At 67.8% G+C, this 55,837-nt stretch carries 53 protein-coding genes and 1 pseudogene (1 of these 54 cut by a window edge); 26 read left to right on the top strand and 28 right to left on the bottom strand.

What is annotated here, in order from left to right; genetic code table 11:
* Both ACFVVK_RS14645 and ACFVVK_RS14640 read right to left on the bottom strand, forming a co-directional pair.
* Positions 1–1,290 carry the 5' portion of a 3-oxoacyl-ACP reductase gene (locus ACFVVK_RS14645; RefSeq protein WP_390268216.1) on the bottom strand. 51 nt of this gene lie to the left of the window's left edge, so only the first 1,290 of its 1,341 coding nucleotides appear in the window; it begins with the start codon at positions 1,288–1,290; its stop codon lies off the left edge, out of view.
* A gap of 10 nt (positions 1,291–1,300) precedes the next feature.
* A complete protein-coding gene (locus tag ACFVVK_RS14640) occupies positions 1,301–2,719 on the bottom strand; it encodes an acetyl-CoA C-acetyltransferase (RefSeq protein WP_390268213.1) in 1,419 nt (472 codons plus the stop codon).
* A gap of 52 nt (positions 2,720–2,771) precedes the next feature.
* Here ACFVVK_RS14640 and ACFVVK_RS14635 point away from each other — a divergent pair, with 52 nt between their 5' ends.
* Together ACFVVK_RS14635 and ACFVVK_RS14630 are read left to right on the top strand one after the other, a co-directional pair.
* A complete protein-coding gene (locus ACFVVK_RS14635) occupies positions 2,772–3,476 on the top strand; it encodes a TetR family transcriptional regulator (protein WP_390268210.1) in 705 nt (234 codons plus the stop codon).
* A 49-nt stretch (positions 3,477–3,525) separates the two neighbouring features.
* Positions 3,526–5,661 carry an acyl-CoA dehydrogenase gene (locus ACFVVK_RS14630; protein ID WP_390268207.1) on the top strand — a complete coding sequence of 712 codons (2,136 nt, stop codon included), beginning with the start codon at positions 3,526–3,528 and terminating at the stop codon, positions 5,659–5,661.
* Between the two features lie 119 nt (positions 5,662–5,780).
* Here ACFVVK_RS14630 and glgA read toward each other — a convergent pair whose 3' ends face one another.
* Positions 5,781–6,989, bottom strand: coding sequence for a glycogen synthase (gene glgA / locus ACFVVK_RS14625; protein ID WP_390268204.1), 1,209 nt, complete (start codon positions 6,987–6,989; stop codon positions 5,781–5,783).
* Positions 6,990–7,091: 102 nt separating this feature from the next.
* Here glgA and glgC point away from each other — a divergent pair, with 102 nt between their 5' ends.
* From glgC to ACFVVK_RS14610, 3 genes are all read left to right on the top strand, one after another.
* Positions 7,092–8,507 (top strand): glucose-1-phosphate adenylyltransferase, encoded by a 1,416-nt coding sequence (gene glgC / locus ACFVVK_RS14620; RefSeq protein WP_390268202.1) that lies wholly within the window; start codon positions 7,092–7,094, stop codon positions 8,505–8,507.
* 60 nt (positions 8,508–8,567) lie between these two features.
* A complete protein-coding gene (locus ACFVVK_RS14615) occupies positions 8,568–10,061 on the top strand; it encodes an SDR family NAD(P)-dependent oxidoreductase (RefSeq protein ID WP_390268199.1) in 1,494 nt (497 codons plus the stop codon).
* Positions 10,062–10,174: 113 nt separating this feature from the next.
* On the top strand, positions 10,175–10,642 hold the full coding sequence (locus tag ACFVVK_RS14610) for a pyridoxamine 5'-phosphate oxidase family protein (RefSeq protein ID WP_390268196.1): 468 nt from the start codon (positions 10,175–10,177) through the stop codon (positions 10,640–10,642).
* A gap of 64 nt (positions 10,643–10,706) precedes the next feature.
* Here the strand turns inward: ACFVVK_RS14610 and ACFVVK_RS14605 are convergent, their stop codons facing one another.
* Positions 10,707–11,150 (bottom strand): universal stress protein, encoded by a 444-nt coding sequence (locus ACFVVK_RS14605; protein ID WP_390268193.1) that lies wholly within the window; start codon positions 11,148–11,150, stop codon positions 10,707–10,709.
* A gap of 282 nt (positions 11,151–11,432) precedes the next feature.
* Between ACFVVK_RS14605 and ACFVVK_RS14600 the strand changes: the two genes are divergently transcribed.
* Complete coding sequence (locus ACFVVK_RS14600; protein WP_390268190.1) at positions 11,433–12,164, top strand: response regulator; 732 nt, start codon at positions 11,433–11,435, stop codon at positions 12,162–12,164.
* 94 nt (positions 12,165–12,258) lie between these two features.
* On the opposite strand, the gene ACFVVK_RS14595 is transcribed toward ACFVVK_RS14600, so the two are convergent.
* Entirely contained in the window at positions 12,259–13,959 is a 1,701-nt protein-coding gene (locus ACFVVK_RS14595; RefSeq protein ID WP_390268187.1) for a GAF domain-containing protein, read from the bottom strand.
* 158 nt (positions 13,960–14,117) lie between these two features.
* On the opposite strand from ACFVVK_RS14595, the gene ACFVVK_RS14590 reads away from it, so the two are divergent.
* Entirely contained in the window at positions 14,118–14,615 is a 498-nt protein-coding gene (locus ACFVVK_RS14590) for a pyridoxamine 5'-phosphate oxidase family protein (protein ID WP_390268184.1), read from the top strand.
* A 24-nt stretch (positions 14,616–14,639) separates the two neighbouring features.
* On the opposite strand, the gene ACFVVK_RS14585 is transcribed toward ACFVVK_RS14590, so the two are convergent.
* Genes ACFVVK_RS14585 through ACFVVK_RS14575 form a run of 3 tightly spaced genes read right to left on the bottom strand, consistent with a single transcriptional unit; the run spans position 14,640 to position 18,002 of the window.
* On the bottom strand, positions 14,640–15,491 hold the full coding sequence (locus ACFVVK_RS14585; RefSeq protein WP_390268181.1) for a transglutaminase N-terminal domain-containing protein: 852 nt from the start codon (positions 15,489–15,491) through the stop codon (positions 14,640–14,642).
* Positions 15,488–16,414 (bottom strand): alpha-E domain-containing protein, encoded by a 927-nt coding sequence (locus ACFVVK_RS14580; protein ID WP_090956043.1) that lies wholly within the window; start codon positions 16,412–16,414, stop codon positions 15,488–15,490. The genes ACFVVK_RS14585 and ACFVVK_RS14580 overlap by 4 nt, the downstream gene beginning before the upstream one ends.
* Positions 16,407–18,002, bottom strand: a complete 1,596-nt coding sequence (locus ACFVVK_RS14575; RefSeq protein WP_390268178.1) for a circularly permuted type 2 ATP-grasp protein — start codon at positions 18,000–18,002, stop codon at positions 16,407–16,409. Before ACFVVK_RS14575 ends, ACFVVK_RS14580 begins: the two co-directional genes overlap by 8 nt.
* A gap of 135 nt (positions 18,003–18,137) precedes the next feature.
* On the opposite strand from ACFVVK_RS14575, the gene ACFVVK_RS14570 reads away from it, so the two are divergent.
* Complete coding sequence (locus ACFVVK_RS14570) at positions 18,138–19,166, top strand: YeiH family protein (RefSeq protein WP_390268175.1); 1,029 nt, start codon at positions 18,138–18,140, stop codon at positions 19,164–19,166.
* 95 nt (positions 19,167–19,261) lie between these two features.
* Positions 19,262–21,916 (top strand): aminopeptidase N, encoded by a 2,655-nt coding sequence (gene pepN / locus ACFVVK_RS14565; protein ID WP_390268172.1) that lies wholly within the window; start codon positions 19,262–19,264, stop codon positions 21,914–21,916.
* Between the two features lie 59 nt (positions 21,917–21,975).
* On the opposite strand, the gene ACFVVK_RS14560 is transcribed toward pepN, so the two are convergent.
* The 5 genes from ACFVVK_RS14560 to ACFVVK_RS14540 all read right to left on the bottom strand — a co-directional run bounded on the left by ACFVVK_RS14560 (position 21,976) and on the right by ACFVVK_RS14540 (position 26,047).
* Entirely contained in the window at positions 21,976–23,091 is a 1,116-nt protein-coding gene (locus ACFVVK_RS14560; RefSeq protein ID WP_390268169.1) for a biotin/lipoate A/B protein ligase family protein, read from the bottom strand.
* 81 nt (positions 23,092–23,172) lie between these two features.
* Complete coding sequence (locus tag ACFVVK_RS14555) at positions 23,173–23,430, bottom strand: type B 50S ribosomal protein L31 (protein ID WP_090956047.1); 258 nt, start codon at positions 23,428–23,430, stop codon at positions 23,173–23,175.
* A 167-nt stretch (positions 23,431–23,597) separates the two neighbouring features.
* A complete protein-coding gene (locus tag ACFVVK_RS14550) occupies positions 23,598–24,407 on the bottom strand; it encodes a TrmH family RNA methyltransferase (protein ID WP_390268164.1) in 810 nt (269 codons plus the stop codon).
* Positions 24,408–24,457: 50 nt separating this feature from the next.
* Positions 24,458–25,243 (bottom strand): sulfite exporter TauE/SafE family protein, encoded by a 786-nt coding sequence (locus ACFVVK_RS14545; protein WP_390268161.1) that lies wholly within the window; start codon positions 25,241–25,243, stop codon positions 24,458–24,460.
* 18 nt (positions 25,244–25,261) lie between these two features.
* Entirely contained in the window at positions 25,262–26,047 is a 786-nt protein-coding gene (locus ACFVVK_RS14540; RefSeq protein WP_390268158.1) for an ABC transporter ATP-binding protein, read from the bottom strand.
* 133 nt (positions 26,048–26,180) lie between these two features.
* On the opposite strand from ACFVVK_RS14540, the gene serB reads away from it, so the two are divergent.
* Positions 26,181–27,143 (top strand): phosphoserine phosphatase SerB, encoded by a 963-nt coding sequence (gene serB / locus ACFVVK_RS14535; protein ID WP_390268155.1) that lies wholly within the window; start codon positions 26,181–26,183, stop codon positions 27,141–27,143.
* Positions 27,144–27,271: 128 nt separating this feature from the next.
* On the opposite strand, the gene ACFVVK_RS14530 is transcribed toward serB, so the two are convergent.
* The 3 genes from ACFVVK_RS14530 to fabG all read right to left on the bottom strand — a co-directional run bounded on the left by ACFVVK_RS14530 (position 27,272) and on the right by fabG (position 29,675).
* Positions 27,272–28,036 (bottom strand): SDR family oxidoreductase, encoded by a 765-nt coding sequence (locus tag ACFVVK_RS14530; protein WP_390268152.1) that lies wholly within the window; start codon positions 28,034–28,036, stop codon positions 27,272–27,274.
* 329 nt (positions 28,037–28,365) lie between these two features.
* Positions 28,366–28,785, bottom strand: a complete 420-nt coding sequence (locus ACFVVK_RS14525; RefSeq protein ID WP_390268149.1) for an Hsp20/alpha crystallin family protein — start codon at positions 28,783–28,785, stop codon at positions 28,366–28,368.
* 164 nt (positions 28,786–28,949) lie between these two features.
* Positions 28,950–29,675: a 3-oxoacyl-ACP reductase FabG gene (gene fabG, locus ACFVVK_RS14520; protein ID WP_390268146.1), complete on the bottom strand. Its 726-nt coding sequence runs from the start codon at positions 29,673–29,675 to the stop codon at positions 28,950–28,952.
* Positions 29,676–29,855: 180 nt separating this feature from the next.
* On the opposite strand from fabG, the gene ACFVVK_RS14515 reads away from it, so the two are divergent.
* From ACFVVK_RS14515 to ACFVVK_RS14500, 4 genes are read left to right on the top strand one after another with little or no spacing between them, the layout of a single operon-like run.
* Positions 29,856–30,263: a DUF3099 domain-containing protein gene (locus tag ACFVVK_RS14515; protein WP_390268142.1), complete on the top strand. Its 408-nt coding sequence runs from the start codon at positions 29,856–29,858 to the stop codon at positions 30,261–30,263.
* Positions 30,260–30,553: a hypothetical protein gene (locus ACFVVK_RS14510; protein WP_390268140.1), complete on the top strand. Its 294-nt coding sequence runs from the start codon at positions 30,260–30,262 to the stop codon at positions 30,551–30,553. The genes ACFVVK_RS14515 and ACFVVK_RS14510 overlap by 4 nt, the downstream gene beginning before the upstream one ends.
* On the top strand, positions 30,554–31,432 hold the full coding sequence (locus ACFVVK_RS14505) for an SURF1 family protein (protein WP_390268137.1): 879 nt from the start codon (positions 30,554–30,556) through the stop codon (positions 31,430–31,432).
* Positions 31,433–31,435: 3 nt separating this feature from the next.
* Positions 31,436–31,915: a YbaK/EbsC family protein gene (locus ACFVVK_RS14500; protein ID WP_390268134.1), complete on the top strand. Its 480-nt coding sequence runs from the start codon at positions 31,436–31,438 to the stop codon at positions 31,913–31,915.
* A 78-nt stretch (positions 31,916–31,993) separates the two neighbouring features.
* Here the strand turns inward: ACFVVK_RS14500 and ACFVVK_RS14495 are convergent, their stop codons facing one another.
* Entirely contained in the window at positions 31,994–33,592 is a 1,599-nt protein-coding gene (locus ACFVVK_RS14495) for an ABC-F family ATP-binding cassette domain-containing protein (RefSeq protein ID WP_390268132.1), read from the bottom strand.
* Positions 33,593–33,937: 345 nt separating this feature from the next.
* On the opposite strand from ACFVVK_RS14495, the gene ACFVVK_RS14490 reads away from it, so the two are divergent.
* From ACFVVK_RS14490 to ACFVVK_RS14480, 3 genes are read left to right on the top strand one after another with little or no spacing between them, the layout of a single operon-like run.
* Entirely contained in the window at positions 33,938–34,585 is a 648-nt protein-coding gene (locus tag ACFVVK_RS14490) for a biotin transporter BioY (protein WP_390268129.1), read from the top strand.
* Positions 34,582–35,397 (top strand): energy-coupling factor ABC transporter ATP-binding protein, encoded by an 816-nt coding sequence (locus ACFVVK_RS14485; RefSeq protein WP_390268127.1) that lies wholly within the window; start codon positions 34,582–34,584, stop codon positions 35,395–35,397. The genes ACFVVK_RS14490 and ACFVVK_RS14485 overlap by 4 nt, the downstream gene beginning before the upstream one ends.
* Positions 35,394–36,029: an energy-coupling factor transporter transmembrane component T family protein gene (locus tag ACFVVK_RS14480; RefSeq protein WP_390268124.1), complete on the top strand. Its 636-nt coding sequence runs from the start codon at positions 35,394–35,396 to the stop codon at positions 36,027–36,029. Before ACFVVK_RS14485 ends, ACFVVK_RS14480 begins: the two co-directional genes overlap by 4 nt.
* A 470-nt stretch (positions 36,030–36,499) precedes the next feature.
* On the opposite strand, the gene ACFVVK_RS14475 is transcribed toward ACFVVK_RS14480, so the two are convergent.
* The gene (locus ACFVVK_RS14475; protein ID WP_390268121.1) at positions 36,500–36,775 is read right to left on the bottom strand and encodes a hypothetical protein; all 276 of its coding nucleotides are present in this window, start codon (positions 36,773–36,775) and stop codon (positions 36,500–36,502) included.
* 550 nt (positions 36,776–37,325) lie between these two features.
* On the opposite strand from ACFVVK_RS14475, the gene ACFVVK_RS14470 reads away from it, so the two are divergent.
* Together ACFVVK_RS14470 and arfB are read left to right on the top strand one after the other, a co-directional pair.
* Positions 37,326–37,520: a hypothetical protein gene (locus ACFVVK_RS14470; protein WP_390268119.1), complete on the top strand. Its 195-nt coding sequence runs from the start codon at positions 37,326–37,328 to the stop codon at positions 37,518–37,520.
* A 160-nt stretch (positions 37,521–37,680) separates the two neighbouring features.
* Positions 37,681–38,103: an alternative ribosome rescue aminoacyl-tRNA hydrolase ArfB gene (gene arfB, locus ACFVVK_RS14465; protein WP_390268116.1), complete on the top strand. Its 423-nt coding sequence runs from the start codon at positions 37,681–37,683 to the stop codon at positions 38,101–38,103.
* Between the two features lie 410 nt (positions 38,104–38,513).
* Here the strand turns inward: arfB and ACFVVK_RS14460 are convergent, their stop codons facing one another.
* Both ACFVVK_RS14460 and ACFVVK_RS14455 read right to left on the bottom strand, forming a co-directional pair.
* Positions 38,514–39,668, bottom strand: a complete 1,155-nt coding sequence (locus ACFVVK_RS14460) for a thiolase family protein (RefSeq protein ID WP_390268112.1) — start codon at positions 39,666–39,668, stop codon at positions 38,514–38,516.
* A 181-nt stretch (positions 39,669–39,849) separates the two neighbouring features.
* Positions 39,850–41,253, bottom strand: a complete 1,404-nt coding sequence (locus ACFVVK_RS14455) for a class I adenylate-forming enzyme family protein (protein ID WP_390268109.1) — start codon at positions 41,251–41,253, stop codon at positions 39,850–39,852.
* A gap of 57 nt (positions 41,254–41,310) precedes the next feature.
* On the opposite strand from ACFVVK_RS14455, the gene ACFVVK_RS14450 reads away from it, so the two are divergent.
* Complete coding sequence (locus ACFVVK_RS14450; protein ID WP_390268106.1) at positions 41,311–42,195, top strand: neutral zinc metallopeptidase; 885 nt, start codon at positions 41,311–41,313, stop codon at positions 42,193–42,195.
* A gap of 47 nt (positions 42,196–42,242) precedes the next feature.
* On the opposite strand, the gene ACFVVK_RS14445 is transcribed toward ACFVVK_RS14450, so the two are convergent.
* From ACFVVK_RS14445 to ACFVVK_RS14415, 7 genes are all read right to left on the bottom strand, one after another.
* Entirely contained in the window at positions 42,243–42,839 is a 597-nt protein-coding gene (locus tag ACFVVK_RS14445; RefSeq protein WP_390268104.1) for a hypothetical protein, read from the bottom strand.
* 235 nt (positions 42,840–43,074) lie between these two features.
* Positions 43,075–43,407 carry a metal-sulfur cluster assembly factor gene (locus ACFVVK_RS14440; RefSeq protein ID WP_018772973.1) on the bottom strand — a complete coding sequence of 111 codons (333 nt, stop codon included), beginning with the start codon at positions 43,405–43,407 and terminating at the stop codon, positions 43,075–43,077.
* Between the two features lie 13 nt (positions 43,408–43,420).
* The gene (gene sufC, locus ACFVVK_RS14435; RefSeq protein WP_390268101.1) at positions 43,421–44,218 is read right to left on the bottom strand and encodes a Fe-S cluster assembly ATPase SufC; all 798 of its coding nucleotides are present in this window, start codon (positions 44,216–44,218) and stop codon (positions 43,421–43,423) included.
* A gap of 88 nt (positions 44,219–44,306) precedes the next feature.
* Positions 44,307–44,666 carry a non-heme iron oxygenase ferredoxin subunit gene (locus tag ACFVVK_RS14430; protein ID WP_390268098.1) on the bottom strand — a complete coding sequence of 120 codons (360 nt, stop codon included), beginning with the start codon at positions 44,664–44,666 and terminating at the stop codon, positions 44,307–44,309.
* Between the two features lie 32 nt (positions 44,667–44,698).
* Entirely contained in the window at positions 44,699–45,985 is a 1,287-nt protein-coding gene (gene sufD / locus ACFVVK_RS14425) for a Fe-S cluster assembly protein SufD (protein ID WP_390268095.1), read from the bottom strand.
* Positions 45,985–47,448 carry a Fe-S cluster assembly protein SufB gene (sufB, locus tag ACFVVK_RS14420; protein WP_390268092.1) on the bottom strand — a complete coding sequence of 488 codons (1,464 nt, stop codon included), beginning with the start codon at positions 47,446–47,448 and terminating at the stop codon, positions 45,985–45,987. The genes sufD and sufB overlap by 1 nt, the downstream gene beginning before the upstream one ends.
* Positions 47,448–48,329 (bottom strand): helix-turn-helix transcriptional regulator, encoded by an 882-nt coding sequence (locus ACFVVK_RS14415; RefSeq protein ID WP_390268090.1) that lies wholly within the window; start codon positions 48,327–48,329, stop codon positions 47,448–47,450. Before ACFVVK_RS14415 ends, sufB begins: the two co-directional genes overlap by 1 nt.
* Positions 48,330–48,435: 106 nt before the next feature.
* On the opposite strand from ACFVVK_RS14415, the gene ACFVVK_RS14410 reads away from it, so the two are divergent.
* The 5 genes from ACFVVK_RS14410 to ACFVVK_RS14390 all read left to right on the top strand — a co-directional run bounded on the left by ACFVVK_RS14410 (position 48,436) and on the right by ACFVVK_RS14390 (position 53,259).
* Positions 48,436–49,404 (top strand): ABC transporter ATP-binding protein, encoded by a 969-nt coding sequence (locus ACFVVK_RS14410; RefSeq protein WP_390268087.1) that lies wholly within the window; start codon positions 48,436–48,438, stop codon positions 49,402–49,404.
* Positions 49,401–50,243 carry an ABC transporter permease gene (locus tag ACFVVK_RS14405; protein ID WP_390268084.1) on the top strand — a complete coding sequence of 281 codons (843 nt, stop codon included), beginning with the start codon at positions 49,401–49,403 and terminating at the stop codon, positions 50,241–50,243. Before ACFVVK_RS14410 ends, ACFVVK_RS14405 begins: the two co-directional genes overlap by 4 nt.
* 7 nt (positions 50,244–50,250) lie before the next feature.
* Positions 50,251–51,195 carry a heme A synthase gene (locus ACFVVK_RS14400; protein WP_390268081.1) on the top strand — a complete coding sequence of 315 codons (945 nt, stop codon included), beginning with the start codon at positions 50,251–50,253 and terminating at the stop codon, positions 51,193–51,195.
* Between the two features lie 109 nt (positions 51,196–51,304).
* Positions 51,305–51,871: a hypothetical protein gene (locus ACFVVK_RS14395; protein ID WP_390268078.1), complete on the top strand. Its 567-nt coding sequence runs from the start codon at positions 51,305–51,307 to the stop codon at positions 51,869–51,871.
* Positions 51,872–52,161: 290 nt separating this feature from the next.
* Positions 52,162–53,259 carry an acyltransferase family protein gene (locus ACFVVK_RS14390; protein WP_390268076.1) on the top strand — a complete coding sequence of 366 codons (1,098 nt, stop codon included), beginning with the start codon at positions 52,162–52,164 and terminating at the stop codon, positions 53,257–53,259.
* A 110-nt stretch (positions 53,260–53,369) separates the two neighbouring features.
* Here ACFVVK_RS14390 and ACFVVK_RS14385 read toward each other — a convergent pair whose 3' ends face one another.
* Positions 53,370–54,332, bottom strand: a complete 963-nt coding sequence (locus ACFVVK_RS14385; protein ID WP_390268074.1) for a heme o synthase — start codon at positions 54,330–54,332, stop codon at positions 53,370–53,372.
* Positions 54,333–54,815: 483 nt separating this feature from the next.
* Between ACFVVK_RS14385 and ACFVVK_RS14380 the strand changes: the two are divergent.
* Positions 54,816–55,837 (top strand): annotated as a pseudogene (locus tag ACFVVK_RS14380) (transketolase); the annotation flags it as partial.

Below are 55,837 nucleotides of genomic sequence, written 5' to 3'. Positions count from 1 at the left end.
GCCGCCGGCGGCGTCGCTGGCCAGGAACGCGACGGCCTCCGCGACGTCGCCGGGCCGGCCGCCCTGTTGCAGCGAATTGAGCCGGCGGGCCACTTCGCGGGTGGCGAAGGGAATCCGCGCGGTCATCTCCGTCTCGATGAACCCCGGAGCCACCGCGTTGATGGACCCGCCGCGCCCGCCGATCAGCGGAGCCGTGGCGCGGACCATGCCGATCACCCCGGCCTTGGACGCGGCATAGTTGGTCTGGCCGCGGTTGCCCGCGATCCCGCTGGTGGACGCCACGGACACGATCCGCGGCGCGTCGGGGAGGTGCTCCGAGTCCAGGAGGGCCTCGTTAATCCGCAGCTGCGCGGCGATGTTGACCGCGATCACGGCGTTCCAGCGCTCCGCATCCATGTTCGCCAGGAGCCTGTCCCGGGTGATCCCGGCGTTGTGGACCACGATGTCCAGCCGGCCGTGGCGTGTGAGGGCATGCTCGATGATCCTTTGGCCGGCGTCGTTGCGGCTGATGTCCAGCTGCAGGGCTGTCCCGTGGACCTCGTTCGCCACCTTTGCGAGGTGGTCCCCGGCTGCCGGGATATCGACGAGGATCAGCGTGGCGCCGTCGCGGTACAGCGTGCGGGCAATCGCGGCCCCGATGCCCCGGGCCGCGCCGGTGACCACGGCGACCTTGCCGGCCAGGGGCTTGTCGGCGTCGTCGGTCAGCCGGCCGGAAGCGGAGCTGACGGTCAGGAACTGCCCGTCCACGAACGCCGAGCGGCCCGACAGGAAGAACTGCAATGCCCCCAGGGTTCCGGGGCTCGTCGCTTCCGCGCCATCCGCGAGCAGGATGCCGTTTCCTGTCGCACCGGCGCGCAGCTCCTTGGCCAGGGAGCGCAGAAGACCGTCCACGCCCTGCCGGGCCGCGGCCGTTGCCGGATCCGGCGCCGAGCCTGCGGTGCGGGATACGCTGATAATCCGGGCGTTCGGGGCGAGATCGCGCAGCGACGTGGCGGCGGTCAGGACCGGTTTCTCCAGGTCTGCGGGATGCGCCAGCTCATCGAGCACCAGAATGATGGCGCCGAGCTTTTCCTTGGGAATCGCGTGGCGGCGGACATCGAGGTTCCAGCCGAGGAGGGCTGCGGCGAGGCTGTCCGCGCCGCTGGTTGACCCCTGGACCAGGACCGGACCGTCGATGAGGGGGCTGCCGGGCTGGTGCCGCCGGAGGGCCACCGGCTGCGGCAGGCCCAGCCGCTTGGCGATGTCCTTGCCGAGTCCGTGGCTGACGAACTGGGTGTACTTGTCACTCATCCGGTTCTCCCTAGAGCGCTTCGAGGATCGCGACGACGCCCTGGCCGCCGGCCGCGCAAATGGAGACGAGCCCGCGGGCGGGACGGCCGTTGACCTGGCCCCTGGCGTGCAGCATCTTGGCCAGTGACGCCACGATCCGGCCTCCCGTGGCAGCGAAGGGGTGTCCCGCAGCCAACGAGGAGCCGTTGACGTTGAGCTTGGAGCGGTCTATGCAGCCGAAAGCGCCGTCCAGGCCCAGCCGAGTGCGGCCGAATTCCTCGTCCTCCCATGCGGCAAGGGTGCTCAGCACCGTGCCGGCGAAGGCCTCGTGGATCTCGAAGAAGTCGAAGTCCGCAAGGGTCAGGTTGTGGCGGGCGAGCAGCCGGGGCACCGCGAACGCAGGCGCCATGAGCAGCCCGTCCTTGCCGTGCACAAAGTCGACGGCGGCGGCCTCGCCATCGACCACGGCGGCGAGCTTGGGCAGGTCGTGCGCGTCGGCCCATTCCTCTGACGCGAGCAGGACAGTGGAAGCGCCGTCCGTCAGCGGGGTGGAATTTCCGGCCGTCATGGTCGCTTCGGCGCCCAGGGTTTTGCCGAAAACGGGCTTGAGCGTGGCCAGTTTCGCCAGGCTCGTGTCAGCCCGCAGGTTCGAGTCGCGGGTCAGGCCCCGGTACGGGGTCAGGAGGTCATCGAAGAAGCCTGCGTCGTAGGCCGCGGCCAGATTCTGGTGGCTGTTGAAGGCGAGTTCGTCCTGGGCCTCGCGGGTGATCTTCCACTGCGCGGTGGTTAGCGCCTGGTGCTCGCCCATCGACAGGCCGGTGCGGGGCTCCCCTGTGTTCGGGGCATCGGGGGCCAGATCCTTGGGCCGGAGCCGGCTGAGGACCTGCAGCTTCCGGGAGACGGTCTTGGCGCGGTTGAGGTCCAGAAGCACCTCGCGGAGCCCCTCGCTGACAGCAATGGGCGCGTCGGAAGCCGAGTCCACGCCGCCGGCGATCGCGGAATCGATCTGGCCCAGTTTGATCTTGTTCGCCAGGCCGAGAACGGTTTCCAGGCCAGTGGCGCAGGCCTGCTGGAGGTCGTAGGCCGGGGTTTCGGCAGACAGCGCCGAACCCAGGACTGCTTCCCGGGTGAGGTTGAAGTCCCGGGAGTGCTTAAGGACGGCACCGGCCGCGACTTCGCCGATCCGCTCGTCCTGAAGCCCGAACCGGGCAATCAGGCCGTCCAGCGCCGCGGTAAGCATGTCCTGGTTGGAGGACTTGGTGTACGCACCGCCGGTGCGGGCAAACGGGATGCGGTTGCCGCCCACCACCACGGCCCGGCGGACCCCCGGCGCCGCCGCGGCGTCCGTTGTATCGCCGCCTATGGCGCTCTGCGCAGAAGACGTTGCGGCGGCCGGTTCCCGGGGTCCGGGTACTGACTGTCCTGGATCTGACTGTCCGTTGACGGACATGGGCTGTCTCCTTCGATCAAAGCGGTTACCGATACCCAGCGTACCTGATACGATGGGTATCGTGAACAACCCCCGCCCCCGACCGGCATTGGACACCGCCAGCGTGCCCCCCGTCGACGGCCGCGCGTCCCGCTGGCAGTCGCACCGCGAGGAACGGCGCCGGGAACTCATCAAGTCCGCCCGGAAAGCCGTCCACGCCTTGGGCAGCGACGCGTCGATGGAGGAGATTGCCATCGCCGCGGGGACTTCTAAGTCTGTGTTCTACCGCTATTTCGGTGACAAGGCAGGACTTCAGCAGGCCGTGGGCGAGGTGGTTCTGAGCCAGATGCAGCACCGCATTGAGGAGGCGGCCCGGAGCGCCCAGACGCCACGGGAAGGCCTGTTCGCCATGGTGTCTGCGTACCTGCAGATGGCCGAGACCAGCCCGAATGTCTACGCGTTCGTCACGCGCCACGCCCCCGGCGAGGCGGAAACGGCGGTCCCGCCCGTGTCCACCGCCGGTGCGCTGAGCCATTTCTTCGCGGCCATCAGCGACATGATTGCCCGGCCCATGCGCAGCCATCTCGGCGGCGGCCAGGACAAGGAAGCAGTGATTGGCTACTGGCCAAATGCGGCGATCGGCCTGGTGCGAAACGCCGGCGAACAGTGGCTCGCCAGCCCGCCGGGACCTTCCAGGCCTGACCAGGAGGCCATGGCGCGGCAGATCACGGACTGGCTCTGCTTCGGGATCGCCCCCGAACTGCGGACGCGCCAATGAACCGTCCCGCCGAACGAACTGAATTGTCAGAACCAAAGAAGGAAGCGACATGACTGATCTAGCCGACCGAACCGCTGGCGGCCCGTCCGGCCGCACCCCCACCCCGGCGGACGGCGCGGCCGCCGTCCGATCCGGTCTTGCGGAGGTGCCCGCCGTCGACGTCGCTGCCCTTGGCGAACAGCTGCTCGGCAAATGGGCGGACGTACGCCGGCACGCCCGGGCGGTGTCCGGCCAGCCGGAACTGCACAAAATCGAGGGCCTGACGCACACTGAACACCGCAGGCGGGCCTTCGGGCAACTGGAGCACCTGGTGCGCAACGAGGCGGTCCACCGTGCCTTCCCGTCTTCGCTTGGCGGCAATGACGACCACGGCGGCAACGTCGCAGGCTTCGAGGAGCTGGTCACCGCCGATCCTTCCCTGCAGATCAAGGCCGGGGTCCAGTGGGGCCTCTTCGGCTCGGCCGTGATGCACCTGGGCACCGAGGAACACCACACGAAGTGGCTGCCGGGCATCATGAGCCTGGCGATTCCCGGCTGTTTCGCCATGACCGAGACCGGGCACGGCTCCGACGTCGCCAGTATCGCCACCACGGCCACATACGACCCCGCCGCCGGCGAATTCGTGGTTCACACGCCGTTCCGGGCCGCCTGGAAGGACTACATCGGCAATGCCGCCATCGACGGCCTGGGCGCCGTCGTTTTCGCCCAGCTGCTGACCAAGGGCGTGAACCACGGTGTGCACGCCTTCTATGTGGACCTCCGCGACCCCGCCACCAAGGAATTCCTGCCCGGAATCGGCGGCGAGGACGACGGGGTCAAGGGCGGCCTGAACGGCATCGACAATGGCCGGCTCCATTTCTCGAACGTCCGCATCCCGCGGACAAACCTGCTCAACCGCTACGGGGATGTCGACGCCGACGGCAATTACACCTCCCCCATCGCCAGCCCGGGCCGGCGCTTCTTCACCATGCTCGGCACCCTCGTCCAGGGCCGGGTGTCCCTCGATGGCGCTGCCGTGGCCGCCTCGAAGCTTGCCGTTACTACCGCCATCCGCTACGCCACAGAGCGCCGGCAGTTCAATGCCTCCTCCCAGACCGACGAGGAAGTCCTGCTGGACTACCAGCGGCACCAGCGCCGGCTCTTCACCCGGCTGGCCACCACCTACGCGGCCAGCTTCGCGCACGAACAGCTGCTGGAGAAATTCGACGACGTCTTCTCCGGCCGGCACGACTCCGACGAGGACCGGCAGGACCTCGAGACCCTGGCCGCGGCGCTCAAGCCGCTGAGCACCTGGCATGCCCTGGACACGCTGCAGGAATGCCGTGAAGCCTGCGGCGGCGCCGGCTTCCTGATCGAGAACCGATTCGCCTCCCTCCGCGCCGACCTCGACGTGTATGTAACCTTCGAGGGCGACAACACGGTCCTGCTGCAGCTCGTCGCCAAGCGGTTGCTCGCCGACTACGCCAAGGAGTTCCGCAACGTCAACGTCGGCGTCCTGGCCCGCTATGTGGTGACCCAGGCGACGGGAACCGCGCTGCACCGCAGCGGGCTGCGCCAGGTGGCCCAGTTCGTGGCTGATTCCGGCTTGGCACAGAAGGCGGCAATTGCCATCCGGGACGAGTCGAGCCAGCGGGCCCTCCTGACGGACCGGGTCCAGACCATGGTGGCCCAGGCGGGCGCCGCGCTCAAGGGGGCCAGCAGGCTTCCGCAGCAGCAGGGCGCCGCCCTGTTCAACGCCCACCAGCACGAGCTCATCGAAGCCGCCCAGGCGCACGCCGAACTGCTGCAGTGGGAGGCCTTCACCGACGCCCTCGGCAAAGTTGCGGATCCCGGCACGCGCCGGGTCCTGACCTGGCTGCGCGATCTCTTCGGCCTGTCCCTCATCGAAAAGAACCTGTCCTGGTACCTCATGAACGGCCGGTTGTCGATGCAGCGCGGCCGCACGGTGGGCGAGTACATCAACCGGCTGCTCGTGAAAATCCGCCCGCACGCCGTGGACCTGGTGGACGCCTTCGGGTACGGGCCGGAGCACCTCCGCGCGGAGATCGCCACGGGTGCCGAGAAGGCACGCCAGGACGAGGCCAGAGAGTACTTGCGCCGGCAGCGGGCCAGCGGGCAGGCGCCGCTGGATGAGAAGATCCTGCTCGCCCGCACCGCCGGCCACCGGAAGCCCGCGCGGCCCTGACCGCCTCGCTGCCGCCTTTTCAGCCGCGCCTGTCACCAAGAAGGGCCACCAGAAAGGGTTAACGGACGACGGCGCCACTCCCCGCGCGGGGGGTGGCGCCGTCGTTCGTTAGTTGCCGGTCAGGAGACGGACTCCGGCAGGACCGACCGGTAAACCTCCAAGGTGGTCTCCGTGATGGACTCCCAGGAGAAGTGCTCCTCGGCGCGGCGCCGTCCGGCCTCACCCATGGCCCTCGCCCTGGCAGGATCGGACACCACCTCGGTCAGGGCGGCGGCGAACTCCGTGACAAACTTCTCCGGATCCAGGGGGGTGCCCGTGCCGTCGGTGACCTGCTCCAGCTCCACGAGCAGCCCGGTCACGCCGTGTTCGACGACCTCGGGAATGCCGCCGGTGGCGCTGGCCACCACCGCGGCGCCGCATGCCATCGCCTCCAGGTTCACGATGCCCAAAGGCTCGTAGATCGACGGGCAGGCGAACGCCGTCGCGTGGCTGAGGACCTGGATGAGCTCGTTGCGGGGCAGCATCCGCTCCACCACGACCACGCCTGTGCGCTTGCTCTGCAGCTCCTCGATGAGGCGTGCCGTCTCCGCGGCCAGCTCCGGCGTGTCGGCGGCGCCGAGGCACAGCACCAGCTGCACGTTGGCGGGCAGCTTGGCGGCGGCCCGGAGCAGGTAGGGCACGCCCTTCTGCCGCGTGTTGCGGCCAACGAACACAACGCTCGGCAGCGAGGGGTCAATGCGGAGGGCCCGGACGGCGTCCTCGCCCTCGTCCCGGTTCCACAGACTGACGTCAATGCCGTTGTGGACCACCTTGACCTTGGCCGGATCAACGTCCGGGTAGCTGCGCAGGATGTCCTGGCGCATGCCTTCGGAGACGGCGATGATGGCGGCGGCGGATTCGTAGGCGGTCTTTTCCACCCAGGAGGACACCGCGTAGCCGCCGCCCAGCTGCTCGGCCTTCCACGGGCGCAGCGGTTCCAGGCTGTGAGCGCTGAGCACATGCGGGATGCCGTGGAGCAACGCGGCAATGTGCCCGGCCATGTTGGCGTACCAGGTGTGGGAATGCACCAGGTCCGCTCCGGCGACGTCCGGAACGATCCTCAGGTCCACCCCCAGGGTCTGGATGGCGGCGTTGGCTGAGCCCAGGTCCTCAGGCACGGAGTAGGACGTCACCGTCGCTCCGTGATACCCGGGCTCACGGGTCGCGCCGAAGGCACGCACCTGTAGGTCCACGCGCTGGGCCAGCACTCGGCTGAGCTCCGCCACGTGGACTCCGGCGCCGCCGTAGATTTCCGGCGGGAATTCTTTAGTCACAATGTCTATTCGCACAAGCACCAAGGTAGTCGTTACGGTGGAACTGATCTAGTGTGAAGACGTTCGGGCATGCCGGACAGTATTGGGGAGCAACGAAGGCGTTCAGGAGCGATCACCATGCCGCATCAAAAGAAAGTCTTGGCAATTGTCCTCGCAGGTGGCGAGGGAAACCGGCTCATGCCACTGACGGCTGACCGGGCCAAGCCGGGCGTGCCCTTTGCCGGAAGCTACCGGCTCATTGACTTTGCCCTTTCAAATCTTGTGAATTCTCGGTACCTGCAAATTGTGGTGCTGACGCAATACAAATCGCACAGCCTTGATCGGCACATTTCCGAAACGTGGCGCATGTCCACCCAGTTGGGCAACTACATAGCCTCGGTTCCGGCCCAGCAGCGCGTCGGCAAGAGCTGGTTCCTGGGCAGTGCCAATGCGATCTTCCAGTCTCTGAACCTGATCCAGGACGCCAACCCCGACATCGTCGTCGTGGTCGGCGCCGACCACGTCTACCGCATGGACTTCTCCCAGATGGTGGCGCAACACGTGGCCAGCGGAGCCAAGGCGACGGTCGCCGCCGTCCGCCAGCCGCTGCACATGGCGGACCAGTTCGGCGTCATCGAGACGGACCCGGACAACCCGCAGAAGATCTCAGCCTTCGTCGAGAAACCGTCCTCCACCCCCGGCCTCGCGGCCGACCCCAGCCAGTTCCTGGCCTCCATGGGCAACTATGTCTTCAACGCCGACGCCTTGGTCGAAGCCCTGCACGTCGACGCCGAACGCCTCGACACCAAGCACGACATGGGCGGGGACATCATTCCCTACTTCGTCTCGCAGGGCGAGGCCGGCGTCTACGATTTCACCCTGAACGACATTCCCGGTTCCACCGAACGGGACCGCACCTACTGGCGGGACGTCGGCACCATCGACTCGTTCTACGACGCCCACATGGACCTGATCTCCCCGGTGCCGGTGTTCAACCTCTACAACTCCGAGTGGCCGATCTACACCCGCCAGAGCATCTCCCCGCCGGCGAAGTTCGTCCGCGGCAGGACCAACTCGGTCGGTACGGCGCTGGATTCCATCGTGGCCAGCGGCGTCGTCGTCTCGGGTGGCATTGTCGAGGGCTCCGTGATCTCCAACGACGCCTACATTGGCAACTCCAGCCGGGTCCTGGACTCGGTCCTGATGGACAAGGTCAACGTCGGCGAGGGCGCCGTGATCAAGCGCGCCATCATCGACAAGAACGTCACCATTCCGCCCGGTGCCGCGATCGGCCTTGACGCTGACCTTGACCGCGCCCGCGGGTTCAAGGTCACCGAGTCCGGGATCACGGTCCTGTCCAAGGGGCAGCATGTCCCGGAGCCCGGCGACGAAGAACGCGCGCTCTCCGCGGCAAACCTCCATCTCGTCCCGGACTCCGTCCGCGCCGCCACCGAACACTGGCCCGAAGCGCGGGAATCCGTGAAAAGGGCCACCGAAGTGCAGGCCGCCGCGGCCGGCACCGACACCCAGGGCAGGCACCCGTCCAGCGCATAGGTCGGCGGGAGCCCGGCACCGGCGTCGGACCGGGCTTCCGCACCCTGTAAAATTGGGGCAATGAGCTCCCCCGATCCGTCCTCCGAACTTCCTCCCGCCGAGTCTGCACCTGCGGCGCTGACCGCCGAGGAAATCCGGGCCTGCCTGAAGGTCCTGAACACCATCCACGCGTACGACGAGGAACACCCCGACTACGTGTCCGTCCGGCGCGCCACCGGGAAGATGTTCAAGGCGGTCAAGCGCCACCGGCGGGTCGCCAAGCGGGATGAGATCGCAGAAGCGGACCGTGCCGTGATCGCCCAGACTGCGACGGCGGCCCCGGACAGGATCGACGACGAGACGCGCGGCAACAAGCTCGCCCCCTCCGCGACCGGCGAGATTGCCGGCCATCTCATTCGGTCCCGTCCGTGCTACATCTGCAAGCAGCATTACACCCAGGTGGACGCCTTCTACCACCAGCTGTGCCCGGAGTGCGCCCTGTTCAGCCACAGCAAGCGCGATGCCCGCACCGATCTGAGCGGCCGCAGGGCCTTGCTGACCGGGGGGCGGGCCAAAATCGGCATGTACATCGCGCTCCGGCTCCTGCGGGACGGCGCCCACACCACCATCACCACGCGTTTCCCCAAGGACGCCGCCCGCCGCTTCGCCGCCATGGAAGACAGTGCCGATTGGCTGCACAGGCTCCGGATCGTGGGCATCGACCTCCGCGACCCGTCCCAGGTGATGGCCCTGACGGATTCCCTCGACGCAGCGGGGCCATTGGACATCATCATCAACAACGCGGCCCAGACGGTGCGGCGCTCCGGCAACGCCTACAAGCCCCTTGTCGACGCCGAGGACGAGCCACTGCCTGCCGCCCTCCAGGCTGCCAACGGGGGCCCGGAACTCGTGACGTTCGGCCACGCGCACGACAAGCACCCGCTGGCCCTGGCCAGCAGCGTGCTCGACCACCCTGTCTTGGCCGGGGACGCCGTCACCTCCCTCGCCCTGTCCACCGGCTCCGCCTCGCTGGAGCGCATCGCCTCGGGAACCGCGATCGACGCCGGCGGGCTGGTGCCGGACCTCGCCACGATCAACAGCTGGACCCAGGTGGTGGACGAAGTGGATCCGCTGGAGATGCTCGAAGTGCAGCTGTGCAACGTGACCGCCCCGTTCCTGCTGGTGAGCCGCCTGCGCGGCGCCATGAAGCGGTCCGCCGCGCGGCGCAAATACATCGTCAATGTCAGTGCCATGGAGGGCCAGTTCTCCCGCGCCTACAAGGGCCCAGGACACCCGCACACCAACATGGCCAAGGCGGCGCTGAACATGATGACGCGCACCAGCGCCCAGGAAATGCTCGACGCCGACGGCATCCTCATGACGGCGGTGGACACCGGTTGGATCACCGACGAGCGCCCGCATTACACCAAGGTCCGCCTCATGGAGGAGGGCTTCCACGCGCCCCTGGACCTGGTTGACGGCGCCGCCCGCGTCTATGACCCGATCGTGATGGGCGAGGCCGGCGAGGACCAGTACGGCGTCTTCCTCAAGGACTACAAGCCCAGCCCCTGGTGAGCCGCGGGCACGGCCGGACCCGCAGGCCTGGACCTTGCGGGGACACCGCCCGTGCCTGGCGCGGGCCTTATGGCCCTGCTGGGGCTACGGGCCAGTAGGTAGCGTGGCTGTCCATGGACACCACGACGCCCCCGCCGGACTACTCGCTCACCATGGACCAGTGCTGGAAACTGCTCGAAACCGAAACCCTGGGACGCGTGGCGTTGATCGTGGACAATCATCCGGAAATTTTTCCGGTGAACTTCGTGCTGGAGCGCCGCGCGATTGTCTTTCGGACCGCCGGGGGCACGAAACTGTGGGGCGCCATCACGGCCAAGCCGGTGGCTTTCGAGATCGACGGGTACGACGCCCATGAGGAAACCGCGTGGAGCGTCATGGCCCGCGGCGACGCCGAGCTCCTCGGGGACCAGGCCGAGAAGGACGCCGTGGACGCCCTGCTCCTGGAACCCTGGCAGCCCGGCGAGAAGCCCTATTATGTACGGGTGGCTCCCAGGGCGCTCACGGGACGGCGCTTCAAGGTCAACAGGCCCGATGTGTGGACCACACGCCTCACGGACCCGCGCCGCTCCAGGTTTGAATAGCGCTGCTCCGGATGGCAGCGGATTCAGCCGGGCTGCTGGTTTCGGTCGGGCCCGGCCACCGGCGTCAGGACTCCTCTGGCACGTGCACGACCAGCACGGGGCAGTGCGCATGCGCAACACAAGCGGAGCTGACCGATCCCAGGAGCAGGCCGCCGAACCCGCCATGGCCCCTGCGGCCCAGCACCAGCATGTCCGCGGACTTGCTCTCCTCAATCAGTGTCGGGCGGGGATGACCCCGGGTGAGTCTGGTTTCCACGTTGGCGGGGACCTCCGGGCCAAGAGCCTTGGCAACTGCCTCAGTCAGGATCTCACCCGCCCGGACGTCGAAGTCATCGATGCCCACGGCAACGTAGCCGTCATACACCTGCGGGTAGTCCCAGCACGCCAGGGCAATAACGTTGGCAGCCAACGGCACCGCGAGGTCCTGCGCACGCCGCAGCGCCTCGAGCGACGCATCGGACCCGTCGACGCCCACCACGATGCTCCGGATCTGCCTGCGGTCATTCATCGGTGGTCCTTGTCGTCGAATCGGGCGGGCGACCGCTCCCCGGGTGGCCGCTACCATGATTTCGCCAGCCTCCCCCGGGGCCAAGGGCCGAAAGTCATGCAGGACCAGGACCAGGAGCAGGAGCAGGCACGGTAGCGTAAGCGGAATGCTGGCCGGGAGCGGCCGGGGTGAGCCCTAGGACCCTTGTCCCCTGCGACCGGGTGAACAAGAATGGCAGTGTCGAGGGTAGTCAACGAAGTACAGGAGCGAACGGTCCACTAATCGCGGCCGGACAGGAGAACCATGTTTGCCTGGGCAGATGCAGGCCTCAAGTCACCCGATGGCGTTCCGGCGGTTATCCGCGCATTTATCCTTGACGACCACGAACTCGTCAGACGTGGGCTGCAGGAACTCCTCGAAGGCGAAGGCTTCCTCGTGGTCGGCAGCTCCGGATCGGCAGTGGAAGCGACCCGCCGGATTCCGGCCCTGCATCCCGACGTCTGTGTGCTTGACGCCCGCCTGCCCGACGGGACGGGCATTGAGGTGTGCCGCGACGTCCGATCGGTGGACCCGTCCCTGAACTGCATCATCCTGACCAGTTTTGATGATGAACAGGCACTGCGTGGCGCCGTCCTTGCCGGGGCCCGCGGCTACGTCCTGAAGGAGATCGGCGGAACGGACCTGATCGGCGCCCTGCGGCGCGCAGCCACGGGTGAATCCCTGTTCGACGAGGGTGTCGCCGCCGGCATCGTGGAGAGCCTCGTGGAGGCTCAGGAAGTGGACCCCCGCACCTCCTCCCTCACCCCGCAGGAACGCAGGGTCCTGGAACTCGTCGGTGGCGGACTGACCAACCGGCAGATCGCCGCCGAGATGTTCCTGGCCGAAAAGACCGTCAAGAACTATGTGTCCTCGCTGCTGGCCAAGCTCGGATTCGAACGCCGCACCCAGGCCGCGGTCTTCATCGCCAGCCCGGCCTACCCGGTGGCGTCCGGTGCGACGTCCGGCGACGCGAACCGGCCTCACAGCGTTCACTAGCCACGTTGGTTCACCGGCAGGGTTCACCAGCCGCACAGGTTCAGAGGCAACGTTCCCTGCCCGGCTGGCAGCCCGGCGGTGAGGCAGCCTGAGGTCAGACCGGGACCGACCATTCGAGGCTGGTGCCGGAATCGGGCGTACTCGTGATGATGCACACGCCGTCGAGCATCCGCGCCCTGTCCTCGAGGTTGATCAGTCCGTTGCGCTTTTCCGGATCAGTGAATCCGGAGCCGTTGTCGCTGATGACCACCGTCACCTGGCCCTTGATCACGGCGACGGACACGGAAATCGAGTCGGCCCCGGAGTGCCTGATCGCGTTACTGAGTCCTTCGGAGACCACCGCCACCACATTGTCGGCCTTGTCCAGCGGCACGGCGTCAACCGGACCGGTGATGATCAGGCGCGGGGCAAACGGCATGGTTTTCGCCGAACTCTTGGTCACCCGCCGGATCCGCCCGCTGAGCAATTCGGTTTCGCCGCTGCTGCTCTTCAGCGAGTAGATGGTGTCACGCAGGCTCCGGATGGCCTCGTCGAGTTCGCCCGTGATGGCGCGGATCCGTTCCAGCGCGAGCTCATCCTTGGTGAAGCGGGTGAGGCTCTGCACGCTCAGCCCGGCGGCGAACAGCCGCTGAATCACCAGGTCGTGCAGATCCCGGGCGATCCTGTCGCGGTCGGTGAACACCAGCAGCTCCTCGCGCAGCCGGTGCATGCGGGCCAGTTCCAGGGCCAGGGCCACGTGGGAGCCGTAGACGGCGCCCATCTCGATGTCAGTCCTGGCATAGCGGACGGAGTCCTTGTTCCTGGCCAGCAGGAGAAGACCATGGTGGGCGCCCTGGGTGCTCAGCGCCACAGCCAGCAGCGGCCCGGTCACCGCGGCGTCGATCTCGCCCAGAATTTCCGAGGCGTCGTCAAACAGCACCGGTTCGCCGCCCTCCAGGACACCCTCCAGGCGCTCCGACTCCAGGTGGAGGGACCGCCCGGAAAAGACCGGGCCGCGTTCACCGGCCACACCGATCACCACATGCCCCGGCGACTTGGCTTCGGGCGCCACTAGCAAGGCAAGGTCCGAGCCGGACTCGTGGAGCGCGCGGCCGGCAATGGGGTCCAGCCCACCGGAGGTGTAGTCACGGTCCGTGCTGAGCATCAGCCCGGAGACGTCCATGCTTGATTCCAGCCAGCGGGCCCTGCGGCGCGCGTCGTCGTAGAGCCGGGCGTTTTCGATGGCGACGCCGGCTGCGGCGGCCAAGGCAACGGCCAGGGCTTCGTCTTCAGCGGTGAACTCGCCACCGCCCTCCTTCTCCGTGAGGTAGAGATTCCCGAACACCACGTCGCGGACGCGGACCGGAACGCCCAGGAAGGAGTGCATGGGCGGATGGTGCGCAGGGAAACCGTACGCCTCCGGGTGCTGGTGCAGATCGTGCAGCCGCAGCGGCCGGGGGTCCGAGATGAGCAGGCCCAGGACGCCGTGGCCGGTGGGCAGGGGGCCGATCTGGCGGGACAGTTCACCGTCGATGCCGACCGTGATGAAATGGCTCAACTCGTGGTCCTTGCCGATGACCCCGAGCGCCCCATACCGGGCATGCAACAGCCGGCACGCGGACTTAACCACACGTTCCAGGACGGCGTCCAAACTCAGGTCTTCGGCCACCGCCACAACTGATTCCAGCAAACCCGCCATGCGTTCCCTGGATTGAAGCAGTTCCTCCGCTTTGGAACCGAAACCCTTCAGCCATTCCTCAAGTCCGGGGTTTACTTCGGACGCGCTCTGCCCATGGCTTTCACCAGTGGAATGCATGTCGCTTCCCCAATCAAATCCGACGCTCGTCGACGCTGACGACCTCATGCCAGAATACCGCGAATCTCCCCGGAAGGCCCGTGATAGCCGGCCTTGTTAAGCCTGGTGGGACCTTTTGCCCTAGCTCGCGGCGGACGTTGCGCCGTAGGCTCGCCGGCATGAGTACTGATGCGGACCCGGCCGGCCGCCAGTCCCAGGAGCCGCCGCACGCCGTCGAACACCTCGACCATCACGAATGCTGGCGGCTGCTGCGCAGCGTCTCGGTCGGCCGGCTGGCGGTCTGGGTGGACGACCATCCGGACATCTTCCCCGTCAACTACAAGGTTGACCACGGCACGCTGGTGTTCCGTACCGCGGAGGGCACAAAACTCCAGGCAGCCACGGGCGACACGCCGGTAGCCGTGGAGACGGACGGCGTGGACGCCGAGACCGGCATCGCCTGGAGCGTGGTGGTCAAGGGACAGGCCTCCGCTGTGCAGAACCCCGAGGAAGTCATGGACACGGTGGGGCTGCTGCTGTTCCCGTGGCAGGCCGGAAAGAAGGAGCACTTCGTCCGCGTCACGCCGGACACCGTCACCGGCCGCCGCTTTAAGGTCACCGCGCCGGCGACGTGGTGGAACCCGCTGGACGACGCAACCCGGTCCGGCCTCGAATAAACCCGCTGAGCTGGGGGCAGGCGCCTAGGCGAGGCGGGTGATCTCCACCGAAACGTTCAGCGCCGAACCCCCGCCGCCGGACAGGATGCCCTTCAGCGGCGGCACGTCGCGGTAGTCTCGGCCCCGGGCCACCGTCACATGGAAGTCCCCGGCCGGCTTGTGGTTGGTCGGATCCCAGCTGCGCCATTCGCCGTCCCACCACTCCAGCCACGCATGGGACTGGCCCGCCACCGCCTCACCGAGCTCCGCCGTCGAACGCGGGTGAAGGTAACCGGACACGTACCGGGCCGGGATCCCGCAGCTGCGCAGGGACCCGATGGCGAGGTGTGCCAGGTCCTGACAGACGCCCTGGCGCTGGTTCCACGCCTGCTCGGCGTTGGTGGTGACGCCGGTGGAGCCCTTCATATAGCTCATTTCGCCGCGCATCCACTCAAAGACCGCCATGGCGGCCTCGTGCGGCGTCTTTCCCTCGACGACCCCGGGGATGAGGCCGAGCACTTCGGCGCCGGGACCCGTCAGCTGGGACTGCGGAATCCAGTCGCTGAACTGGTTCAGCGTTTCCGGCGCCGCCAGCACGTCCCACCCGACGATGTCGGCCTCGGCGGCGATCCTCTCGACCCGGTGCACCTCCACCGTGGTGGTGGCCAGGACTTCGAGGTGCTCGTGCGCCATCTGCATGTCGAAGGCCGTCACACGCGTGCCCCAGTAGTCGCGGTAGCTGCTCTGGGCCGCCTGCGAGGGCGACACCTTCATGGAGGACTCCAGGACCACCTGCTGCGGGTCCGTCAGCGGTGTCATCCGGGCCTCGTTATAGGACAGGGTGACGCGCTTGTTGTATTTGTACGCCGTCTTGTGGACGATCCTCAGCCGGGTCATGAAACTTCTCCCACCCAGGCCAGCTCGTCTGCCTGATTGAAGTACTTACGGGAAATGGCGTCCGAGGCCTGCGAAACCGCCTTCTGCACGCGCTCCATATGCTCGGGCAGTTCCGCCATGAGGTCATCGGTGCGGTGGAACTCCAGGAACGTGCGGGCCTGGCCGACGATCCGGCGTGCATCGTTGATAAAGCCGACACGCTGGGCCGAGGGGTCGAGCTTCGCCAGGCACTCGTCGGCGTCACGCAGGGCATACACGATGGAGCGCGGGAACAGCCGGTCCAGGAGCAGGAACTCGGCCGCGTGCTGGTCCCCGAACGCCGCCCGCCGGGTGCGCAGGAACGACTCATACGCGCCGGCGCAGCGGAGCATGTTCACCCAGGACATGCCCGCGGACAGGACATCGCGTGTGGACAGCATCCGGGCCGTCATGTCGGCCCGTTCCAGGGACCGGCCCAGGACCAGGAACTGCCAGCTTTCGTCGTGGCTGACGGTGGTGTCCGCGAGGCCGCTGACCATGGCCGTGCGTTCCAGTACCCAGTTGCAGAAGCGGTAGGTGCCCACCACGTCCTTGCGGTGCTGGTTGAGCCCGTAGTAGGTCGTGTTGAGGCTTTCCCAGAGTCCGGAGGAGACGGTCTCGCGGGCGCGGCGGGCGTTTTCCCGGGCCGCACCCAGGGAACCGGCAATGGACGTGGCACTCTGCTTGTCGTAGGCGAGGGCGTTGAGCAGTTCCGGGAGGCCGAAATCCTCATTTTGCGCACGGGCACCCATGACCGCCAGGAGTTCCTGCGCCACGCTGCGCTGTTCCTCCATGGGCAGATGATTGAGGCGCTCGAGGTGGACGTCGAGGATGCGGGCGGTGCCGTCGGCCCGTTCCACGTAGCGGCCGATCCAGAACAGTGATTCGGCAATACGGCTAAGCATTCGCGGTTACCTCCTGCGCGGCAGAAATCTGCTGCTGTTGCTGCTCTTTCTGGCTGTCACGCCAGTTGCTTTCCACCGGCCACACCGAGACCCGCTCCCGGACCGCGATGGTGGGCCGAGGGATGACTTCGACTGGGACCTGCGGCGAATCGGCCAGGACCCAGGTGTCCTTGGAACCGCCGCCCTGGCTGGAGTTGACGATCAGCGAGCCTTCTTTGAGCGCCACTCGCGTCAGGCCGCCGGGGAGAACCCAGACGTCCTCGCCGTCGTTGACCGCGAACGGGCGCAGATCCACGTGCCGGGGGCCGAACTTGTCCCCGCTGAGCGTGGGCACGGTGGACAGCTGCAGCACGGGCTGCGCGATCCAGCCGCGGGGGTCGGCGATGATCCGCTTGCGGAGGGCCTCGAGTTCGTCGTTGGACGCGTCGGGGCCGATCACCAGCCCCTTGCCGCCGGAACCGTCCACGGGCTTGACCACGAGCTCGTCGAGCCGGTCCAGAACGTGTTCCCGGGCTTCCTTCTCCTCGAGCCGGAAGGTGTCCACGTTGGCGATCACGGGTTCCTCGCTCAGGTAGTACCGGATCAGGTCCGGGACGTAGCTGTACACCAGCTTGTCATCGGCCACGCCGTTGCCCACCGCGTTGGCGATGGTGACGCCCCCGGCGCGGGCCGCGTTGACCAGGCCCGGGCAGCCGAGCATGGAGTCTGCCCGGAACTGCAGGGGGTCCAGGAACTCATCGTCGATGCGCTTGTAGATCACATCCACGCGCTGCTCACCGGCCGTGGTGCGCATGTAGACGCGGTTGCCGCGGCAGATGAGGTCGCGGCCCTCGACCAGTTCGACGCCCATCAGGCCGGCGAGGAGCGTGTGTTCGAAGTAGGCGCTGTTGAAGACGCCGGGCGTCAGGACCACCACGGTGGGATCGTCGACCCCGGAAGGCGCCGTCTTGCGCAGCGCGGACAGGAGCCGGCGCGGGTACTCCTCCACCGGGCGGATGAGCTGCTGGCCGAAGGCCTCCGGCAGGCCCTTGGCCATGGCCCGGCGGTTTTCGAGGACGTAGCTGACGCCCGAGGGCACGCGCACGTTGTCCTCCAGGACGCGGAAGGTGCCGGCGGCGTCGCGGACGACGTCGATTCCCGAAATGTGGACGCGGACACCGCCGGCGGGCTCGAAGCCGTGCACCTGGCGGTGGAAGTGGGCGCTCGTGGTGACGAGCTGGCGTGGGATGACGCCGTCGGACACTACTGTCATTTTGTCGTAGACGTCGTTGAGGAAGGCCTCGAGGGCGCGGACGCGCTGCGCCACACCGCGTTCCAGCACGTTCCACTCGTCGGCCGGGATCACCCGGGGGACGATGTCCAGGGGGAAGGGCCGCTCCTCGCCCGCGAAATCAAAGGTGACCCCACGGTCCAGGAAAGTCCGCGCCATGGAGTCGGCGCGGGCGCTCACGTCGGCCAGCGACAGTTCACGCAAGGCCCCGGCGACCTGCCCGTAGGACTTCCGGGCCTGCTGGCCGGGGGCAAACATCTCGTCGTAGGCGCCGGTGCGGCCGGCGGCCTCAGAGTAATCCTGGAATAGGTCAGACATGCTGACTAGCCAACCACTTTTTCGTTACGAAATCATTTCGGCGGGCCGGGGCGGGGTCACGGCTTGATCCCTGCGGTGCCCGCGCCCGGCCTGGCCGCCCGCATCGTCGCCCGCCGTTACTGTTTTTCGGTCAGAATGCGGCAATGTAGGGGCGTGTCCCCCAACAAAAGCGTGTCCTCGGCCGTGCCCGGCCTCCTTGGCGCGGCGGCCGCGGTGGCCGCCGCCGTCGGTGTCCACTTTCTGCTCCCCGCGCTGCCGGCAATGACCCTCGCCGTGGTCTTCGGACTGCTGGCCGCCAACCTGCCGGGCGTGGCGGCCTGGACGTCCGGGCCGGCGCGGCCCGGGCTGGACTTCGCCGGCAAGCACCTGATGCGGGCAGGGATTGTGGTCCTTGGCCTGAAAGTCAGCCTTGGCGACGTGCTCGGCCTCGGCTGGGCCGCGCTGCTGCTGATCGTGGCTGTGGTGCTCGCGGCCTTCGCCGGCACGTACGGGATCGGCAGGCTGTTCCGCCTGCCTCCCCGCACATCGCTGCTGGTGGCCACGGGATTCGCCGTCTGCGGGGCCTCCGCGATCGGGGCGATGGCCGCGGTGCGCAGGATCCGGCAGGAAGAGACCGTGCTGCCGGTGGCGCTCGTGACACTCTGCGGGACCCTGGCGATCGGGGTGTTGCCACTGCTCGCGCGGCCGCTGGGCCTCGGTCCGGAAATCTTCGGGGCATGGACCGGCGCCTCCGTGCACGACGTCGGGCAGGTGGTCGCCACGGCCCAGACCGCCGGCGCCGCCGCCCTGGCGGTCGCCGTCGTCGTGAAGCTTACCCGGGTGATCCTGCTGGCGCCGATGGTCGCCGCCGCCGGCTTCCACCACCGCCTGGGCCCCGGCGCCGAAGACGTTAAACGGCCGCCGGTGATCCCCCTGTTTGTCCTCGGGTTCGTGGCCATGGCCGGCCTGCGCAGCACCGGGTGGCTCTCCCCCGCGGTCCTGGACGCGGCCGCCGTCGTGCAGGACGTGCTATTGGGAATGGCGCTGTTCGGGCTGGGCTCGGCGGTCCGCGCGGGCCAGCTCCTCCACACCGGCGCCCGGGCGCTGCTCGCCGCGCTCGCATCCTGGCTGCTGATCGCCGTGCTGGGCCTGGCCGCCGCCTTCCTGATGTTCCCCTCTGCTTGAGCCCCGCGCCGACGGGCCGCCTGCCCGCGTTCCGGACCCGTTCCGGACCGCCCGGGCGTGATCCCGCGCACACGCTGCCGTGATTAGATAGTTGAGTGTCGAATTCGAATCTGGGCCGCGACGAAGCCGAGGCCCGCTCCGCCCTCATCACCGCGCACAGCTATGACGTCTCCCTGGACGTCCGGCAAGCAGCTGACCCGAACGTCGCCGGCTACACCAGCCGCAGCGTCATCACATTTTCGGCAAGCGAACCTGGCGCGTCGACCTTCGTGGACTTTATCGCGGGCAGCGTGCACAGCGTGTTCCTCAACGGCAAGGGCCTCCCCGTGGCGGACGTCGTGGACGGCTCCCGGATCCGGCTCGACAACCTTCAGGCGCAAAACCAGGTCACCGTTACCGGGACAGCCCTGTACAGCACGTCAGGTGAGGGTCTGCACCGTTTCGTCGACCCGGCCGACGGCCAGTGTTACCTGTACACCCAGTTCGAGCCTGCCGACGCGCGGCGGGTGTTCGCGAACTTTGAACAGCCGGACCTGAAGGCCGAGTTCACTTTCCACGTCATGGCCCCCTCAGACTGGCAGGTGGCCTCCAACGGCGCCGAGGTGGCACGCACCCAGCTCACCTCTGACCCCGCCACGAGCCGCTGGGATTTCGCCCCCACCCGGGCCATGTCCACCTACATCACAACCGTCCTGGCTGGGCCGTATTTCAAGGCCGAGGACGCCTGGACCGGCACGCTGGGCGACGGCACAGCACTGGAGGTGCCGCTGGCGCTCTACTGCCGTGCCTCCATGGCCAAGTCCTTCGACGCCGAGGAGCTTTTCGACCTCACCAAGAACGGATTGTCCTTCTTCAACCAGCTCTTCGATTTCCCTTACCCCTGGGGAAAATACGACCAGGCCTTTGTGCCTGAGTACAACCTCGGCGCCATGGAAAACCCCGGTCTCGTGACGTTTACCGAAAGCTACGTCTTCACATCCCGGGCCGCCGATTCGCAGTACCAGGGCCGCGCCAACACCCTCCTGCACGAGATGGCGCACATGTGGTTCGGCGACCTCGTGACGATGAAGTGGTGGGACGATCTGTGGCTCAAGGAGTCCTTCGCGGACTACATGGGCACCCTGGGTGTGGACCGGGCCACGGGCTGGGAGACGGCGTGGGTGAACTTCGCGAACAACCGGAAGGCGTGGGCCTACGTGCAGGACCAGCTGCCCACCACGCACCCCATCGTCGCTGACATTCCGGACCTCGAAGCCGCGAAGCAGAACTTCGACGGCATCACCTACGCCAAGGGCGCGTCCGTGCTCAAGCAACTCGTGGCCTACGTCGGGTTCGACGCGTTCATCGCCGGATCCCGTCGGTACTTCCGCGACCACGCCTACGCGAACACGACGCTGGCCGACCTTCTGGCCGCCCTGAGCGCCGCGTCCGGCCGCGACCTGGCGGAGTGGGCCCGCCAGTGGCTGCAGACCTCCGGCATCTCCACCCTTTCGCTGGAGATGGCGGAGCCCCTTGAGACGGCGGAGCCCGGCGGGGACGTGCTCGGTCCGGTCGCCGTCCTGCAGGATGCCGTAGACCCGGCCACCGGCCGGCAGGAGCCGCGGCCGCACCGGCTGCGGATCGGCCTCTACGACTTTGACGACGCCGGCGCCCTGGTCCGCACGGACAGCGTCGAAACGGATCTGAGCGGCGCCCGGACGGACGTGGCCGCGCTGGCTGGCAAACCCCTGCCTGCCCTGCTGCTGGTCAACGACGACGACCTCAGCTACGCGAAAGTACGGTTGGACCCGCGCTCCGAGGCCACAGTGCGCGGTTCCCTCGACAGGCTGACTGACCCGATGGCGCGGGCGCTGTGCTGGACGGCGCTCTGGGACTCGGCCCGCGACGCCGTCACGCCGGCCGCCCTCTACGTCGACGCCGTACGGCAGTTTGTGCCCGCGGAACCCGGGATCGGGGTCCTGCTGAACGTGCTGGGCAACGCCTCAACGGCGGTCGAACGCTTCGTGCCGCGCGGTCAGCGCGACGAGGTGCGCCGCAGCTTCCTGGTCACTGCGGCAGAGCAGCTGCAGGCGGCGGCTGCGGGGTCCGACCAGCAGCTGGCGTGGGCCAGAACCATGGCCGCCACCAGCCGGTACGACGCGAGCGGGCTTGGCCTGCTCCAGGGCCTCCTCGACGGCACGATCGTGATTGACGGGCTCGCCGTGGACGCCGAACTGCGCTGGAACTTCTGGCACGCCCTCGCCGCCCACGGCGAGGCTTCGCAAGAGCAACTGGACCGGGAGCTCAACCGGGACAACACCGCGGCAGGCAAGTCCGGACACGCCACGGCCCTCGCAGCCCGGCCGGAGGCGTCCGTCAAGGCCGCCGCCTGGGAGGCTGCGGTCCACGGCACCGGGCTGTCCAACCAGCTGCTCACCGCCACCATTGCCGGGTTCAACACCGCCCCGACCTCGCTTTTGGCAGGGTTTATCGATCCCTATTTCGAGTGCCTGGAGCATGTGTGGGCGGAGCGGAGCATTGAAATCGCCAGCCGGATTGTCCGCGGTTTCTACCCCGCGGGCCAGGACCTCGACGGCCACGGCGGTACGCCGGAGCGCCACGCCGTGATTCTCCGTACCGACCATTGGCTGTCGTCGCGCCCTGATGCGCCGCCTGCTCTGCGCCGGATCATCATCGAACAGCGCAGCCACCTGCACCGCGCGCTCGCGGCGCAGGCCCGCACCGTTGAGGCATCATCGAGTGCTCCGTGATTGCCCATTTCGCGGCTCAAGACGGCAGTAACGGAGCACTCGATGGGGAATGAAGGCTCCTAGGGCACCCGGTGGAGCCATTCCGCGGCGCCGAACTTGGTCTCCACCCGGCGCGCGGCTGCCTCCAGCTCGGCCTCGGTGAGTTCGGACGGCGTCGCGCTGTAGCGTTCGGTAAAGACGTCCATCATGGCCGCGACGATCTCGGCGCGGGACATGCCCGTCTGGCGCCGGAGCGGATCAACTCGCTTCTTCGCGCTCCTGGTGCCCTTGTCGGAGAGTTTCTCTTTGCCGATGCGCAGCACCTCCACCATCTTGTCGGCGTCGATGTCGTAGCTCATGGTGACATGGTGGAGCATGCCGCCGTTGGCGAGGCGCTTCTGGGCCGCCCCGCCGATCTTGCCGTGCTCGGTGGCGATGTCATTGAGCGGCACGTAGAAGGCGCTGATGCCGACCTTCTCCAGGGCCGCCATCACCCAGCTGTCCAGGAAGCTGTACGAGTCCGCGAAGCTGATGCCGTCCACGAGCGTCTGCGGCAGGTACAGCGAGTAGGTGATGCAGTTGCCGGCCTCCATGAACATCGCTCCCCCGCCGCTGATCCGGCGGACCACCGTGATTCCGTGCCGGGCTACGCCGTCAGGGTGCAGTTCGTTTCGGACGGACTGGAAGCTGCCGATCACCACTGACGGTTCCTCCCAGTCCCAGAAGCGCAGCGTGGGATTGCGGCGCCCGGCGCCGACCTCCTCGGTCAGGACTTCATCCAGGGCAACGTTGACGCGGGTAGGCAGGACCGTGGGAGCGATGATGTTCCAGTGGTGGTCCGCCCAGCCGGTAGCCTTCGCCAGGGCGCGGCGGACGGTGACCGCGACTGCGTCGGCGGAAAAGCCGAACAGCACGGCGCCTTCGGGCAGGGCGGCCGTGACGGCCGCCGCGATGTCCGCGGCGTTCGTCTCGACGCCGAGGCCGGTGAGTGCGCCGTTGATCTCCGGCAGCGCCTCGTCCGGCTCCAGGAAGAAATCGCCGCTGAGCGACACGTTGGCCAGCCTGCCGTTCACGACGTCGAAATCGACGACCACGAGCTTGCCGCCGGGAACCTTGTATTCACCGTGGTGATGGCCGTCAGGGGCGGCCGGCTGGCCCGAACTGCCGGGACTGGTGGCCGCAGGATGGGATGTCATGACATCCATCCTGCCCCATTCACGCAAAAAGCCCGCACCGTTGCCGGTGCGGGCTCTCTGTCAGACCTTGGGGAGAAGAAGTTACTTCTTGCCGCCGAAGCCCTTGAAGCGAGCGTTGAAGCGCTCGACGCGGCCTGCGGAGTCCATGATGCGCTGCTTGCCCGTGTAGAACGGGTGGGACTCGGAGGAGATTTCGACGTCGATGACCGGGTAGGTGTTGCCGTCTTCCCACTCGATGGTCTTGGAAGAAGACACGGTGGACTTGGTCAGGAACTTGACGCCGGAAGCCAGGTCGTTGAAAACAACAGCTTCGTACTTCGGGTGGGTATCAGACTTCATAATTGGACCTTTGTTCGCACAGCTGGATTTTGCCAGCTGCCAGGTATGAATGGGATGGTCGTCGGAAAGCACCGGACGGCCAGCTATCAATCATAGCGGATGTCAGGTCTGTTGACGAACGCTGTTTGCGCACGTCAGGCCCTGCCGGTTGCGGCGCCGGCCCGGGTTCAGTCCTTCGGGCGCAGCTCCCAGAAGGCAACCGCCGATGCCGCCGCCACGTTGAGCGAATCGACGCCCGGGCGCATCGGGATTTTCACAGCGAGGTCGACGGCGGCGAGGGTGCCTTCGCTCATGCCGGCCCCTTCGGTGCCGAGCACCAGGGCCAGGCGTTCGGGCCGGCGGGCGGCGAGTTCGTCAAGGTCCACCGCGTCGGCCGTGAGCTCCATGGCCGCCACAGTGAAGCCTTGCTCCTGCAGCGCGGCCAGTGCCCCCGGCCAGTCCTCCAGCCGCGCCCACGGCACCTGGAACACGGTTCCCATGCTGACCCGGACGCTGCGGCGGTAGAGCGGATCCCCGCAGCGCGGGGAGACCAGGACGGCGTCGACGCCCAGCGCGGCGGCGGAGCGGAAGATCGCCCCGACGTTCGTGTGGTCCACGATGTCTTCGAGCACGGCCACCCGGCGGGCTCCGGCAAGCAGTTCGGCCAGCGGCACCGGGGCGGGCCGGTGCATGGCAGCCATGGCGCCGCGATGCAGGTGGAAGCCGGTGATTTCCTCCAGCAGCGCGGCCGAGCCGACATAGGCGGGCACGTCCGGGTAACGCGCAAAGATGTCCGCCAGATCCTCGGCCCACTTCTCGGCCAGGAAGAACGACCGCGGCCGGTGCCCTGCCGCCAGTGCCCGGCGCAGGACGCGGGAGGACTCGGCGATGTAGAGGCCCTCGGCGGGTTCCCGGACTTTGCGCAGGTGCACGTCGGTGAGCCGGGTGTAGTCGGATACCCGCGGGTCGTCGGCGGATTCAAGATGGTAAAAGGTCACGGGCAGGTCATTTCGTGGATCTTTGAACGGGCTTTGTGAACGTTTTCCGGCTAGTGGAACAGGTTGGCGATCATGAATCCCAGGGCCACGAGGCCGAGCGCGAAGATCACACCGCGCAGGACCACCGGGGAGAGCCGGCGCCCCACCCTGGAGCCAACCAATCCGCCAATCAGGGAGCTTACGGCGATCAACCCGACCACGCCCCAGTCAATCCGGTCGAAGGCGAACAGCAGGTAGGAGCACGCGGCGATGACATTCACCCCCAGGACCAGAATGTTTTTCATGGCGTTGGCGTTCTGGATGGTCCCGGTCATGAACACGCCCAGGATGCCAACCAGCAGGATGCCCTGGGCCGCGACGAAGTAGCCGCCATAGACGCCCGCAAGGTAGACCAGCACCACGAGCAGGACCCCGTGGCGGCGGTCCCGGATCGCGTGTTCTGGGTTTTCTTCCCGGTTCCGCACCCACTGCTGGAGCTTCGGCTGGAACACCACCATCAGCAGCGCCAGCACGATCAGGACGGGCGCGGCGTAGTAGAAGACCCTCTCGGGAAGGTGCAAGAGCAGGAAGGCGCCGGTGATGCCGCCGAGCAGCGAGGCGGGCAGGAGCCGCAGCAACTGCTTGCCGCGGCCGGCGAGCTCCTTCCGGTAGCCCCAGGCGCCTGCGGCACTTCCGGCCACAAGCCCCGTGGCGTTGCTGATAGAGGCGGTGACGGGAGGGTAGCCAAGGGCGATCAGCACCGGGAAGGTGACCAGGGTGCCGGACCCGACGACGCTGTTGATGGTCCCCGCCCACAGCCCGGCAAAGAAAATGAAGACGCTATTGAGGGGCTCCACGCGCGGTCAGCGGCCCCGTCAGCGGCTGGCGGTGGCGCTGTACCGCCCTGCGCTGACGGTGACGTCCAGCGGCAGGCCGAAGGTCTCGCTCAGGTTTTCGGCCGTGAGGACTTCCGGCAGCGGACCGGCCGCCACTACACCGCCGTCGCGCATCAGCATGGCGTGCGTGAAGCCGGGCGGCACTTCCTCGAGGTGGTGGGTGACCAGGACGATGGCCGGGGCAGCGTCATCGCGGGCGAGTTCGCTCAGGCGCTGGACGAGGTCCTCGCGGCCGCCGAGGTCCAGGCCGGCGGCGGGCTCGTCGAGGAGCAGCAGCTCCGGATCGGTCATGAGGGCGCGGGCGATTTGGACGCGCTTACGTTCGCCCTCGGAAAGCGAGGCAAAGGGACGGTTGAGCAGCGGGCCCATCCCCCACTCGTTCAGCAGCCCGAAAGCACGCCGTTCGTCGTCCTTCTCGTAGCCTTCGCGCCAGCGGCCGGTCACGCCGTAGGCGGCGGTGACGACGACATTGAGGACCTTTTCGTGTTCCGGGATCTGGGTGGCCAGCGCGGCCGAGGACAGGCCGATCCGGGGCCGCAGTTCGAAGACGTCGACGGCGCCGAGGACTTCCTCGAGGATCCCTGCCATGCCGGAGGTGGGGTGGATCCGGGCGGCAGCCAGCTGGAGAAGAGTGGTCTTGCCGGCGCCGTTGGGGCCGAGGATCACCCAACGCTCGCCTTCCTTGACCTGCCAGTCCACCTTGTCCAGGAGCGTCTTAGCCCCACGCACAACGCTGACGGCGGCCATTTCAAGAACTTCACTCATAGGAGTAGACACTAGGACAAAAAAGCGGACGACTGATAACCGGCGCCGCGCGGTGCCGTGGGCCGTCACACGGCACCCCTGCCGTGCGCAACGAATTCGGGCCGTCCACCGCCTGCTCGCTAGGATTGAAGCCATGAGTTCGAACGTGACCGCAGTCAGCTACGGCCTGAAACTGTCCCTTCCCGACATCCAGCGGCTGCGCTCGCTGCTCACCGCCGCAGGGCTGAGTGTCGGCACTGAAACCCGCGCCGGCGACGGTCGGTTCGAGGTGTATGCAGCGGATTGCACCTTGGACTCCGAAACACCGGGCTCCGAAACGCCGGTCTCCGAAACATCGGGCTCCGGAAACGCCTCGGCGCCCGCAAGTCTCACGGCGGCCCGGCTGGAGGGTCCGCGGCATACGCTGGCAGCCTCCGCCATCGACGGCGTTGACACGGCGCTTGTTCCCGCAGGACTGCGAAACGCCCGGCGCAAGTTCCTGATCTTGGATGTGGACTCCACCCTCATCCAGCAGGAAGTGATCGAACTCCTGGCCGCCTATGCCGGCAAGCGCGAGGAAGTGACGGCGGTGACCGAGGCAGCAATGCGCGGCGAGGTGGACTTCGCCCAAAGCCTCCACGCCCGGGTGGCGGTGCTCGCCGGGCTGCCGGCCGACGTCGTCGCCAAGGTCCGCGCCGAGGTCAAGCTCACCGAGGGCGCCGCCGAACTGGTGGCGGCATTCCAGGCCGCCGGCCATGCCGTGGCCGTAGTGTCCGGCGGGTTCAACCAGACCCTGCAGCCCATCGCCGAGGACCTGGGACTGCACTACTGGGTCGCAAACGAACTCGAAATCGTCGACGGCGCCCTGACGGGCAAGGTACTTGGCGACGTCATCGACCGCGCCGCCAAGGAGAAGCACCTGCGCGAGTGGGCCGCCGCCGAGGGCATCCCGATGGAGCACACGATTGCCGTGGGCGACGGCGCCAACGACCTCGACATGCTCGGCGCCGCCGGAATCGGCATCGCCTTCAACGCGAAGCCGGCTGTCCGTGCCGCCGCGGACGCCGCCGTGAACCTGCCCTACCTCGACGCCGTGCGGTACATCGCCGGCGTCTGACGCCCGGGCAGGCTTTTTAAGCGAGTCGTTAACCGCCGGATGGCGCGCCGCCGGCAATGCGCTGCACAAGCATCGCGGGGACGCGCCATCCGGCGCGGGTGCCCTGGTTCTCAGGGCGGAACGAGTTCCTAGTTGGAACCGGTCTCGGCGGCCTTGCCGAAGTAATCCGCCCCGCCGACATACTCGGTGTGGCCGGTCTCGACATCGGCCGCGGCCATCTTGGCGACCTCGGCGGCAAACTCCTTGACCGAATACAGCTTTCCGGCCTCGGCACGGCGCGCCTCAATGGCGCCGGGGTTGGACCGGTCAAGCAGGGTTGCGGTGACCGTGCCCTCGATCATGTCGCCGGAGACGACCACCAGCGAGATGCCCTTGTCCGCCAAGCCCGGGATGAGGTCCCGCAGGGCGTCCTCGCCGGCGCGCTTGCTGCGGGCGACGGGCTCGTATTCGGGCATGGTGGGCACTGTCCCGATGAAGTGGGCCTGGTGGCTGGTCACGAAGACCACGCGCGAGCCTTCGGGCATGAGGGGCACGGCGGCGTTGAGCATGTTGACCTGCGCATCGCGGTTCAGCTTCAGCGCGTAGCCCTCTTCCATTCCGGTCTCCATGCCGCCGGAGGCGTTCAGGACCAGGAGGTCGAGCGAGCCGAAGTTCTCCATGGCGGCGCTGGCGAGGGCCTGGACGCCTTCCTGGGTGGTGAGGTCCGCTCCGACGGCCGCGGCGCGGCCGCCGTCGGCTTCGATTTCAGCGACGACCTTGTTCGCGCGCGGCGCCTTCTGGCGGTAGTTCACGACCACGGCTGCACCTTCGGCGGCGAGGAACTTGGCGACTTCGGCGCCGATTCCGCGCGACGAACCGGTCACGATCGCAGTCTTGTTTTCCAGCAGTCCCATACGAGCTCCTTTGTTCCAAACGTCCAAACACTGTGGGGTCTGCAGTCCATCATGCCAGCGGATTGCGCCTTTTCAGTTGTTTGGCCTCCACAAAGAAGCCCGTACTGCGTAGTTCCCGGGACGTGGCGGCTGCCCCGGGTATCCGCCCGTGGGGACATGCCCTCCGTGCGGGCCAGCCAACGGACATGTGGCGAATATGTCCAGCCCCTGCAGCCAACCAATGGACATGTTCCCCGTGCGGGACAACCAGTGGACATGTGACGAATATGTCCAGCCGCTGCGGCCAAGACCGGACATGTTCCCCCCGCCGCCGCCGTGCCAACCGCGGTTCAGCTCCGGTCGATCCGGATTCTCTTCGTCGTCTCCGCCGGGACCACCTCGGGCGCCGGTGCGCGGACCTCGAGAACGCCGTCCTTGTAGGTGGCGGTGATGTCTTCTTCCCTCGCCCCTGGCGGCAGCGCAACGCTACGGGACGATGACCCGTAGCGGAACTCCGAGCGATAGCCGTCCTTGTTCTTGTGCTCGGACTTCTCCAGCCGCTCCACCGTGATGTGCAGCATGCCCTCGCTGACCGAGACGTCAACGTCCTGGTCAGGATCGATTCCGGGGACTTCCGCGCGCACCACGAGAGTGCTGCCTTCGTGGAACTGTTCGATCCTGATGCCCGGCGCTATGGACAGGTCCCCGTCGAGGAAGCGGCGGACCGGCTCCAGCATGTCCGAGGGCGTCCACTTGCTGAGATCACTCATGACCCGTCTCCTAAGTCCGCGCCCCGGCCACGGCAACGTCAGGGCTGTGCGCCCATTACACGCCCCGCGGGCGGCGCTGCCAAGGGCAAAAAGGCCCGGCGCGGATGACGACGGCCGCGGATGCCGCCGTCGTCGTCCCGTGTCCGCAGGGCGCCTGCCGGAACCTAGTGGCCCATGCCGAGGCCGCCGTCGACCGGAATGACCGCCCCGGAAATGTAGGCCGCCTCGTCGCTGGCGATCCAGCGAACCACGTTGGCGACCTCGGAAGCCTCGGCGAAACGCCCGGCCGGAACCTTGGTCAGGTAGTCCTTCTGCGTGGCCTCCGGCAGTTCCGCCGTCATGTCCGTGTTGATGAACCCCGGTGCCACGACGTTCGCCGTGACCCCGCGGCCGCCGAGTTCCCGGGTCAGGGAACGGGCGATGCCCACCAGGCCGGCCTTGGAGGCCGAGTAGTTAATCTGGCCCGGCGCGCCGTACAGTCCGGAGACGGAGGAAATCAGCACCACGCGGCCCTTGCGTGCCCGGATCATGCCCTTGGAGGCGCGCTTGATGACGCGGAAGGCGCCCGTGAGGTTCGTGTCGATGACGGAGGTGAAGTCGTCCTCGCTCATGCGCACAAGGAGCGTGTCCTTGGTGATGCCGGCGTTGGCGACGAGGACTTCCACGGGGCCGTGGGCGGCTTCGACTTCCGTGAATGCGGCGTCCACCGAGGCTTCGTCGGTAACGTCGGCCTTGACCCCGAGGATGCCCGCGGGCAGGGGCGATTCGCTGCGGTACGTCACCGCCACCTTGTCCCCGTTGGCCAGGAAGGATTCGGCGATGGCCAGGCCGATCCCCCGGTTTCCGCCGGTGATCAAGATGCTGCGGCCGGTGGTGGGTGCTTCAGTCATAGGGGGCTCCGGGATTCTGCGGCAGGGAAGGCCGCGCTGGGGGCTGGAATTTTCCTGCCTCCGATCTTAGCGCCCGGCGCCCACCCGTTTGGGCGGCTCCGCCGATGGTGAGAGAATTGGGGTAAGCCTTGGGAGCGTGATCTGACAGCCGTGACACTCGAAAACCAACCTGGTGTTCCTATGCCCGGGCGGCCGGACGCTGAGTCCAGCGACGCCGAGGTGCACAGCATCACCGACGCGGCCGCTGCGCACTCTGACGAGATGCGCCAGCGCATGATCAAGTACGCCGTCGCCATGGGAATCCGCATGCTCTGCCTGATCCTCATCTTCGTCGTCGATGGTTGGTTCAAGCTGATCCCGGTTCTTGGTGCCGTGTTCCTCCCGTGGGTGGCGGTGGTGATCGCCAACGGCAGCGACAAAGCTGAAATCCACAGCGACGCCCTCCTGGACTACGCGCCCCTGGTCGAGCTGGACGCACCGGCTCCCCGCGATCAGGCGTCCGCCGGCGATGCCCCGGTGACGCTGCTGCAAGGCGAACTGATAGATGATGAGAATGACGATGACAACCACGGACGGGCAGCTTCATGAACCTCTTTGACCTGGCGGGGAGCAGCGCCAGCACGGCGGCGGCCCCCGGCGCCGTCTGTTCGCGCAAGGCCTGCCGCGCAGCGGCGCAATGGCAGCTGCTGTGGAACAACCCCAGGATCCACACCCCGGAGCGGCGCAAGATCTGGCTGGCGTGCGGCGAGCACCGCGCCTGGCTCGAGGACTACCTGCAGACCCGCGGGCTCTGGAAGGACACCGTTGCCCTCGCCGAGGCGGCTGTGTCCCCGGCCGAAGGCGGGGCGCCCCTGGACCCGTCAGGCAGGATCGGCTGAATGTACCGCTTTCTCTTCTCCAGCAAGTGGCTGGGCTACTTGTTGCTGGCCGCGATCTTCGCTGTTGCCTGCGTAGGTCTCGGCAGGTGGCAGATGGACCGGCGCGCCGAGACGCTGGCCGAAATCAACCGGGTGGTCTCCAACTACTCGGCCACCCCCGTGCCCTTCGCCGATGTCCGGGACCAGTTCAGCCGGCTCGACCCGGAGCGTGAGTGGACCCAGGTGGAACTCAAGGGCAGCTACGACGTCGCCGGCCAGCGCATCGTCCGCAACCGCCCGCTCAACGGCCAGCCCGGCTACGAGGTGGTCGTGCCGTTCAAGCTGGCTACCGGCGAAACCGTCGTGATTGACCGCGGCTGGCTGCCCATCGGGAACAACACCCCGGGCCGGCCCGACGCCGTGCCCGCCCCGCCGCAGGGACCGGTGACGGTGGTCGCCCGACTCAAGGCGGCCGAACCCGCGCTGCAGCGCGGCGCCCCTGACGGACAGTTGGCCTCGATCGATCTCAGTGCCTATTCCACCCAGCTGGGCTATCCGCTGCTGGCGGGCGCCTACGGACAACTGGCCTCCGAGTCCCCCTCGGTGCAGGACATGCCGTTCCCCTTCCCCAAACCGTCCACCGATGAAGGCACCCACCTCTCGTACTCCCTGCAGTGGTTCGCCTTCGGCGTGCTGATGTTCGTCGGGTTCGGCTACGCGGCCCGGCAGCAGGCCCGCAACGCCGCGATCGACGCGGAGGACGCCGAAGCGGACGCCGCAGAGGGCCGTTTCCGGCACTCCAGCGGCCCGGCGCCGCGGCGCCGTCCGGTTCCCCGGAAGCGCAAGAATGCGACAGCGGAGGAAGAGGAAGACGCCATTTTGGACGCACAGGGGTTCTGACGGGTGAGCCTGCAGATCCTTCCCGAACCTGTGGCCAACGTGAAGCGCGCCCTCACCGCCCTGGGCGCCCGGGACACCGTGACGGTGTTCGAGGCGAAAGTTCCGACGGCGGCCGCCGCGGCCGCCGCGCTGGGCTGCGATGTCGCGGCCATCACCAACAGCCTGGTGTTCGACCTTGAAGGCGCCCCGCTGCTTATCCTGGCCAGCGGATCCGCCAAAGTCGACGTCCGGAAAGTGGCCGCCCGCCTGGGCGCCGGCAAGATCCGCCGCGCCTCCCCCGAATTCGTCCTGGCCCACACCGGCCAGGAGGTAGGCGGCGTGGCCCCGGTAGGCCACCCGGCGAAGATCCGCACGCTGCTGGACAACTCACTGGCCGTCCACGCCGTCCTCTGGGCAGGCGCCGGAGACCACAACTCCATGTTCTCCATCGGCTACGAGGACCTGGCCAGAATCACGGGCGCGGAAGAGATGCCCGTCCGCTGACCCCTTCGGCCCGCTAGCCCAAGCAGCTCGCAGCAGGGGCCGTTTCGAGGGCCCTGCAGCTCGCCGGTTGGGGCGGCCTTACGCCAGGGTGATCAGGTCCAGGTAGTCTTCGTTCCAGTGGTCTTCGACGCCGTCGGGCAGCAGCACGACGCGCTCCGGGTTGAGCGCCTCAACGGCCCCCTCATCGTGGCTCACCAGCACGACGGCGCCGGTGTAGTTGCGCAGGGCGCCGAGAATCTCGGAGCGGCTGGCCGGGTCAAGGTTGTTGGTGGGCTCGTCCAGCAGCAGCACGTTGGCGCTCGACGCCACGATGGTGGCCAGGGCGAGACGGGTCTTTTCGCCGCCGGAGAGGACGCCGGCCGGCTTGTCGACGTCGTCCCCGGAGAACAGGAACGAGCCCAGGATGCCGCGGACTTCGGAATCGTTCATGTCGGGGGCGGCCGAGCGCATGTTCTGCAGGACCGTGCGGTCGACGTCGAGCGTCTCGTGTTCCTGGGCGTAGTAGCCCACCTTCAGGCCGTGGCCGGGGATGACTTCCCCGGTGTCCGGCTTGTCGACGCCGGCGAGCATCCGCAGCAGCGTCGTCTTGCCGGCACCGTTGAGGCCCAGGATGACCACCTTGGAGCCGCGGTCGATGGCGAGGTCGACGTCGGTGAAGATTTCCAGCGAGCCATAGGACTTGCTGAGGCCGTCAGCCGTCAGCGGGGTCCTGCCGCAGGGCGACGGGTCGGGGAAGCGCAGGGCCGCCACGCGGTCGTTTTCGCGGACCGCCTCGAGCCCGCCGAGGAGCCGCTCGGCGCGTTTGGCCATGTTCTGCGCGGCGACCGCCTTGGTGGCCTTGGCACGCATCTTGTTGGCCTGGTCCATGAGGACCTGTGCCTTCTTCTCCGCGTTGGCGCGTTCGCGCTTGCGGGCACGCTCGTCGGTTTCGCGCTGGGTGAGGTAGCGCTTCCAGTCCATGTTGTAGAAGTCGATCTGGGCGCGGTTCGCATCCAGCAGAAAGACCTTGTTCACGGTCGCCTCGAGCAGCTCGGTGTCGTGGCTGATGACGATCAGACCGCCCTGGTGGTTCTTGAGGAATTCACGCAGCCACGCGATCGAGTCGGCGTCGAGGTGGTTGGTGGGCTCATCGAGGAGCATGGTCTCGGCATCGGAGTACAGGATGCGGGCGAGCTCCACACGGCGCCGCTGACCGCCGGAGAGGGTCTTGAGCGGCTGGTTCAGCAGCCGGTCCGGCAGGGCGAGGTTCGAGCAGATCGCGGCCGCCTCGGCTTCGGCAGCGTAACCGCCGGCGGCCAGGAACTCGGACTCCAGCCGGTCATAGCGGTTCATCGCCTTGCGCTGGACGGCGGCGTCCTCGCTGGCCATCTCTTCGTGGGCGACGCGGAGCTTGCCGACGGCGATGTCCAGGCCTCGGACGGACAGGATCCGGTCCCGCGCGAGCTGCTCCATGTCCGGGGTGCGCGGATCCTGCGGCAGATAGCCGATTTCCCCGCTCCGGGTCACCTTGCCGGCGGCGGGCAGGCCCTCGCCCGCGAGGACCCGGGTCAGTGTGGTCTTGCCTGCACCGTTACGGCCGACCAGACCGATCTTGTCTCCCTTGTCGATCCGGAAGCTCACCTGGTCCATAAGGAGGCGGGCGCCGGCGCGCAGTTCGAGATCCTGGACGGTAATCAATGCAGCTAAGGCCTTTCACAACGGGAACGCCGCGGCACAACAGGTGGAATCTGGGCTCGGGCCGGGCAGGTCGGCCGAGAGCACGGCCTCTACAAGTCTACCGGCACCGTCCCGGCTCCCTGACATGCGGCGGGGATGGCTTCCGGGCACGGTGCCGGCGGTTGCGGCGGGGGCGTGCCGCGGGGATACGCCGGGCTCCGCGGCGCGGGCTTGCCCCTGCGTTGGCGGTGCCCTCCAGCATCCGGGGCGCCGCTTAGTGGAGCACCTACAAAAAAGCCGTTCCGCGGCGGCCGTACAGTCGGAATTAAGCTTCCGCTACTCCACCGCAGCCCCGACAGGAACACCATGACCCAGACCGTCCCTTCCGCCACAGCCCGCACCCCCCGGCGCCGGAACCGCTGGAACGCCACCGATCTTGGCCTCATCGCCGTCTTTGCCGCCCTCGTCGCCGGGTCCGCGCTGATCGCGGCCATTCCCGTTGGCGGACTCGGCGTGCCCATCACGCTGCAGACCCTCGCCGTCATGCTCACCGGGCTGGCGCTGGGCCCGGGCCGGGCCTTCGCCGCCCTTGGCCTGTACCTGCTCCTGGGCCTGGCGGGCCTGCCGATCTTCAGCGGCGGACGCAGCGGGCTGGGCGTCCTCGCCGGGCCCTCCGCCGGCTACATCATCGGGTTCCTGCTCGCCGCCACGGCGGTGGGCTGGCTGACCGTCGTCGTGCTCCGACGCACGGCGGCGCGCACCGGCAAGCTGCGCGCCGTGCTCCTGTTCGCCGCGGCCATGGTGAGCAGCATCGTCTTCGTCCACGGGCTGGGCGTCCTGGGCATGATGGTCAACGCCAAACTGGACTTCTCCACGGCGTTCCTGGCCGATCTCGCGTTCTACCCCGGCGACATTCTCAAGAACGTCCTGGCCGTCAGCATCGTTCTGGCCCTGCACCGGGCCTTCCCGGATCTGCTGCTGCGCCGCGCCCGGAGGGCGGACGCCCGCCCGTGAGCGGCATCGTCTTGGACCGGGTGTCGGTGCGGGTACCCGTCGACGGCAGCCCCGCCCCCAAGACGCTGCTTGAGCAGGTTTCACTGCACCTCACGGAGCCGCGCATCGGGGTGATCGGGGCCAACGGCTCGGGCAAATCCACGCTGCTGCGGCTCCTGAACGGACTGGTGGTGCCGAGCGACGGGGCGGTTATGGTCGACGGCGCCGATACTGCCCGCGCCGTACGCGAGGTCCGGCGCCGCGTGGGTTTTGTCTTCACGGATCCGCTGTCCCAGCTCGTCATGCCCACCGGCCGCGAAGATGTGGAACTGTCCCTGCGGCGCTCCATCCGCAACGCCACGGAGCGCCGCGCCCACGCCGCGGCCGTCCTGGACCGGTTCGGGCTCCTGCCCCTGGCGGACCAGAGCATCTACGAGCTCTCCGGCGGCGAACGCCAGCTCCTGGCCCTGGCCGCAGTCCTGGCCGTAGACCCCGAGGTGCTGGTCCTGGACGAGCCGTCCACCCTCCTGGACCTGCGCAACCGCGAGCTGCTGCGGCGCACCCTTGCCGGGCTCCGCCAACAGGTCATTCTCTCCACCCACGACCTCGAGCTGGCGCTGGACATGGACCGGGTCCTGGTGGTCAACGCCGGGCAGGTGGTGTTCGACGGCGGTCCGGCCGCCGCCGTCGCGCAGTACCGCGAGTTGAGCGCCGCGAGCCTGCCTCCGGCCGCGAACCTTCCTCCCGCCGCCCCCGGCCTCGGGCGGCCCGGCGGCGGGTTGTCCGTCGACGGGTTGTCCGGGACGCGGCAGGACCGGTGGGGGAAACGGTGAGCAGCCATGGCTTCCTGCTCGCCACGTACGCGCCCGGCACTTCCCTGATCCACCGGGCGCCGTTAGGGCTGAAGTTCCTGCTGGTCGTCGGATGCGGGATGGCGTCCTTCCTGATCGCCGACTGGGCCGTTTCGGCCGCCGTGCTGGCGCTGCTGTGCGGGCTGTTCCTGCTCAGCGGGGCGGGTCCGGCACGGCTGTTCCGCGCGGTGCGCCCGGTGCTGCCCGTCCTGCTGGCGATCGGACTGTTCCAGTGGTGGCAACTGGGCGCTCCCACAGCTGGGCGGATCGTGCTGAACGTCCTCATCTGCGTCGTGGCCGCGTCTATCCTTACCGCTACAACGCCCGTGCAGGCACTGCTCGATGGGGTGGCCTCCCTCGCCCGGCCGTTCCGGCGCCTCGGCGCTGACCCTGAGCGCTTCGCGCTGACCATTGCCATCATGCTCCGAAGCATCCCGTTCGTTGCCGGGGCCTACCTGAAGGTGCGCGACTCCGCCCGGGCCCGCGGGCTCGAACGAAACCCCCGGGCACTGGTGCTGCCCGTCTTCATCACCACGGTGGCGTACGCCCGGCAGACCGGCGAGGCCCTTGCCGCCCGCGGACTAGGCGAACCGGAGGACGCGGAGGGGCCCTAGTGGATGTCTTCCCAGCTCCAATCCATCGGCGTAGGCTGAGCGCGACCGATCGCCCTAGAAGGGTGCCCGCGCCCGCGTAGCCAGGGGAGGCTCATCAATGGAGATGGACATCAGGGATAATTGGGACCGGCTCAGTCCCTCCACGCAGCAGTGGCTTACCGACAATCCAGGATGCATGATCCTGCCGCGAACCATGGCCTCCGTCATCTGTCAGGAGACCGGCGGAACAGCGGACCGCGACCGGCACGGGACCTCCCCGCTGTCACAAGCAGACCGCGACTTCATCATAGACAAGGCACGGAGCGCCCCGCCGGCCAGGCCGGCGCCCCGGTCTTCCGGACCGGCATCCGCGCCGCACACCGAGTAGCCATACGCACCCTTGCGGGGGGCACCCCCACGTGCTGCGGCGGCCTTTCTACCCCATGAGAAAACCCCGGACCTGCATGGTCCGGGGCCCGTGTTGGCGGTTGTTAGCGCGCGATGTTGACGGTGATATCCAGATGGATGTCGTTGTCGGCGACAAGGCGGTCGTGGAGATAGCGGGCGAGGCTCGCGTCAGTGGCAGTGTGAACGCTTTGCGCAATCGCTCCCTGCAGCAGCGCTTGGGTATCGGTGGACTTGACGACGTCCAGCGGCGCCCAGCCCCGACGGCCGGAGGCAACACGTTCTAGGTCCGTGCGGAAAGTGCTCTTGTGGTCTTCCCGGACGGTGGCACACATGGTGAAGGGGATAAAGGAAGTGGGCAAGGAGGTCCTTTCGCGGGGGCAGCCGGTGGTCGACGCCCTCACTTAGGTCAAGCTGCCGGAGCTCCCGGCTATTCCTCCGCAGCCGAGAACGAGTCCAAAGTCACGGGCGCCGGGCCGGCGCATTCGCCTGCACCAGTGGGGCAACGTTGCTCGTGGGGCCGAAATGCGGTGCACCTCCGCCGGGTCCCGTTAGGCTTCGGCCATGTCACCAAGTTGGGGAAGAAGCTGGGTTAGAGGCCCGGCGCTGTTGCTGGTTTTCGTCAGTACCGGAGCGGCATTGAGTTCCTGCGAATACGCGGACGAGGAGCCGTCCCGGACCGCTGCGCCCCTTGGGTACTCCCGGCCAGCCCCTGCTCCCCCGCCGCAGGCTGACTCCGATCTGGCGGAGGAGCAGGCGGAAAATCAGGCGCTATTGGAGTCTCGCCTGGGCCCTCGGCCTGACGGTCTTGTCTGGGGCGTCTTCGGCGGACTGGACGGCGACGGGTTCGGCACCTCGAAGACCGGAATAACGGAGGGACGCTATACGGTGACCGCTGCATGCCAAGGTGTTATGAAAGCATCCCTCACCCTCTCGCAGTCCAACAGTCGAGGAGGAACGCAGCAGGAGCTTGCCCTCGACTGCGGAACAGCAACCCGCGTCGATCTGGAGCTTGCAGCGGGCACGGTTTCGGCGCAAGCTTTCCGCATGACCACCGAGCAGGGCAGCGCGGCCGTCGCCGGGTTCTGGATGGTCCCGGCGTCCTAACTGCCGTTCCGCGGCACCACATCCGCGTGGGGCCGACCGCAGGCATCCACGTGCGCGAACAATCACGGACGTAACCCGATCACGATTGAATTCCGTCCGGGACCCCGGGCAGGGAGTCGCGGGTGCCTCGATCGGGCCCGGATCGTGCAACGCTAGTGGCATGGACCTGGAGGTATCGCCCGCGCTCACGATTCCCGAGTCGGAACTCGGCTGGCGGTTCTCGCGGTCGTCCGGCCCTGGCGGTCAACACGTCAACACCACAGACAGCCGCGTCGAACTCTCCTGGAACGTCGCCGGCTCGGCCGCCCTGACGGACAGCCAACGGCTGATGCTGGTCACGCGCCTCGAACGTCGTCTCGTCGCTGGGGTGATCACCGTGACGGCCTCCGAACAGCGCTCTCAGCTGCGCAACCGTGAAATCGCCCTGGCCAAGCTCTCTGACCTCGTGGCAGAGGGACTCGCTCCCGAAGCTGCCCGCCGCCGGGCAACCAAACCCACCCGGGGTTCGAACCGCCGGCGCCTTGCCGCAAAGGAACAGCGGGCGGCGACCAAGCGGCAGCGGCGGCGGCCCTCGATCGAGTAGCGCCCCTCAGCGCACCGGGAGGGTGGACATGTCCCTTCCTGGGCGCCAACGCGGGGCATGCCGGTCGCAGCGTGTGCACATGCCCGCCCCTGGCCTCAGCCACTGGACATATCACCACCATGTCCACGCCCCGTGCCCAGGAATGGACATGTCCCGTGGACGGGGCCTGGCGGACCTGCGGCGCACCGGGAGGAACGGGCATGTCCCGTGGCCCGGGCCGGGCGGGCCTGTGGCGCACCAGGCGGATGAACATGTCCCTTCCTGGGCGCCAACGCGGGGCATGTCCGTAGCTGGCGAGTGCACATGTCCTCCCATCTTCGGGACAAGTCCTCCCCGGCCTGCAGCCACTGGACATGTGCCTAGGATGTCCGCCGGCCGCGGCGAAGAATGGGCATGTCCCCCTGCGGGCGTTAGGCCAGGCGGCGGTACTCCAGCAGCGCGGCCGTGCCCATGCCGCCGGCGATGCTGATCATCGCCAGGGCAAGCTGGTGCTCGTCGCCGGATCTGCGCGCCTGTGCCAGCAGCCGGGTCACCAGCACCGCACCCGAGGCTCCGTAGGCGTGCCCCAGAGCCAGGGCCCCGCCGTCGAGGTTCGCACGCTCCGGGTCGATTCCCAGCTGGTCGAAGCAGGCGAGGGTCTGGGCCGCGAAGGCCTCGTTGAACTCCACCAGGCCCAAGTCTGCAGCCGTCAGGCCGTGCGCCGCCAGGAGCCGCGCTGCGGCCACGGCCGCGCCGACGCCCAAGAGCTGGGGCGCCACCCCGGCGGTGTCGGTGCCCAGCACCAGCAGTCCGTCGGCGGCGCCCAGCCGGCGGGCGCATTCCACGGAAGTCACGACGACGGCGGCGGCGCCGTCAGCGTCGAAGCACGAGTTCGCGGCCGTTACCGTGCCGCCTGGGGCAAACACGGGCGGGAACCTGGCCATCAGGGCCGGGCCAAGACTGGGCCGGGGACCGTCGTCGACGGCTGCGGCTGCACCGGTGTCCGTGCCGAGCCGCACGAGCTCGCCCTCGAACAGCCCGGCAGCGGCGGCGTCCAGGGCTCTGCGGTGGCTACGGAGCGCAAACTCGTCCTGGCGCTTCCGGCTGATGCCGTAGCGGGCAGCGACGTTCTCGGCCGCAACTCCCATGTCCGGGTCGCCCATGCTGAGCGGTGCGAACTGGGCCCGGTGATAAAAGTCCGGGCTGCCGTCGTCGTTGCGGTTCGCCCGCAGCGGGGCCGTGCTGATGCTCTCCACGCCGCCAGCCAGGTAGAGGCCGTTCCCGCCAGCTGCGACGAGCCGGGAGGCGAGGACGATCGCGTCCAGCCCCGAGCCGCACTGCCGGTCCACGGTGACGCCGGGGACGGTGACGGGCAGGCCGGCCTCGAGCGCGGCGAGCCGCGCGACGTTTCCGCCGCCGCCGACCGCGTTGCCGATCACGACGTCGGTCACTGCCTCGGGAGCGACCCCGTCGCCGGCGTCGGAGAGCAGGGTGCGGAGCACCGGTACCAGCAGTGCGTGGGCCCGCAGTTGTTTCAGGAGGCCGTTGGCGCGGCAGAGGGGTGTCCGGCGCGCGGCGATAATCACCGGCTGCCTGTCGTCCGGCAGCAGCGCCGGCCTGGGCGGCGCCGGCCTGGGCGGCGCCGGCTTGAGCGGCGCCGGTGGCGTGAGTCCCTGCGCGGACGCAGCCGCGGACGCAGCCGCGGACGCAGCCGCGGACGCAGCCGCGGACGCAGCAGGCGAAGTAGGGCCGGGGTCCGTGCGCCGCTCAGCCAAGGCGCCGGATCCTGGGATCGTTCTGGTCCATCCAGTCGAGCAGCAGCTGCCGGCTGATCTTGCCGCGGTCCGTCAGCGGCAGCTCGGTCAGCGCGAAGTACTCGAGCGGGCGCTTGTTGCGTGCCAGCACGTCCTCGATGCCGGCCCTCAGCGCGGTGGCCGTGATGCCCCCGTGCGAGGGCACCACGGCGGCCACGACGCGCTTGCCGCGCAGGTCATCGCGCCGGCCAGCTGCCACAGCAGCCGCGACGCCCGGGACGGACGCCAGCGCCATTTCCACTTCGTGCGGGTACACGTTCGTGCCGGCGGTGATGATCATGTCGGAGCGGCGGCCGAGCATGTGCAGGGTTTCGCCGGAGCGGAAGCCTTGATCTCCGACGGTGTACCAGCCGTCGAAACACCGCAGGGCGTGGCCGTCGTCGCCCCAGAGATAGCCGTTGCTGACCATAGCGCTGCGCACGCAGATGTTGCCGTCGCTGCCGTCCGGCAGCTCCCTCCCGTCGTCGTCCAGAATGCGGAGCTCGACGCCGGGAAACGGCCGCCCGATGGCAGTCCCGCCCGGTTCGGCAGGCTCCCCCGGGCGCAACCCGGCGCCCGACACGAAGCTTAGCTCCGAGGCCCCGTAGTACTCGAAGAGGGTGGCATTGGGTGCCCAGCGCCGCGCCGCTTCAAGCGTCCGGGCATCCAGTTTGGAACCGGCACAAATGATGCTGCGGATCCCGGACGCATCGACCCCTCCGGCCAGGCCGCGCTCGCTGAGCAGCCGGAGCATGCTGGGCACGAGGACCAGCCGGGTGATGCCGTCGTGGCGGACGGCGGCGTGGGCGGCGCCGACGTCGAAGTGCTCGAGGGTGTGAAATTCCGCGCCGGCGTACAGGCACTCGGCCAGGGCGTAGAGGTTCAGGCTCCCGGCGAGCGGTCCGGGGGCCAGGGTCTTGTCGTCCTGGCGAAGGCCGAAGAACTCGATGGAGGCGTCAAACGACTCCTGCCACGACTGCCGGGAGCGCGTGAAGGCTTTAGGGACCGAGGTGGTGCCGGATGTCAGTCCGATGAGGAACGAGGCGCCGGGCGGCCCGTCAGTGAGCCCTGTGCCCGGCAACACCTTCGGGTCCGGCGAGCTCCGGGCGATCCGGGCGGCAATCGCGTCCTGCAGCTGCTGCGGCCACGTCGGATCCAAGACGGCGCATTGGCGCTCACCTGCCACGGCGGCCGCGAACGCCACGGCGAAACGAACGGAATTGTGCTCCGACAAAACCGTCACTGCAGGCACGGAGGGCAACCGCGCCGCCGCTCGGTCCCGCAGTTCGGACCAGGTGAGGTGCGTTCCGGCCACGACGACGGCAGTTTCGTCGGGACGGTCATCGGCCCAGCGCTGGATTCTGTCGAGAAAAGGCATCGATCCAACTTTACCGTTGCCGTCTGGCCGCGCGGACTCGGAGGGTATTGTGACTTCATGAGCTTCAATGACAACGCCCAGCTGGATCCCTCACAGGTCCAGGACCGCCGAGGGATGGGACGCGGGCCCATGATCGGAGGCGGCATCGGAGGCGGCATCGTCCTGCTGCTTGCCGCCCTTTTCGGGATCAACCCCCAGCTCCTCGAGGGCATGGGCGGCACCAGCCTGGAGCCCCAGACGCAGAGCCAGGGCACTGCCCCGGCCTGCAAAACCGGAGCCGACGCCGACGCCCGCCTCGACTGCAGGATCACCGGCACTGTCAACAGCCTGAACGCCTTCTGGCCCGCCTATCTGGCCCAGTACAACACGAAATACCCGCGGCCCAGCGCCGTCCTCTTCAGCGCCGGAACCAACACCGGCTGCGGGGCCGCCACCTCCGACGTGGGGCCCTTCTACTGCCCCGTCGACACGACTGCATATTTCGACCCCGGGTTCTTCCAGGAACTCGTGGACCGGTTCGGTTCCTCCGGCGGCCCGCTGGCACAGGAATACGTGGTGGCCCACGAATTTGGTCACCACGTCCAGAATCTGCTCGGCGACCTGGACAAGGCGCAGCAGGATCCGCGGGGTCCCCAGTCCGGCGGAGTCCGGGTTGAGCTCCAGGCTGACTGCTACGCCGGCCTGTGGGCACACTATGCCACGCAGCCGGACCCGAAGACCGGCCAGACCTACCTCGATCCCCTCACCCAGCAGGACCTCCAGGATGCCCTGTCGGCCGCCTCGGCTGTGGGCGATGACCGAATCCAAAAGGCCGCATCCGGGCGCGTGTCACCCGAGGCCTGGACCCACGGATCCAGCGCCCAGCGGCAGAAGTGGTTCTCCCGGGGGTACACCTCCGGGGACATCAACCAGTGCGACACCTTCGCGGTGGCGACGCCCTGACCTGACGGCTGTCTTCAGCGGCGCAGCGTCTTCGGGGCGGGCTTTCTTCAGCGCGGGGGTGTCCTGCGCCGTACAGGGATTTCGATGTAGCTGAGGAATCCCGCATGGCCCAAGTGCCGGTGTTTCCGGTGCCATTCGGGCCGATACTTGTGCCCGAACGGGTCCGTCACGCGGACCGACTCCAGCCGGGCGTTCCCAGCCAGGAGGAGGTCGACGTCGGCCAGTGCATTGCGCCGCGTTGAAAGCCCGTCAATCTCCAGGCTCCACAGCCCCAGGTCGGCATCGGTGCCACGTTCCAGTTGCAGCGTCTCGAACAGTCCGGCCACGAGCTCGTCGAGCCCGGCAGTCTCCGCGCGTTGAAGCCGGTGCCCGGCGGGGTGCACCTGACGGGCGTCCGCCAGGGCCTGGCGCAGCCAGTGGAACTCCACGACTCCCAGGGGCGGCCCCAGGCGCAGGTGCCTGTTCCCGTCCAGCTCCAGACGGTAGGCAGTGGCGCTGCGGTCAATGATGCACGTGGCTTCGCCCACGTATTCGACGTCGGCCAGGAGGGCATCCAGGGACGCGTAGTAGGAGAACTCCCCGCTGTCCTCGACCACGACGAAATCCCCGCCGGGCATCGGCCGGAGAGGTGGGGTGGCGGCCATTCTGGTGTGCCTCCTGTCGACGGAATTCCCAGTCCGGGTCAGCGCGGCATGACCCGATGTCTTTATCAGACCACCGACCGGCCCCGAAGGGAACGCCTGCCCGGGCCGCTCCCTTCGGGGCCTGAAACCACCGGCTAAAACAGCGACACCGGCCCCACCTCGGTAAGGCGGAGCCGGTGTCGATGTACCAGCGCTGTTGCGGCAAGGCCCCGATGGGCCCTGAAGACGGGCGGATCTAGATGTTGAAGCCCAACGCCCGCATCTGGTCGCGTCCGTCCTCGGTGATGCGTTCCGGACCCCACGGCGGCATCCAAACCCAGTTGAGCCGCCAGTCGTCGACAATCCCGTCCAGCGCCTTGCCGACCTGCTCTTCGATGACGTCGGTCAGCGGGCAGGCCGCGGTGGTGAGCGTCATGTCGATCAGCAGCGCGCCGTCGTCGTCTGAGTACTTCAGACCGTACAGCAGGCCAAGGTCAACGATGTTGACGCCGAGTTCGGGGTCGATCACATCCTTGAGTGCCTCTTCGACATCTTCGAGGCCCGTGCGGGCCACATTGAGTTCGGTCATGGCGGAGTCCTAACTAGGCCTGTGCTGCAGCGTCAGCGGCAGCGATGGTGGCGGCTCCGGCGCCCTGGACGTAGCGGTCGTAGCCTTCTTCTTCCAGGCGGTCGGCGAGTTCGGGGCCGCCCTCTTCGACAACCTTGCCATCGACGAACACGTGCACGAACTCCGGCTTGATGTACCGCAGGATCCGGGTGTAGTGGGTGATGAGCAGGGTGCCCATGTTGCCTTCGGCGTGGGCACGGTTGACGCCCTCGGAGACGACCTTGAGGGCGTCGACGTCCAGGCCGGAGTCCGTTTCGTCCAGGATGGCGAACTTGGGCTTGAACAGTTCCAGCTGGAGGATCTCGACGCGCTTCTTTTCGCCGCCGGAGAAGCCCTCGTTGACATTGCGCTGGGTGAAGTCAGCGTCGATGCGCAGCTGCGCCATCGCGGCCTTGACGTCCTTGGTCCAGTGGCGCAGGGAAGGCGCTTCCCCGTCGATGGCGGTCTTGGCGGTGCGCAGGAAGTTGGTCATGCTGACGCCGGGTACTTCCACCGGGTACTGCATGGCCAGGAAGACGCCCGCGCGGGCGCGCTCGTCGACGCTCATCGCGAGGACGTCCTCGCCGTCGAGGGTGATGGAACCGGAGGTGACGTTGTAGCGCGGGTGCCCGGCGATGGTGGACGCCAGGGTGGACTTGCCCGAGCCGTTGGGGCCCATGATGGCGTGCGTCTCGCCGGTCCTGATGGTCAGGCTGACGCCCTTCAGGATTTCCTTGGTGCCCTGCTCGGTGTCAATGCTGACGTGCAGGTCCTTGATCTCAAGAGTAGACATATGTCTTGTTCTCCTCTGCACCGTGCCCTCCGGCGGCGGTGCGGTTCTTGTCGATAAGTTGCTAAGCGGATTGCCGGCTGCGGGGCAGCTAGCTGAAGTTTGGAGCCTCGGCGCCGTTCAGGACGTTGGTGACGTCCACGTAGACCTCGTCATCCAGGATGGTCACGGCAAAGACGGGAACAGGGTCATAGGCCGGCAGCTGGAGCGGTTCGCCGCTGCGCAGGTCGAACTGGGAACCGTGGCCCCAGCACTCGATCTTGCAGCCTTCGACCTCCCCTTCGGAGAGGGAGATGTCCGCGTGCGAGCACGTGTCGCCGATCGCGTGGATCTCCCCCATCGAGTCCTTCACGACCGCTACCGGGTAGTCGTCGATCAGGATCCGCAGCGCCTGCTTGAGCTGGATCTCACTGGCGTTGCAGACAAGCTCGCCCTTGGGCTGTTCAGTCATTGGTGTGGCCCCTTGTCCTCTGGTCCTGCGCGCTAGTTGTTCGTTGCCGCGAGTTCGCGTTCGACGGCGGCCGTGAGCCGCTCTTCGATCGCCGGGACCTTGATCTGCTGGATGATCTCGTTGAGGAATCCGCGGACCACCAGCCGGCGGGCCACGTCTTCCGGAATGCCGCGGGCCATCAGGTAGAACAGGTGCTCGTCATCGAAGCGGCCGGTGGCGCTGGCGTGGCCGGCGCCGGCGATCAGGCCGGTTTCGATTTCCAGGTTCGGCACGGAGTCGGCGCGGGCACCATCGGTCAGGACCAGGTTGCGGTTGGCCTCATAGGTGTCGGTACCTTCGGCTTCCTTGCGGATCAGGACGTCACCCACCCAGACGGTGTGCGCGTTGCGGCCCTGCAGGGCGCCCTTGTACAGGACGTTCGACTTGCAGTTCGGCACGGCGTGGTCCACGAAGAGGCGCTGTTCCAGGTGCTGGCCGGCGTCGGCGAAGTACAGGCCGAGCAGTTCCACTTCGGCACCCGGCGCCGTGAACCGCGCCGACGGCGTGACCCGGACGAGGTCGCCGCCGAGGCTGACGACGATGTGCTTGAACTTGGCGTCGCGGCCGATCCGGGCCTGCTGGGAGGAGGCGTGCACCGCGTCGTCGTTCCATTCCTGGAGCGAGATGACGGTGAGCTGCGCGCCGTCCTCGACGACGATCTCGACGTTTTCCGAGACGACGGCGGTGCCCTGATGGTCAAGGACGACGACAGCCTTGGAGAACTTCTCCGCCACGATCACCACATGCTGCGCGGCAGCCTGGACGCCCTGGCCGGTCAGCACGACGCTGACCTCGGACTCGGTTTCCACCTCGGCCGGCACCGTGATGACGGTGGCCTCGGTGAAGTTCTCCCAGGCGTTGGCGGACACGCGGTCCTCCGGGATGCCGGCAGAGCCGATCCGGGCGTCGTTCCGGCCGACCGTCTCGACCCGGACGCTGCCCGGGGCGGTGACGGCGACGGAGGGGCCGGTGCCGGTGAGGACCTCGGCGTGCAGGCCCTTGAGGCGCTTGAGCGGAGTGAACCGCCAGTCCTCTTCCATGCCGGTCAGCGGCTTGAAGTCAGCGAGCTTGTAGGAAGTCAGGCGGCCGGCGCGGGAGCTGTCCGGAATGCCGACTCCGCCGCCGTGCGAATGCGCCTTGACGGCCTCGCCGGCCAGCGGGGTCTTGGACTCCGCAGCGTTCAGCGGGGACAGGCTTTCGCCTTCCTCGGTGAAACCGTCGATGAACGGCTGGGATGAGGGCGCGCCGATGCGGGCCTTTTCAGTAGTGATGTCAGTCATTAACCGACCGATCCTTCCATCTGCAGTTCAATCAGGCGGTTCAGCTCGAGGGCGTATTCCATCGGCAGTTCACGGGCAATCGGCTCGATGAAGCCACGAACGATCATGGCCATGGCCTCGTCCTCGCGCATGCCGCGCGACATCAGGTAGAACAGCTGCTCTTCGCTGACCCGCGAGACGGTCGCCTCGTGGCCCATCGTGACGTCGTCCTCGCGGATGTCGATGTACGGGTAGGTGTCGGACCGGCTGATGGTGTCCACCAGGAGGGCGTCACAGCGGACCGTGTTGGCCGAGTGCTTGGCGCCCTCGCGGACCTGGACCAGGCCGCGGTAGGCGGCGCGGCCACCGCCGCGGGCCACCGACTTGGAGATGATGGAGCTCTTGGTGTTGGGCGCGATGTGGACCATCTTGGAGCCCGTGTCCTGGTGCTGGCCTTCGCCGGCGAACGCGATGGACAGGGTCTCGCCCTTGGCGCCTTCACCCACAAGGTAGACGGCCGGGTACTTCATGGTGACCTTGGAGCCGATGTTGCCGTCGATCCACTCCATGGTGGCGCCCTCTTCGCAGATGGCACGCTTCGTGACCAGGTTGTACACGTTGTTGGACCAGTTCTGGATGGTCGTGTACCGGACGCGCGCGCCCTTCTTCACGACGATTTCCACGACGGCGGAGTGCAGCGAGTCGGAGGTGTAGATCGGTGCGGTGCAGCCTTCGATGTAGTGGACGTAGGAGTCCTCGTCGGCGATGATCAGGGTCCGCTCGAACTGGCCCATGTTTTCGGTGTTGATGCGGAAGTAGGCCTGCAGCGGAATGTCCACGTGGACGCCCTTGGGGACGTAGACGAAGGACCCGCCGGACCAGACGGCCGTGTTCAGCGAGGCGAACTTGTTGTCGCCCACGGGAATGATCGTGCCGAAATACTCCTGGAAGATTTCCGGGTGCTCGCGCAAGGCGGTGTCGGTGTCCAGGAAGATGACGCCCTGGGCTTCGAGGTCCTCGCGGATCTGGTGGTAGACGACCTCGGATTCGTACTGCGCCGCGACGCCGGAGACCAGGCGGCTGCGCTCGGCTTCCGGGATGCCCAGCTTCTCGTAGGTGTTCCGGATGTCCTCGGGCAGGTCTTCCCAGCTGGCGGCCTGCTTTTCGGTCGACCGCACGAAGTATTTGATGTTGTCGAAGTCGATGCCGGACAGATCCGCGCCCCAGGTGGGCATGGGCTTGCGGTCGAAGTACTTCAAGCCCTTAAGGCGGAGGTCCAGCATCCATTCCGGCTCGCTTTTCTTGGCCGAGATGTCCCGGACTACGTCCTCATCGATGCCGCGGCGGGCGTTGGCGCCGACGTCGGTCTTGTCGGCCCAGCCGTACTCATAGGTGCCGATTCCGTGGAGCTCGGGATTCTTCTCGAGAATCTCCGAAATCACCGTAGAGTCAGCAACCTTCTTCTCTGATAGTTGGTCCGTCATCACGGCCTTTCTTGCAGATGGTTGGATACTTCGTCCGGGTTGCCCGGGGCCGCGGGACCGGAGGTCCCGCCGGCGGCCGGACGGCCCGTAGGTATGTGGGTGGTGCAGACGTGCCCGCCGCGCGCGAGTGTGGACAGGCGGCGCACATCGACGCCGACGAGCCGGGAGAACACTTCGGTCTCGACGTCGCAGAACACGGGGAACTGGGCGGCCAGGTCCTGGATGGGGCAGTGGCCCTGGCAAAGCTGGACGCTGGACAGCGCTGCCGGAAGCGGCGCCTTGGCCTCGAGCGACTGCGCGGAGGCGACGAAGCCGTCGCGGGAGAGCGCCTCGGAAAGAGCCCGGGCACGGGCCGTGATGTCCGGTCCGGCCTGCTCAATCTCGGGGGCGTAGCGGCGCTCCATGTCCCCGAAGCGTTCGACGGCGAACTGCCGCACCGCTTCCGGACCGGCGGCCTCGCCGAGGCGCCGCAGCGCCACGGTGGCGATATCGAGATAGTCGTTGCCCAGGGTCGACTGGCCCTGGGCACTCAGGACGTAGCGCCGGGCGGGCCGTCCGGCGCCGGCCCCGGCTCGGGCCACCCGTTTGACCTCGATCACTCCGCTGCGCTCGAGGTGGTCAAGGTGGCGGCGGACAGCGGCCGGGGTGAAGCCCAGGAGGTCGCCGAGTTCGGCAGCGCTGATGGGTCCATGCTCCAGCACGGCGTTGAGGACGCGGTCACGCGTACGCTCGTCGGCGTCGTGGTGGTGGCTGCCGCCGGCCGCGGGAACAGCCGCGGGAATGAGGTCCGGCACGGCCGCCACGTGCGCCCGGGCGGACCCGACGCGCGTGGCGCCGCTCCCGGACGGGGCCGCGGACGCAGAAGTGCTCATGGAATACACAACACAATCATGTCGTAATTTACTCCCGCGTTCCACTAAGGCATGGCTTGCCTGCCTCCCATAGCGCTCCCGGGCGCCCCCGTACTACATCCCGTAGAATGCTGTGGTGCGATCTCCCGAATCCCCCGTTCTGACCATCAGCGGGCTCGTCAAGGATGTGGGCCCTCTGGCCACCCTTGACGGCAAAATGCTGCGCGTGGTCAGCGGGCTGTCCCTCCTGGCCGAGCGCGGGCAGGTCACGGCCCTGCTGGGTGCCAACGGCGCCGGCAAAACCACCACGATCGAGTGCGCCCAGGGGCTGCAGAAACGCACCGCCGGCAGCATTAGCCTACTGGGTCAGGATCCTGACGAGGCTGGGGCCGGGCTCCGTGCGCGCGTCGGGGTCATGCTGCAGGACGGGGGGCTGCCGCCGTCGGCCCGTCCCATCCCCCTGCTGCGGCACATCGCCGGCATGTACCAGGACCCGTGGCCGGTCGATGAGCTCATCGGCCGCCTGGGCATCGACAGCTTCAGCCGCACCTCCGTCCGCCGGCTGTCCGGCGGGCAGAAGCAGCGCCTTGCGCTGGCCGCGGCGCTGGTGGGCAATCCGGAGGTCCTTTTCCTCGACGAGCCGAGCGCCGGCCTGGATCCGCAGTCCCGCCAAATGGTCTTCGATCTCATCGCCGAGCTGCGCAACAGCGGCATGGGAATCATCTTGACGACGCACCTGATGGACGACGCCCAGCGCCTCGCCGACTACGTCTACATCATCGACGCCGGCCGCAACGTCGCCGAAGGCACCGTGGGCGAACTCCTGCGGCACCAGCTGCACGAAGACGACGCCGGGCACCACGTCCGCACCCTGCTGTTTGAAACCGAACCCGGGCTGGATTTCACCGGCGTGCTGCCCGAGGGCGTCGAAGTCACCGAGGCCCGCGCCGGCAGCTACGCCGCGACCGGCGTCCTGACCCCCGCCGACCTCGCGACGATCACTGCGTGGTGGGCGGCCCGCGGGATCATGCCGAGCTCCCTGAGCCTTGAAGCGCGCAGCCTCGAGGACGTCTTCCTGGACATCTCCGGAAGGGAGATCCGATGACCCGCGTATCCGGCGGTGCTCCGCTGGGCAATTCCCCGCTAGGAAGCGCCGCCCCTGGTACTGCCCCTGCTGGCGGCGCACCGCGGACGGCACATGGCGGCGCGCCCGCAGCGTTGCTGCGCCGGATCCTGCTGCAGGGACAGTACGAAACCATCACCATGCTCCGGAACGGCGAGCAATTGATCCTCGCGATCGTGATGCCGCTGCTGGCCATGGTCGGCCTGACGGTGACGCCGCTGCTGGATGGCCTCGGCGCCAGCCGCATCAACATCGCCGTCCCCGGCATCCTGGCCCTGTGCGCCATGTCCACCGCCTTCACCGGGCAGGGCATCTCCACCGGCTTCGACCGCCGCTACGGCGTGCTGCGCTTCCTCTCCACCACTCCCCTGGGCCGCACCGGACTGATTGCCGGGAAGATCCTGGCCGTCCTGGCCGTGCTGTTCCTGCAGGTGCTCATCGTGACGGTTGTGGCGCTGCCGCTGGGATGGCGGCCCGAGCCCGCAGGCTTGCTGCCCGGCCTGGCCATCCTGGTCCTCGGCGCTGCCGCCTTCACGGCACTGGGGCTGCTGGTCGCCGGGACCGTCCGGCCGGAAGCGACGCTGGCCATCACCAACCTGCTGTGGATCCTGCTCGGGGCACTGGGCGGGATCGTGATCCCGGCCGAACGGCTTCCGGCGCTGGCTCAGGCCGTGGTCCACTTCCTCCCCTCCGGCGCGCTGGGCCAGGCGCTAAGGGATGCTTTCCTCCACGGCAGCGTGAATGCTGCTGCGGTCTTTGTCCTGCTGCTTTGGACGGCGATAGCCGGCGGCGCAGCCACCCGTTGGTTCAAGTGGAATTGAGAAAACTGTGAGCACGGCGTCACGCACCCCCCGGATCGTCTCGGGGTTCACCTCCCGGCTGCCCGTCGTCGTCGACAACAAGGTCAGGAGACTGGCCGTGTTGTCCCTCATCGGCCAGATCGTTCTGGTGGTGACCGGCGGGGCCGTCCGGCTGACCGCATCGGGCCTTGGATGCCCGACGTGGCCGCGCTGCACGGACGCATCCCTGACGACCACGCCGGAGATGGGTTTCCACGGCATCATCGAATTCGGCAACCGGCTCCTGACGTTCGCGCTGGCAGCAGTCGCGGTGATGATGCTCGTGTATCTGTGGAATCTCCGCAAGGAACGCCGCGACCTCTTCCTGCTTGCCCTCGGCCTTCTCGCGAGCATCCCCGCCCAGGCGATCATCGGCGGCATCACGGTGCTGACCCAGCTGAACCCGTGGGTGGTGGGCCTGCACTTCCTCGTCTCCATGGCCCTCGTGGTCCTCGCCACCCTCCTGGTGAACCGCGCCTACGGCCGCACGGGCAAGGCCAGGACCGTGCGGCTTCCCGCCCTGCCGGGTGCCGCACGCCCGGTGATGGCTGCCGTCGCGTTTTTCTCCGCCGTCGCCGTCTGCCTGGGCGTCGTGGTCACCGGAGCCGGCCCGCACGCCGGCGACGCCAACGCGCCACGGAACGATCTCGACTGGGACCTCTTCGCCCACATCCACGCCGTGCCGGCCTATCTGGTCACCGCCGGCGCACTGTTCGGACTGTTCCTCGTGGTGCGCGGGCGCATCCCGGGCCCGTTCCGCTCGGCGGTGTTCATGCTGCTGGGCGTCACCGTCCTGCAGGCTGTCATCGGCTTCACGCAGTACTACACCGGCATTCCGGCGTTGCTCGTCGGCGCCCACATGCTGGCGGCGGCACTGCTGATGTCCGCGGCCACGAACGCGGCGGACCTGGCCCGCTACAGCCCGGTGGCATAGCCGTTCCCTTGCGCCCCCGGGCCCGACCGGCATTGTTCCTCAGCGGGGCGGACGATTGCCGCCCCGCCACACTGGCCACCTTGTGCCGGCAGGAGGATCATAAGGTGGCATGGACACGGACCCTTCATCGCCCGTTTGGCGGCCGCGTCACATGGAGAAGGCCCAACCAGTAGCGCATCCTTCGCCATCCGCCCGGCAGCGTGCGGCCAGCCTCAAGGAACGCGTCTACATCATCTTCACAAGCCTGGCTGTCGTGCTGGCGCTCCGGAGCCACGCCAACGAGACCACGCCCGGCGCCGCGGCGGCCACCCTCAGCATCGTGGTGATCGGTTCCCTGCTCGGGATCTTGGTCGCGGACCTGTTGAGCCACCTGACCGTCCATTCTAAGCTCCCCTCCGGGGAGGAACTGCACCATATGATCGCGGTCGGCGTCGACGGTCTGGGCGTGTTGGTTGCGCCGCTGCTCCTGCTCGCCGCGGCCGGGCTCGGGTTCATGTCCACGGCTGCGGCGCTCGGGTGGGCCATCGGCGTGCTCGTGGTCTCGCTCGCCGTCGTCGGGTTCCTGGCGATCCGGCGCCTCGACATTCCGCTGCATCACAAAGCCGCCATCATGCTGGCCGAGGTCGTGTTGAGCCTTCTGGTGATCGGTCTCGAACTGGTGGCCCACAACCTCTAATCCGGGCCTCGGGCGCGGGAGTTCCCGGACGCCGGAAACCCCTCCGGATGCGGAGTCAGGTTCCGTCCAGATGCATCGGGGATAATGGAGGCGGCGCACGACTGGCGCCGCAATCACATCATGAGAAGACGAACGGCACGGTTGCCGAGATTTGGGTGCCTGGATTGGGCTGAAATCGGAACCGGCCAGACAGAGGCTCCGGAGGTCACGTGGCGTTACTAGTCGGCAAAAAGGCCACATCGGCTGCCCAGCTCAGCACAGGCAAACCGAGTCCAGACCAGCGGCCCCGCGTGCGCCCGCGACTGGACGGACTGGACGTGCTCCGCGGAGCGGCCGTTGGAGCGGTCCTGCTCGGACATTCCTGGCCGGCGATATTCGAAGGAGCCGGAATTGTTGGTGTGATCGCCTTCTTCGTGCTGAGCGGCTACCTGATCACAAACGTGCTCCTCAGGGACGTCGAACGGCACCGCAAGATCCGTTACGGCCGCTTCTATGCACACCGTGCCTTCCGGCTCGTGCCGGCACTGGTCTTCCTCCTGGGCGTGTACGCCGCCGTCGAACTGGCCACCGACGTCCTCGGCGACCGGTCCAAGGGAATCGTCGGGTATACCGTTCTGGCCGGCTTCGGGTACCTCAAAGACCTGCCACTGCCCTTCGACGTCAGCATGGCCATCGGACCGCTGTGGACGCTGGCCGTGGAGGAACAGTTCTATCTGATCTGGCCCGCGCTGCTGGTGCTGGCCCTGCGGCGCAATCGCCAGGGACGGCTGATTGGCCTTTCTGCCGCCGTCACCCTGTTCCTCATGACCGCCAGTGTGCTGGCGATGACAATCTTTGCGCCGCAACTCCACTCGCTGGTCTACGCGCTGCCCACGACCTGGGGCTTGGGACTGGTCATCGGATCGGCGCTGCGGCTTTACCGGGTCCACGTGTTCGGCTGGTTCTCCGCCCGCTGGCTCCGGCTGGCGTCCCTGCTCGTTTCAGTCGCCGTCCTGGCCGCGCTGGCCTTCTTCCCGAAAGCCAACGAAACGCCCGCCTTCATCTTCGTTGGCGGCCCCCTGGCCATGGTTGCCGCGGCCGTTCTGGTGGCGCTGGGCGCTTCCCGTACCCGGGCGATGCCGCGGCTGACCCGCCCGGTGCAGTTGCTCGGCACCGTTTCGTACGCCGCCTACCTTTGGAACTACATCGTCATTCTCTGGCTCAACGGGGGCTCGACGGCGGATCTGCCCCCGCTGGTGGCCGTTTCGGCCATCCTGCTGACTCTGGCCATCGCGGTGGTCAGCTGGCACACCGTCGAGAGGCTGGGACGCATCGCGCGGTCCCGTTTCGACCGGGCCTATCCGGACCAGCGGCGGGCGGACGCCGGCGCCGTTCCATCACGGCCCTGACCGGCCCGAACAACGTCTGAGGCTCCCTCACCCGGGTGGGTGAGGGAGCCCCAGCCGTTGGAACGAGATGCTGCCCGCGCCAGGCGGGACTAACCAGCCGAGCGGGCTGCTCAGCCGGCCATGAGGGCGGAGCCGACGAACGGGTCGACTGCCAGGGCGAGGAAGAGCAGCGTCAGGTAGCTGATGGAGCCGTGGAAGACCTTCATGGCTCCCTTGTTCGAGACGTCGCCGGACTGTGCGCGGTTGTAGAGGGCGTGTGACTCGTAGAGGAACCAGGCGCCGGCCGCGATCGCGGTCACGGTGTAGACCCAGCCCGCGTGGCCGGCCGGGATCATCAGCAGCGAACACGCCACCATGGCCCACGCGTAGAGGACCACCTGCACGGAGACCACCTTGGCGCCGGCGATCGCGCCCAGCATCGGAACGTTGGCGTTGCGGTAGTCCTCGCCGTAGCGCATCGACAGCGGCCAGTAGTGCGGCGGGGTCCACAGGAAGATGACCATGAACAGCACGACGGCGGGCCATTCGACCGTGTTGGTGACGGCGGCCCAGGCAATCAGGACCGGGAAACACCCTGCGGCGCCGCCCCAGACGATGTTCTGGGCGGTGCGCCGCTTGAGGATCATGGTGTAAATGACCACGTAGAAGACGATGGCGCCGAGCCCCAGCCAGGCGGAAAGCGGATTAGCCCCGAACCAGAGGATGGCCATCGCCGCCGCGCCCAGCAGCCAGGAGAAGACGAGCGCTTCGCGCGGGGTGACCTCGCCGGTGACCAGCGGCCGGTTCTCGGTCCGGTGCATGAGTTTGTCGATGTCGCGGTCGATGTAACAGTTGAACGCCCCGGCGGAGCCCGCCGCAAACGCCCCGCCCACCAGTGTCGCCAGGATCAGCCCGATCGAGGGGAATCCGCGCTGAGCGTAGATCATCGTGGGCAGGGTGCTGACGAGCAGAAGTTCAATCACTCGGGGTTTCGTGAGCGCCAGGTAGGCCTTGGCTTTGCGGCCGAAGCTCATCCTTCCCGAGACCGGGGAGGCGTTCAACGGCGTATTAGTTGTGCTCACGGTGGCAGTCACTCTGTTCTGTCTGGCTGTGCAGTTCGGTGTGGCAGGGCGGCCCCGGGTGGATATCGCAACGCGTCTTGCTGCAAGACGGACTCGGCGCTCAGCGCACACCCGTGTCTTTGCCCAGTCGAAGGCCACCACCCATCATACCGTGGCGCGGCGGATGGCCCGGGCCGCCGCCGGCCTCATGCTTCCGCCGTGTTAACGCCTGCTCACCACACCTGCAAGCGGCGGTGATTCATATAAGCGAAATCCGGTCCATTTGGTGAGATATACGCTGACCACCAACTGGATTGGGACTAGGCTGTTCTTAGATCAGCGCACTCGGGCGGTTGCCGAAACAGGCCGCATTGCATCTGCGTCTGAATGATAGATCAACGTTTCGACGGTGAACGGCTGGTACGAACCGCAGCGGGGCACCGAACTGTGCCCGGAGCGGGACCGAGCGTACCGCCGGCCGTCAGCACAGAGAGGGGCCCGGTTTTCGTGCCACATTTGGAAGAGCAAGAACTGTCATGGACTGATTTGGACCGGCGTGCGGTGGATACCGTGCGGGTCCTTGCTGCGGATGCGGTGGAGAAGGTGGGCAACGGGCATCCGGGGACCGCGATGTCCCTGGCGCCGGCGGCGTACTTGTTGTTCCAGAAGCTGATGCGTCATGATCCGAAGGATCCGGACTGGATCGGGCGTGACCGGTTCATCCTGTCTCCGGGGCACACGTCGCTGACCCTGTATATCCAGTTGTTCCTCTCCGGGTACGGTTTGGAGCTGAAGGACCTGGAGGCGCTGCGGACCTGGGGTTCGCTGACCCCGGGCCACCCGGAATACAAGCACACCGCGGGGGTGGAGATCACCACGGGCCCGCTGGGCCAGGGCCTGGCCTCGGCGGTCGGGTTCGCGTATTCCCAGCGCCGCCAGCGTGGCCTGTTCGACGCCGCGGCGCCGGCCGGGGAGTCGCCGTTTGACCACACCGTGTGGGTGATCGCCTCCGACGGTGACCTGCAGGAAGGCGTCACCTCCGAGGCGTCCTCCCTCGCCGGGCACCAGGAGCTCGGCAACCTTGTGGTGGTTTACGACGAGAACCACATCAGCATTGAGGACGACACGGACGTGGCGTTCACCGAGGACGTGCTCAAGCGCTACGAGGCGTACGGCTGGCACACCCAGCGGGTCGACTGGACCCGGACCGGGGAGTACGTCGAGGACGTGCAGGAACTCTATGCGGCGCTGCTGGCCGCGAAGGCCGAAACGTCCAGGCCCTCGATCATTTCGCTGCGGACCATCATCGGCTACCCGGCGCCGAAGAAGCAGAACACCGGCAAGATCCACGGCTCGGCCCTGGGCGCGGAGGAAGTCGCCGCGCTCAAGGGCGTGCTCGGGTTCGATCCGGAGCGCGCGTTCCAGGTCGACGAGGACGTCCTGGCGCACGCCCGGTCCGTGGTGGACCGCGGCGCGCACGCCCGCAAGGCCTGGGAGGAGTCCTTCACGGCCTGGCAGGCCGCGAACCCGGAGGACGC

Source organism: Arthrobacter sp. NPDC058192 (assembly GCF_042883665.1).
GTDB lineage: Bacteria > Actinomycetota > Actinomycetes > Actinomycetales > Micrococcaceae > Arthrobacter.
This window is presented reverse-complemented; position numbering and strand designations above follow the sequence as displayed.

Excerpts from the sequence above, each read along its gene's own strand:
- ACFVVK_RS14640 (WP_390268213.1), bottom strand. The coding sequence starts at position 2,719 with ATGTCCGTCAACGGACAGTCAGATCCAGGACAGTCAGTACCCGGACCC.
- ACFVVK_RS14635 (WP_390268210.1), top strand. The coding sequence starts at position 2,772 with ATGGGTATCGTGAACAACCCCCGCCCCCGACCGGCATTGGACACCGCC.
- ACFVVK_RS14630 (WP_390268207.1), top strand. The coding sequence starts at position 3,526 with ATGACTGATCTAGCCGACCGAACCGCTGGCGGCCCGTCCGGCCGCACC.
- glgC (WP_390268202.1), top strand. The coding sequence starts at position 7,092 with ATGCCGCATCAAAAGAAAGTCTTGGCAATTGTCCTCGCAGGTGGCGAG.
- ACFVVK_RS14615 (WP_390268199.1), top strand. The coding sequence starts at position 8,568 with ATGAGCTCCCCCGATCCGTCCTCCGAACTTCCTCCCGCCGAGTCTGCA.
- ACFVVK_RS14610 (WP_390268196.1), top strand. The coding sequence starts at position 10,175 with ATGGACACCACGACGCCCCCGCCGGACTACTCGCTCACCATGGACCAG.
- ACFVVK_RS14605 (WP_390268193.1), bottom strand. The coding sequence starts at position 11,150 with ATGAATGACCGCAGGCAGATCCGGAGCATCGTGGTGGGCGTCGACGGG.
- ACFVVK_RS14600 (WP_390268190.1), top strand. The coding sequence starts at position 11,433 with ATGTTTGCCTGGGCAGATGCAGGCCTCAAGTCACCCGATGGCGTTCCG.
- ACFVVK_RS14595 (WP_390268187.1), bottom strand. The coding sequence starts at position 13,959 with ATGCATTCCACTGGTGAAAGCCATGGGCAGAGCGCGTCCGAAGTAAAC.
- ACFVVK_RS14590 (WP_390268184.1), top strand. The coding sequence starts at position 14,118 with ATGAGTACTGATGCGGACCCGGCCGGCCGCCAGTCCCAGGAGCCGCCG.
- ACFVVK_RS14585 (WP_390268181.1), bottom strand. The coding sequence starts at position 15,491 with ATGACCCGGCTGAGGATCGTCCACAAGACGGCGTACAAATACAACAAG.
- ACFVVK_RS14580 (WP_090956043.1), bottom strand. The coding sequence starts at position 16,414 with ATGCTTAGCCGTATTGCCGAATCACTGTTCTGGATCGGCCGCTACGTG.
- ACFVVK_RS14575 (WP_390268178.1), bottom strand. The coding sequence starts at position 18,002 with ATGTCTGACCTATTCCAGGATTACTCTGAGGCCGCCGGCCGCACCGGC.
- ACFVVK_RS14570 (WP_390268175.1), top strand. The coding sequence starts at position 18,138 with ATGCGGCAATGTAGGGGCGTGTCCCCCAACAAAAGCGTGTCCTCGGCC.
- ACFVVK_RS14560 (WP_390268169.1), bottom strand. The coding sequence starts at position 23,091 with ATGACATCCCATCCTGCGGCCACCAGTCCCGGCAGTTCGGGCCAGCCG.
- ACFVVK_RS14555 (WP_090956047.1), bottom strand. The coding sequence starts at position 23,430 with ATGAAGTCTGATACCCACCCGAAGTACGAAGCTGTTGTTTTCAACGAC.
- ACFVVK_RS14540 (WP_390268158.1), bottom strand. The coding sequence starts at position 26,047 with ATGAGTGAAGTTCTTGAAATGGCCGCCGTCAGCGTTGTGCGTGGGGCT.
- serB (WP_390268155.1), top strand. The coding sequence starts at position 26,181 with ATGAGTTCGAACGTGACCGCAGTCAGCTACGGCCTGAAACTGTCCCTT.
- ACFVVK_RS14530 (WP_390268152.1), bottom strand. The coding sequence starts at position 28,036 with ATGGGACTGCTGGAAAACAAGACTGCGATCGTGACCGGTTCGTCGCGC.
- ACFVVK_RS14525 (WP_390268149.1), bottom strand. The coding sequence starts at position 28,785 with ATGAGTGATCTCAGCAAGTGGACGCCCTCGGACATGCTGGAGCCGGTC.
- fabG (WP_390268146.1), bottom strand. The coding sequence starts at position 29,675 with ATGACTGAAGCACCCACCACCGGCCGCAGCATCTTGATCACCGGCGGA.
- ACFVVK_RS14515 (WP_390268142.1), top strand. The coding sequence starts at position 29,856 with ATGCCCGGGCGGCCGGACGCTGAGTCCAGCGACGCCGAGGTGCACAGC.
- ACFVVK_RS14510 (WP_390268140.1), top strand. The coding sequence starts at position 30,260 with ATGAACCTCTTTGACCTGGCGGGGAGCAGCGCCAGCACGGCGGCGGCC.
- ACFVVK_RS14505 (WP_390268137.1), top strand. The coding sequence starts at position 30,554 with ATGTACCGCTTTCTCTTCTCCAGCAAGTGGCTGGGCTACTTGTTGCTG.
- ACFVVK_RS14490 (WP_390268129.1), top strand. The coding sequence starts at position 33,938 with ATGACCCAGACCGTCCCTTCCGCCACAGCCCGCACCCCCCGGCGCCGG.
- ACFVVK_RS14470 (WP_390268119.1), top strand. The coding sequence starts at position 37,326 with ATGAAAGCATCCCTCACCCTCTCGCAGTCCAACAGTCGAGGAGGAACG.
- arfB (WP_390268116.1), top strand. The coding sequence starts at position 37,681 with ATGGACCTGGAGGTATCGCCCGCGCTCACGATTCCCGAGTCGGAACTC.
- ACFVVK_RS14455 (WP_390268109.1), bottom strand. The coding sequence starts at position 41,253 with ATGCCTTTTCTCGACAGAATCCAGCGCTGGGCCGATGACCGTCCCGAC.
- ACFVVK_RS14450 (WP_390268106.1), top strand. The coding sequence starts at position 41,311 with ATGAGCTTCAATGACAACGCCCAGCTGGATCCCTCACAGGTCCAGGAC.
- ACFVVK_RS14445 (WP_390268104.1), bottom strand. The coding sequence starts at position 42,839 with ATGGCCGCCACCCCACCTCTCCGGCCGATGCCCGGCGGGGATTTCGTC.
- ACFVVK_RS14440 (WP_018772973.1), bottom strand. The coding sequence starts at position 43,407 with ATGACCGAACTCAATGTGGCCCGCACGGGCCTCGAAGATGTCGAAGAG.
- sufC (WP_390268101.1), bottom strand. The coding sequence starts at position 44,218 with ATGTCTACTCTTGAGATCAAGGACCTGCACGTCAGCATTGACACCGAG.
- ACFVVK_RS14430 (WP_390268098.1), bottom strand. The coding sequence starts at position 44,666 with ATGACTGAACAGCCCAAGGGCGAGCTTGTCTGCAACGCCAGTGAGATC.
- sufD (WP_390268095.1), bottom strand. The coding sequence starts at position 45,985 with ATGACTGACATCACTACTGAAAAGGCCCGCATCGGCGCGCCCTCATCC.
- sufB (WP_390268092.1), bottom strand. The coding sequence starts at position 47,448 with ATGACGGACCAACTATCAGAGAAGAAGGTTGCTGACTCTACGGTGATT.
- ACFVVK_RS14405 (WP_390268084.1), top strand. The coding sequence starts at position 49,401 with ATGACCCGCGTATCCGGCGGTGCTCCGCTGGGCAATTCCCCGCTAGGA.
- ACFVVK_RS14395 (WP_390268078.1), top strand. The coding sequence starts at position 51,305 with ATGGACACGGACCCTTCATCGCCCGTTTGGCGGCCGCGTCACATGGAG.